Source organism: Rahnella sp. NRRL B-41462 (assembly GCF_003263525.1).
Taxonomy (GTDB): domain Bacteria; phylum Pseudomonadota; class Gammaproteobacteria; order Enterobacterales; family Enterobacteriaceae; genus Rahnella; species Rahnella aceris.
On the sequence record NZ_JYDF01000054.1, the window covers coordinates 1 to 57,671 of the forward strand.

49 protein-coding genes and 1 pseudogene (1 of these 50 running past the window's edge) are annotated in these 57,671 nt (G+C 52.6%); 24 read left to right on the plus strand and 26 right to left on the minus strand.

Features of this window, described 5'->3' with window-relative positions; all coding sequences use genetic code 11:
• Window positions 1-31 precede the first annotated feature (31 nt).
• Window positions 32-970 (minus strand): sugar kinase, encoded by a 939-nt coding sequence (locus tag UC14_RS14150; protein WP_013573462.1) that lies wholly within the window; start codon window positions 968-970, stop codon window positions 32-34.
• A 193-nt stretch (window positions 971-1,163) separates the two neighbouring features.
• Window positions 1,164-1,367 (minus strand): 2-hydroxymuconate tautomerase family protein, encoded by a 204-nt coding sequence (locus tag UC14_RS14155; protein WP_013573463.1) that lies wholly within the window; start codon window positions 1,365-1,367, stop codon window positions 1,164-1,166.
• Between the two features lie 323 nt (window positions 1,368-1,690).
• Here UC14_RS14155 and pdeH point away from each other — a divergent pair, with 323 nt between their 5' ends.
• Entirely contained in the window at window positions 1,691-2,467 is a 777-nt protein-coding gene (gene pdeH / locus UC14_RS14160; RefSeq protein WP_013573464.1) for a cyclic-guanylate-specific phosphodiesterase, read from the plus strand.
• Window positions 2,468-2,677: 210 nt separating this feature from the next.
• Complete coding sequence (locus UC14_RS14165; RefSeq protein WP_112197931.1) at window positions 2,678-4,732, plus strand: AsmA family protein; 2,055 nt, start codon at window positions 2,678-2,680, stop codon at window positions 4,730-4,732.
• 49 nt (window positions 4,733-4,781) lie between these two features.
• Here the strand turns inward: UC14_RS14165 and UC14_RS14170 are convergent, their stop codons facing one another.
• The 4 genes from UC14_RS14170 to UC14_RS14185 form a co-directional block, all read right to left on the minus strand.
• Window positions 4,782-5,552 (minus strand): CDP-diacylglycerol diphosphatase, encoded by a 771-nt coding sequence (locus tag UC14_RS14170; protein ID WP_112197932.1) that lies wholly within the window; start codon window positions 5,550-5,552, stop codon window positions 4,782-4,784.
• Between the two features lie 59 nt (window positions 5,553-5,611).
• Complete coding sequence (locus UC14_RS14175; protein WP_013573467.1) at window positions 5,612-6,934, minus strand: MFS transporter; 1,323 nt, start codon at window positions 6,932-6,934, stop codon at window positions 5,612-5,614.
• 287 nt (window positions 6,935-7,221) lie between these two features.
• The gene (gene yhjD / locus UC14_RS14180) at window positions 7,222-8,346 is read right to left on the minus strand and encodes an inner membrane protein YhjD (protein ID WP_112197933.1); all 1,125 of its coding nucleotides are present in this window, start codon (window positions 8,344-8,346) and stop codon (window positions 7,222-7,224) included.
• An 84-nt stretch (window positions 8,347-8,430) separates the two neighbouring features.
• On the minus strand, window positions 8,431-9,330 hold the full coding sequence (locus UC14_RS14185; protein WP_198670075.1) for a LysR family transcriptional regulator: 900 nt from the start codon (window positions 9,328-9,330) through the stop codon (window positions 8,431-8,433).
• A gap of 126 nt (window positions 9,331-9,456) precedes the next feature.
• Between UC14_RS14185 and UC14_RS14190 the strand changes: the two genes are divergently transcribed.
• On the plus strand, window positions 9,457-10,215 hold the full coding sequence (locus UC14_RS14190; protein ID WP_112197935.1) for an SDR family NAD(P)-dependent oxidoreductase: 759 nt from the start codon (window positions 9,457-9,459) through the stop codon (window positions 10,213-10,215).
• Between the two features lie 3 nt (window positions 10,216-10,218).
• On the opposite strand, the gene UC14_RS14195 is transcribed toward UC14_RS14190, so the two are convergent.
• Window positions 10,219-10,965 (minus strand): flagellar brake protein, encoded by a 747-nt coding sequence (locus tag UC14_RS14195; protein ID WP_013573471.1) that lies wholly within the window; start codon window positions 10,963-10,965, stop codon window positions 10,219-10,221.
• A 329-nt stretch (window positions 10,966-11,294) separates the two neighbouring features.
• Between UC14_RS14195 and UC14_RS14200 the strand changes: the two genes are divergently transcribed.
• From UC14_RS14200 to mqo, 6 genes are all read left to right on the plus strand, one after another.
• Window positions 11,295-11,873, plus strand: a complete 579-nt coding sequence (locus tag UC14_RS14200; protein ID WP_037033793.1) for a cytochrome b — start codon at window positions 11,295-11,297, stop codon at window positions 11,871-11,873.
• 31 nt (window positions 11,874-11,904) lie between these two features.
• Window positions 11,905-12,447 (plus strand): tetratricopeptide repeat protein, encoded by a 543-nt coding sequence (locus UC14_RS14205; protein ID WP_112197936.1) that lies wholly within the window; start codon window positions 11,905-11,907, stop codon window positions 12,445-12,447.
• Window positions 12,448-12,527: 80 nt separating this feature from the next.
• Complete coding sequence (locus UC14_RS14210; protein WP_232829691.1) at window positions 12,528-12,983, plus strand: sigma-70 family RNA polymerase sigma factor; 456 nt, start codon at window positions 12,528-12,530, stop codon at window positions 12,981-12,983.
• A complete protein-coding gene (locus UC14_RS14215; protein ID WP_112197938.1) occupies window positions 12,980-13,756 on the plus strand; it encodes an anti-sigma factor in 777 nt (258 codons plus the stop codon). The genes UC14_RS14210 and UC14_RS14215 overlap by 4 nt, the downstream gene beginning before the upstream one ends.
• A 306-nt stretch (window positions 13,757-14,062) precedes the next feature.
• The gene (locus UC14_RS14220) at window positions 14,063-15,712 is read left to right on the plus strand and encodes a malate:quinone oxidoreductase (protein ID WP_013573476.1); all 1,650 of its coding nucleotides are present in this window, start codon (window positions 14,063-14,065) and stop codon (window positions 15,710-15,712) included.
• Window positions 15,713-16,088: 376 nt separating this feature from the next.
• Window positions 16,089-17,741 (plus strand): malate dehydrogenase (quinone), encoded by a 1,653-nt coding sequence (gene mqo / locus UC14_RS14230; protein ID WP_112197940.1) that lies wholly within the window; start codon window positions 16,089-16,091, stop codon window positions 17,739-17,741.
• 92 nt (window positions 17,742-17,833) lie between these two features.
• Here the strand turns inward: mqo and UC14_RS14235 are convergent, their stop codons facing one another.
• From UC14_RS14235 to ebgR, 4 genes are all read right to left on the minus strand, one after another.
• Window positions 17,834-19,333: an amino acid permease gene (locus UC14_RS14235; protein ID WP_112197941.1), complete on the minus strand. Its 1,500-nt coding sequence runs from the start codon at window positions 19,331-19,333 to the stop codon at window positions 17,834-17,836.
• 51 nt (window positions 19,334-19,384) lie between these two features.
• A complete protein-coding gene (locus UC14_RS14240; protein WP_112197942.1) occupies window positions 19,385-19,837 on the minus strand; it encodes a beta-galactosidase subunit beta in 453 nt (150 codons plus the stop codon).
• Window positions 19,837-22,893, minus strand: a complete 3,057-nt coding sequence (gene ebgA / locus UC14_RS14245; RefSeq protein WP_112197943.1) for a beta-galactosidase subunit alpha — start codon at window positions 22,891-22,893, stop codon at window positions 19,837-19,839. Before ebgA ends, UC14_RS14240 begins: the two co-directional genes overlap by 1 nt.
• 134 nt (window positions 22,894-23,027) lie before the next feature.
• Window positions 23,028-24,008: a transcriptional regulator EbgR gene (gene ebgR / locus UC14_RS14250; RefSeq protein ID WP_037033902.1), complete on the minus strand. Its 981-nt coding sequence runs from the start codon at window positions 24,006-24,008 to the stop codon at window positions 23,028-23,030.
• 210 nt (window positions 24,009-24,218) lie between these two features.
• Between ebgR and ygjJ the strand changes: the two genes are divergently transcribed.
• Both ygjJ and ygjK read left to right on the plus strand, forming a co-directional pair.
• Window positions 24,219-25,301, plus strand: a complete 1,083-nt coding sequence (gene ygjJ / locus UC14_RS14255) for a protein YgjJ (protein ID WP_013573486.1) — start codon at window positions 24,219-24,221, stop codon at window positions 25,299-25,301.
• Window positions 25,301-27,682, plus strand: a complete 2,382-nt coding sequence (ygjK, locus tag UC14_RS14260; RefSeq protein WP_112197944.1) for an alpha-glucosidase — start codon at window positions 25,301-25,303, stop codon at window positions 27,680-27,682. The genes ygjJ and ygjK overlap by 1 nt, the downstream gene beginning before the upstream one ends.
• Window positions 27,683-28,214: 532 nt before the next feature.
• On the opposite strand, the gene cytX is transcribed toward ygjK, so the two are convergent.
• Window positions 28,215-29,468 (minus strand): putative hydroxymethylpyrimidine transporter CytX, encoded by a 1,254-nt coding sequence (gene cytX, locus UC14_RS14265; RefSeq protein ID WP_112197945.1) that lies wholly within the window; start codon window positions 29,466-29,468, stop codon window positions 28,215-28,217.
• A 156-nt stretch (window positions 29,469-29,624) separates the two neighbouring features.
• Complete coding sequence (locus UC14_RS14270; RefSeq protein WP_112197946.1) at window positions 29,625-30,281, minus strand: Qnr family pentapeptide repeat protein; 657 nt, start codon at window positions 30,279-30,281, stop codon at window positions 29,625-29,627.
• Between the two features lie 197 nt (window positions 30,282-30,478).
• Between UC14_RS14270 and UC14_RS14275 the strand changes: the two genes are divergently transcribed.
• The 4 genes from UC14_RS14275 to UC14_RS14290 all read left to right on the plus strand — a co-directional run bounded on the left by UC14_RS14275 (window position 30,479) and on the right by UC14_RS14290 (window position 35,690).
• A complete protein-coding gene (locus UC14_RS14275) occupies window positions 30,479-31,408 on the plus strand; it encodes a hypothetical protein (RefSeq protein ID WP_112197947.1) in 930 nt (309 codons plus the stop codon).
• 159 nt (window positions 31,409-31,567) lie between these two features.
• Window positions 31,568-33,727 carry a peptidyl-dipeptidase Dcp gene (gene dcp / locus UC14_RS14280; RefSeq protein WP_112197948.1) on the plus strand — a complete coding sequence of 720 codons (2,160 nt, stop codon included), beginning with the start codon at window positions 31,568-31,570 and terminating at the stop codon, window positions 33,725-33,727.
• A 137-nt stretch (window positions 33,728-33,864) separates the two neighbouring features.
• The gene (locus UC14_RS14285) at window positions 33,865-34,923 is read left to right on the plus strand and encodes a bifunctional transcriptional activator/DNA repair enzyme AdaA (RefSeq protein ID WP_112197949.1); all 1,059 of its coding nucleotides are present in this window, start codon (window positions 33,865-33,867) and stop codon (window positions 34,921-34,923) included.
• 14 nt (window positions 34,924-34,937) lie between these two features.
• Window positions 34,938-35,690 carry an isocitrate lyase/phosphoenolpyruvate mutase family protein gene (locus UC14_RS14290; protein WP_013573492.1) on the plus strand — a complete coding sequence of 251 codons (753 nt, stop codon included), beginning with the start codon at window positions 34,938-34,940 and terminating at the stop codon, window positions 35,688-35,690.
• On the opposite strand, the gene UC14_RS14295 is transcribed toward UC14_RS14290, so the two are convergent.
• Window positions 35,662-36,876, minus strand: a complete 1,215-nt coding sequence (locus UC14_RS14295; RefSeq protein ID WP_013573493.1) for an MFS transporter — start codon at window positions 36,874-36,876, stop codon at window positions 35,662-35,664. The two genes, UC14_RS14290 and UC14_RS14295, sit on opposite strands and share 29 nt — an antisense overlap.
• 132 nt (window positions 36,877-37,008) lie before the next feature.
• Window positions 37,009-37,710: a TetR/AcrR family transcriptional regulator gene (locus UC14_RS14300; RefSeq protein ID WP_112197950.1), complete on the minus strand. Its 702-nt coding sequence runs from the start codon at window positions 37,708-37,710 to the stop codon at window positions 37,009-37,011.
• 84 nt (window positions 37,711-37,794) lie between these two features.
• Between UC14_RS14300 and UC14_RS14305 the strand changes: the two genes are divergently transcribed.
• Together UC14_RS14305 and UC14_RS14310 are read left to right on the plus strand one after the other, a co-directional pair.
• Complete coding sequence (locus UC14_RS14305; RefSeq protein WP_013573497.1) at window positions 37,795-39,294, plus strand: MDR family MFS transporter; 1,500 nt, start codon at window positions 37,795-37,797, stop codon at window positions 39,292-39,294.
• A gap of 102 nt (window positions 39,295-39,396) precedes the next feature.
• Window positions 39,397-41,244: an ABC transporter ATP-binding protein gene (locus tag UC14_RS14310; RefSeq protein WP_013573498.1), complete on the plus strand. Its 1,848-nt coding sequence runs from the start codon at window positions 39,397-39,399 to the stop codon at window positions 41,242-41,244.
• 9 nt (window positions 41,245-41,253) lie between these two features.
• Here the strand turns inward: UC14_RS14310 and UC14_RS14315 are convergent, their stop codons facing one another.
• On the minus strand, window positions 41,254-42,381 hold the full coding sequence (locus UC14_RS14315) for a GNAT family N-acetyltransferase (protein ID WP_112197951.1): 1,128 nt from the start codon (window positions 42,379-42,381) through the stop codon (window positions 41,254-41,256).
• A gap of 163 nt (window positions 42,382-42,544) precedes the next feature.
• Window positions 42,545-43,180 carry a carbonic anhydrase gene (locus UC14_RS14320; RefSeq protein WP_112197952.1) on the minus strand — a complete coding sequence of 212 codons (636 nt, stop codon included), beginning with the start codon at window positions 43,178-43,180 and terminating at the stop codon, window positions 42,545-42,547.
• A gap of 220 nt (window positions 43,181-43,400) precedes the next feature.
• Here UC14_RS14320 and msrA point away from each other — a divergent pair, with 220 nt between their 5' ends.
• Window positions 43,401-43,943, plus strand: coding sequence for a peptide-methionine (S)-S-oxide reductase MsrA (msrA, locus tag UC14_RS14325; protein ID WP_013573501.1), 543 nt, complete (start codon window positions 43,401-43,403; stop codon window positions 43,941-43,943).
• 69 nt (window positions 43,944-44,012) lie between these two features.
• On the opposite strand, the gene UC14_RS14330 is transcribed toward msrA, so the two are convergent.
• The 7 genes from UC14_RS14330 to UC14_RS14360 form a co-directional block, all read right to left on the minus strand.
• The gene (locus tag UC14_RS14330; protein WP_013573502.1) at window positions 44,013-44,195 is read right to left on the minus strand and encodes a 4-oxalocrotonate tautomerase; all 183 of its coding nucleotides are present in this window, start codon (window positions 44,193-44,195) and stop codon (window positions 44,013-44,015) included.
• A 119-nt stretch (window positions 44,196-44,314) separates the two neighbouring features.
• Window positions 44,315-44,620, minus strand: coding sequence for a hypothetical protein (locus tag UC14_RS14335; RefSeq protein ID WP_013573503.1), 306 nt, complete (start codon window positions 44,618-44,620; stop codon window positions 44,315-44,317).
• A gap of 20 nt (window positions 44,621-44,640) precedes the next feature.
• Entirely contained in the window at window positions 44,641-45,906 is a 1,266-nt protein-coding gene (locus UC14_RS14340; RefSeq protein ID WP_013573504.1) for a PTS sugar transporter subunit IIC, read from the minus strand.
• Window positions 45,907-45,978: 72 nt separating this feature from the next.
• Window positions 45,979-46,281 (minus strand): PTS sugar transporter subunit IIB, encoded by a 303-nt coding sequence (locus UC14_RS14345; RefSeq protein ID WP_013573505.1) that lies wholly within the window; start codon window positions 46,279-46,281, stop codon window positions 45,979-45,981.
• A gap of 64 nt (window positions 46,282-46,345) precedes the next feature.
• Window positions 46,346-46,780, minus strand: a complete 435-nt coding sequence (locus UC14_RS14350) for a PTS sugar transporter subunit IIA (protein WP_112197953.1) — start codon at window positions 46,778-46,780, stop codon at window positions 46,346-46,348.
• Window positions 46,781-46,986: 206 nt separating this feature from the next.
• Window positions 46,987-47,583 carry an AAA family ATPase gene (locus UC14_RS14355; RefSeq protein WP_112197954.1) on the minus strand — a complete coding sequence of 199 codons (597 nt, stop codon included), beginning with the start codon at window positions 47,581-47,583 and terminating at the stop codon, window positions 46,987-46,989.
• Window positions 47,576-48,511 (minus strand): tagatose-bisphosphate aldolase, encoded by a 936-nt coding sequence (locus UC14_RS14360; protein WP_013573508.1) that lies wholly within the window; start codon window positions 48,509-48,511, stop codon window positions 47,576-47,578. Before UC14_RS14360 ends, UC14_RS14355 begins: the two co-directional genes overlap by 8 nt.
• 233 nt (window positions 48,512-48,744) lie before the next feature.
• On the opposite strand from UC14_RS14360, the gene UC14_RS14365 reads away from it, so the two are divergent.
• From UC14_RS14365 to UC14_RS14375, 3 genes are all read left to right on the plus strand, one after another.
• On the plus strand, window positions 48,745-49,677 hold the full coding sequence (locus UC14_RS14365) for a sugar-binding transcriptional regulator (protein ID WP_013573509.1): 933 nt from the start codon (window positions 48,745-48,747) through the stop codon (window positions 49,675-49,677).
• Window positions 49,678-50,231: 554 nt separating this feature from the next.
• A complete protein-coding gene (locus UC14_RS14370; RefSeq protein WP_037033751.1) occupies window positions 50,232-50,600 on the plus strand; it encodes a hypothetical protein in 369 nt (122 codons plus the stop codon).
• Entirely contained in the window at window positions 50,597-53,512 is a 2,916-nt protein-coding gene (locus UC14_RS14375) for an FKBP-type peptidyl-prolyl cis-trans isomerase N-terminal domain-containing protein (RefSeq protein WP_112197955.1), read from the plus strand. Before UC14_RS14370 ends, UC14_RS14375 begins: the two co-directional genes overlap by 4 nt.
• A 67-nt stretch (window positions 53,513-53,579) precedes the next feature.
• Here UC14_RS14375 and UC14_RS14380 read toward each other — a convergent pair whose 3' ends face one another.
• Entirely contained in the window at window positions 53,580-54,401 is an 822-nt protein-coding gene (locus UC14_RS14380) for an alpha/beta fold hydrolase (RefSeq protein ID WP_112151954.1), read from the minus strand.
• A gap of 327 nt (window positions 54,402-54,728) precedes the next feature.
• Here UC14_RS14380 and UC14_RS14385 point away from each other — a divergent pair, with 327 nt between their 5' ends.
• From UC14_RS14385 to UC14_RS14395, 3 genes are all read left to right on the plus strand, one after another.
• Window positions 54,729-55,370 carry a hydrolase gene (locus UC14_RS14385; RefSeq protein WP_013573513.1) on the plus strand — a complete coding sequence of 214 codons (642 nt, stop codon included), beginning with the start codon at window positions 54,729-54,731 and terminating at the stop codon, window positions 55,368-55,370.
• 62 nt (window positions 55,371-55,432) lie between these two features.
• Window positions 55,433-55,852 carry a DoxX family protein gene (locus UC14_RS14390; RefSeq protein ID WP_112197956.1) on the plus strand — a complete coding sequence of 140 codons (420 nt, stop codon included), beginning with the start codon at window positions 55,433-55,435 and terminating at the stop codon, window positions 55,850-55,852.
• Entirely contained in the window at window positions 55,849-57,435 is a 1,587-nt protein-coding gene (locus UC14_RS14395; RefSeq protein ID WP_112197957.1) for an MFS transporter, read from the plus strand. Before UC14_RS14390 ends, UC14_RS14395 begins: the two co-directional genes overlap by 4 nt.
• Before the next feature lie 37 nt (window positions 57,436-57,472).
• Here UC14_RS14395 and UC14_RS14400 read toward each other — a convergent pair.
• Window positions 57,473-57,671, minus strand: a pseudogene (locus UC14_RS14400) (LysR family transcriptional regulator) (it continues 711 nt past the right edge of the window).

Here is a 57,671-nt window from a genome sequence, read left to right on the forward strand (position 1 = left end):
TCGCAGGGGGAGGAGTAAAGAAAAACTCCCCTTATGCCCGCCCCGGCATAAACTCCATCGGAATGATTGCCCCGCGATGCTGGATAACCGTACTCGCTGTTTCATGTCCACGCACTGCGGCTTCCACCGCGCTGCCACCGGTGAGCCTCACCGCCAGATAACCGGCGCTGAAGGAATCTCCTGCTGCCGTCGTATCAATGACTTTCTCTTTCGGCAATTTCACCGCAGGGACATCATGCAACTCGCCTTCAGCGCTGGAGACGATGCAACTGTCGGCTCCGCGTTTGACGACCACTTCGCTGACGCCCAGCGCATGGGTGCGCGCAATCACGTCGTCGTACGGCTTCTGGCCCCACAACATATCTTCGTCATCGAGGGTCAGGAAGGCGATGTCGGTGCAGGAAAGCATGGCGTTATATGCGGCCTGCGTCTGTTCTTTGCTGGCCCACAGACGCGGACGGTAATTGTTATCGAAAATCACTTTGCCACCGCGTGAACGGCAGGCTTTCAGCAAGGTCATCAGACGGTCACGGCTTGCGTCGCTGAGGATCGCCAGACTGATACCGCTCAGATACAGATAATCAAATTCTGCCAGTTTCCGGCAAATCTCTTCGGATTGCGGACTGTCGAGCCAGTAGCGCGCGGCAGCATCATTGCGCCAGTAATAGAAGGTGCGCTCGCCGGTGCTGTCCGTTTCAATCACATACAAACCGGGTAACTTGTTTTCAAGGCGCTGGGTCAGATCCGTGTGAACCCCTTCCTGCTGCCAGGCCTGCAACATTTCATTGCTGAAACTGTCATTGCCGAGCGCGGTGACGTAATGCACGTTCAGCGCATCAGGGGAAACCTGGCGGGAGATATAAACAGACGTGTTCAGCGTGTCGCCACCAAAACCGCGGTGGAGCGCATCGCCTTTCTGAGATAATTCGATCATGCATTCGCCGATAACGGCAATGTTTTTGCTGGTCATGGTACCTAGCCTATGTCTGAAGCATTAAAACGAAAGGAAAGAAAAGACCGTCATTATTGCGCTCTAGTCTCTTCATAAGAATGCGGTCAGTCAAATAAATTAAAACAAGGTTTTATTTTTGTAGGCGGCAGGCAAAAAAACGAAGAAAAAACGAGGGGAAAAGTGGAAGCGTCAGCACTTCCACCTGAGGCAGTTACTTATTTTCCTGACGCAGTTCGGTCACCGGACGTCCACCCACTCCCCAGTTATCGGTGTCGACCTCGTCAATGACGACCACGGTCGTCGCCGGATTTTTGCCCAGCGTGTCCACCAGTAATTGTGTCACCCCGGCGATCAGCGCTTTCTTCTGTTCAGCTGTCGCGCCTTCGCGGGTGATTTTGATATTAACGTAAGGCATTTTTTTCTCCGGCTTGTGAATGAGGCGTCAATAAAATATTCAGTGCTTCCACTGTAGAGCCTGTGTAAAAGAACTTCCAGCCCGGCTTTTTGGCTGATTTAGGCGCACAGATTGTAAGGTTATATCGAGTGATTAAAGTTTCCCCGCGCAGCGCCGATAGATAACTCTACTAAAGAAAGCCAGGAAACCGGGCTACTTTGCCTCCATGAAACACAGTGTTCTGCGAACACACGCTGTTGACATGAATCACATTGTAGTCACGCGACACATGTTGCCGCATGTCCCCCTGATTATCTGATTCTTATTCATGACGGCAGAAAAATATGATAACTAAGATGATGTTAGGGCTGATTACGCCTTCTTTTACCGCCATAGAGCGCGTAAAAGCACAGTCTTACTGGCGTCAGTGTCAGAGAGTGTACCGTTTTCAGCCTATTTATCGCACCACAGGAAAGCTGTTGGGAATTGAATTGCTGACAGGGATTTTTCACCCTGCGAGCCCGCACAAATTCATTTCGCCGGAAGAATATTTTGTCGCGATCGCTGTGGGCAAACGTTTGCAAATCGTGCAGGAGCAGCTCGACCTGTTGCAGCGCTGGCAGCATCTGTTCATTGAAAACGAATTACTGGCGTCGATTAACGTAGATGGTCAGGTACTGGAAATGCTGCAATCTGATTCGGCGCTGCGCGCGCAAATCAGCGCGATGCCGTATGTCCGTTTTGAACTGGTTGAAAGCGCCGAAAATGCGCTGAGTATCCCGCTGTCGCAAATCGAGCAATCTGACCGGTTGTGGCTCGATGACTTTGGTCAGGGTATCGCTAACTTCTCTTCCTTCACCACCTGGCATTACGAATACATCAAAATCGCCCGCGATCTGTTTATTTTGCTTGGCCAGAGTGAAGAGGGGTCGCGGCTGTTTTACACGCTGGTGACGCTGATGAATCGCTATAGCAAAGGCGTGATTATTGAAGGCGTTGAAACGGCCTCTGAATGGGCGATGGTCTGCAATTCTGATGCGCTGGCGGCACAAGGCTATTATCTGGCGCGCCCCACCATTTTCGACAATCTGGATAATCTGCCCATACATTTCAAAGGATAATGGATCACGCCTGACCTGCTGAGGCAAACTCTCAAAGTTGCTGGTGACTCGTTGTGTGTGATGCATTTTCATTTCACTGATTTAAAAAGCATTACCTTCCGACTTCCTGCCTGATATGCCCCCTTCATGAATGCCCCTTTCTGCAAGCTGTTGAGAATTCTACTATGGTTAAAACTTAGGATTGGTTAACTGTCTGAAAGGAACAGATTTATGACGCGCACAGGTAAAGTGATTTCCTGGGTTGTGGGTGTGATTATCATTGCGTTGATTGCTGTCGTGATTTTCATTGCGACATTCGACTGGAACCGCCTCAAACCGACCATCAATCAAAAAGTCAGCACCGAACTGAACCGCGCATTCGCGATCCGCGGTGATTTAGGCGTGGACTGGTCGCGTCAGAAAGACGAAGCGGGGTGGCGCGCGTGGGCGCCGTGGCCGCACATTCATGCTGAAGATATCGTGCTCGGTAACCCTTCCGATGTGCAAACCGGCGAAAAAGACGCGCAGATGGTGAAACTCGCCCGCGTTGACGCCAGCATTGCGCCACTCGCCTTACTGCATAAAGAAGTGCTGATCCCGCGCATCTGGCTGAAACAGCCTGATGCTTCATTGCTGCGTCTGGATAATGGCAAAAATAACTGGACGTTCAATCTCGCCAACAGCGATACGCAGGATCCGGCGCAGCCGCCGTCTGCCTGGTCATTCACGCTCAATGATATCGTGTTTGATCGCGGGCAAATTGACTATAAAGACGCGAAACTGAAAGCTGATTTCCGCGCCGTGATTGATCCGCTGGGCAAACCGCTGCCGTTCACGGAAGTGGTCGGTGATAAGAAAGATGCACCGAAAACCAAAACCCCGCCTTATGTGTTTGGCTGGAAAGTTGACGGCAAATACAACGGTGAATCGCTTTCCGGCAGCGGCAAAATCGGTGGCATGCTGGCGCTGAAAGACCCGGATGTGCTGTTCCCGTTACAGGCAGATGTCCGTTCCGGGAATACGCGGGTGGCCGTCGCGGGGACATTGCAGGATCCGATGAATCTCGGGGGGCTGGATTTACGTCTGAAATTCTCCGGCCAGACGCTGTCTGACTTGTATGGCCTGACCGGCGTGCTGCTGCCGCAAACGCCACCGTATTCCACCGACGGGCATTTATCGGCGACGTTGCATGATAAAGACGGCGCAATTTACCGTTATCAGAACTTTAACGGTGAAATCGGCGACAGCGATATTCACGGCTCACTGACTTATCAGGCCGTTAAACCGCGACCTAAACTGACCGGTGAGGTAGTTTCAAAACAGCTGCGCTTTGCTGATCTGGCTCCGCTGATTGGTGCCGATTCTAACCAGGACAAAGCCAAACGTGGTGAAACTACCCGGCAGCCTGCCGACAAAGTATTGCCGGTGGAGAAATTCGATACCAAAAGCTGGCGGGTAATGGACGCTGATGTGAAATTCAGCGCCAAACGTATCGAGCATGGTAAATCCCTGCCGCTGAGCGATTTGAGTACTCACCTGAAACTGACCGACGGCGAGATCCTGCTCGACCCGCTGCGTTTCGGTCTGGCTGGCGGTAATCTGAATTCCACCATCCGCCTCGAAGGTGACAAATCGCCGATGCAGGCGCGCGCCGATATCCATGCCCGCAAACTGAAGCTCAAGCAATTGCTGCCAAACGTACAGTCAATGGAGCGCAGTCTGGGCGACCTGAACGGTGACGCCACGCTGACCGGCACCGGGAATTCGGTCGCAGCGCTGCTCGGTACCAGCAACGGTGATATGAAAATCCTTATTAACGATGGCGTGATCAGCCGTGGCCTGATGGAACTGGCGGGGCTGAATGTCGGTAATTACGTGGTGAGTAAACTGTTCGGCGATGATGAAGTGGCGATCAACTGCGCGGCCGCCAACGTCAATGTGAAGAACGGACTGGTCACGCCACGGCTGTTTGTGTTCGATACTGAGAATGCGGTGATTAACATTACCGGCAACACCAATATGGCAACCGAACGGTTGGATCTGTCGATCAACCCTGAAAGCAAGGGCGTGCGTATCCTGACCTTACGTTCACCGCTGTATGTTCGTGGCACCTATAAAAATCCGGATGCCGGCGTGAAACCAGGGCCGCTGATTGCCCGCGGTGCCGCAGCCGTCGCGCTTGGCGCTGTCGTTGCCCCGGCTGCCGCGCTGCTGGCGTTGATCTCTCCAAGTGATAATGAAGAAAACCAGTGCGGCCCGATCTTGCAGCAGATGAAACAGAAGTAATCCTATTGGATTAACGCCTCCCCTGCGAAGGGGAGGCCGGAAGGGGGCTTTAAGGCTGAGGCACCGGATCCAGTACCGCACATTTGTGGTCCTGGATTTCTTCGGTGGAGGCGCTATTGAGTTTGAGTAGGTCACGCTCGCTGGCGAGCAGCAGGAAATTGCCGCCCGGCAGGCTGACCATCGCCATGCCGAAATGTCCCATCTTTTTATCGGCTTCAGGCACACCTTCGGCCAGAAGCCGGAAAGCGCCTTTCTCATTCAGCTCAGCCTGCGTCACTTTACGCGCCAGATAGGTGTGTCCGAGCAGCTTATCCGGCAGTTCCTGCCAGTTATATCCCATCTGCCCGCCATCTTTGCTCAGCGTGGTTTTTACCTGTGGCAAAAGACAGGAGATGTGGATGTGCAGCTGATTCTGCGACCGTCCGTATTGCGAGTTAATCGCCAGCGAGACATTGCTGTCATCAATCGGTTTACCGTATTTATCCGCCATAAAATGCCGCGCATTCCATGCCTGGCTGAAAAAGTTTGGCGTTGACGGTTCCAGCAACGCAGGGCTTTCCATACCGGTGATCCGCGCGGTCGGCATCAGCAAATATTGCAGCGGGCCGTTCAGATCTTTCAGCACCACAAAACCCTGTTGTTCATCGACCTGCGCGCAGGGCTCAGGTTTGCCCGTGCTTTGCTGATTCGGCACGCATTTTTTGCTGATGATGTTCCACAGAGCGTTGGGATTGGAGGTGTGTGGCCAGAAATACCAAAAGGCCGCAGTAATAAGGATAAGCAGGATCAGAACAGGCAGGATAAATCGACGCAAGCGCATAAGAGACCTTCGCAGAAGGCACCGTGCCGGGCGCAAACCGGGCACGGTATCCGGGTCAGTTACAATGACTGATGGGCGGTTTCTTTGGACAGCAGCAGCGCGATCAGCGTCAGCGTTGCCATTGAAGCCAGATAAACGCCCACATAGAACAACCCGTAATGGGTTGCCAGCCAGGTGGCGATGTACGGCGCGACAGATGCGCCCAGTATCGAAGACACATTATAGGAGAAGGACGCGCCGGTATAGCGAACTTCTGTCGGGAACAGCTCCGGCAGCAGCGCACCCATCGGACCGAAAGTCAGCCCCATCACCATGAAACCACACAGCAGGAATACCATCACCAGCGCCTGTGAACCGGCACCCAGAATGGTCGGGAAACACAGGGCGAAGACGATCATCAGCAGCGTAATACAAATCATGGTTTTGCGACGGCCAAACTTATCCGCCAGCTGACCGGCAACCGGCACCATCACGCCGAAACCGACCACGCCGATCATCAGCATCAGCAGGAATTCATTGCGCGGAATGCCCAGCCCGACCGGCTTTGCGGCAGTGCCGTAACCCAGTGAATACACGGTCATGATGTAGAACAGCGTGTAAGTCGCAACCATGATAAAGGTGCCGAGAATCGTCGCCTTTTTATATTTAGTGAACAGCGTGCCGATTGGCACTTTCACCTGTTTACCGGCTTTGGCAATTTTGGCAAATACCGGTGTTTCGTGCAGGGAAACGCGCACATACAGACCGACGATCACCAGTACCGCAGAAAGCAGGAACGGCACACGCCAGCCCCAGGAAATAAACTGTTCGTCGGTCAGCAGCCACGACAGCAGCAGGAACATGCCGTTCGCGAAGAAGAAGCCAATCGGTGCGCCAAGCTGCGGGAAAGAACCGTACAGGGCGCGTTTCTTCGCCGGTGCGTTCTCGGTGGCGAGCAGCGCCGCGCCGCCCCATTCACCGCCAAGGCCCAGACCCTGACCAAAGCGTGCCAGCGCCAGCAGCATCGGTGCGAAAACGCCAATGGTTGCGTAGGTCGGCAGCAGGCCGATCACCACGGTAGACACGCCCATCGTCAGCAAAGAGGCCACCAGCGTGACTTTACGTCCGACGCGGTCGCCGAAGTGGCCGAACAGCGCGGAGCCGATCGGCCTGGCGACAAAGGCGATGGCAAAGGTCGCGAGAGACTGTAGCGTGGCCGCCGTCGGGTCACCCTGCGGGAAGAAAATGTGCGGGAAAACAATCACCGCAGCAGTGGCATAGATATAAAAGTCGAAGAATTCAATGGCCGTACCGATAAGCGATGCCACGATGACTTTGCTGCGGGAGTTCTGACTCACCAATTGCGCGTCAGCTTCTAATTCTGGAGTGATAGTGGCTTGCATAAGTGTTTCTTATTTGTAATGAGTGGGAGGGATCTAATGTAAATAAATGTATATCGAAAAGGCATCTTATGCAGAGCGCGGCGGTATTTCAACGCAGCGGAAGCCGCGAAAAAAGGCGTTTAAAGCCGGATCGGGGGATTATTTTATCAGGGCAGGATTTCGCCAGTCATAAGTTTGGCGAATGGGTAAAAGGCAGAGCAACTGACTGCAAAACCGCAAAATAAAAGTACGGCTCTCAGTCAGTTATTCTGGTTTTCACGGCGGTGCCATGCCTGACTTAGCATTATTCACTGCTTTTTAACTTCATCTTCAGCATTAACTGTGGATATATGCATTTCGTCTGGCACGATGAGGTTGTCCGGCGTGTATTCACTGTCGTTTTCCGTGGCATTTTTCGCGTGTTTGGCGGCTTTTTGCTTCGGATCCGGCATCGGCGGGTCATCTTTGTATTTCGCCGTCGCTATCCACGCGGCGACAAACAACGTCAGGCGGGCGAAGAAATAGAAGAAAGCCATCAGGCCGATCACTGAACCAAACGCTGCGCCGGAAGGTGAGGTCGCCAGCTTCGGCAGTGTCATGGTCATCACGAATTTAATCACCTCAAAACCCATCGCCGCCAGTAACGTCCCGCGCAGCAGCGCTTTTTTGCGTGGTTTGTGGCGCGGCAACATCCAGAAAATCCACAGGAACAGCAAATAGTTAGCGGCAATGGAAATCACCAGCGTGATACTGGTCATCACCGGGCGGAGCCAGTCAATGCCACCCAGACCCAGCGCATCGACAATGGTTTTTTGCGCGGCACCGGCAATCGACGTCAGCGACAGCGTGATAATCAGCGCCAGCACCAGCCCGGTCAGGGAAATAAAATCGCGAATATAGCGGCGGTAAATTTTCTCCTGATCCTGCGGATTACGCTCCCAGACATCGCGCGACTGGGCACGGATCGCCTCGCGCAAATTCCCCATCCAGCTCACGCCGGAGTAAAGCGCAATCAGCAAACCGGATAACCCCACGGCAGTACGCTGCTGGATGGCAGTATTTACCGTGCTTTTCAGCGTATTCGCCAGATTCGGGTCACTGATGCTGTTGACGATTCGGTTGATCAGTTCTGCCAGCAAATCAGGATTTGAGGCCAGCACAAAACCGACCGCAGCGAAGGACACCATCAGAATCGGGATCAGCGACAGAAAGGAGAAATAGGTGATGGCCGCGCCAAACTGGCTGCCAAGGCGATCGTTAAAGCGTTCCGTGGCACGCAGCAAATGTGCCACCCAGCCCCAGGACTGCACGTATTCCACGAGTCGTGAAAATCTGCTGATGTTTTTATCCACCGTCTGATTGCCGGTTTTGATGTTGATCAGCGGGGTCGGTTTTTCCTGTGTGGCCGGTTCTTGTTTTGAAATGATGGGCATTGATCCATGTTGTCCTTAAAAATTCATCCGGCCTTAAGTATAGACGCCTGAGCGGTGAGGGCTAAGCCAGAGGCGTCTGAAAGCTCAGGCAATGAACGTTTGGGTGATATCGGTCAGCCAGTCCATAAACACTTTAACGCGGCGTGACAGATTCAGACGATGCGGATAAACCAGCGTCACCGGCATTGGTGGTGCACGGAACTGCGGCAAAATACTGACCAGCTGACCACCCGCCAGCGCGTTGCGTACACCAATCAGCGGAACCTGAATGATGCCGAGGCCGTTGATACAGGCGCTGACGTAGGTTTCGGTGCTGTTAACCGTCACCGCGCCGCCGCTTTTGACCGTTTTCACCTGTTTGCCGTCGAGATATTCAAAGGCCGACGTATGGCTGCCGAGGATTTGTTCATAATGCACCATGGCGTGTTGTGCCAGCTGGTCAGGGTGATCCGGCGTGCCGTAGCGGCGCAGATAACCGGGGCTGGCGCAGTTAATCATGCTGAGATGCCCCAGCGGACGCGCAATCAGCCCGGAATCTTTAAGGGTGCCGGAGCGGATCACACAGTCAAACCCTTCCCGCACCACATCCACGCGGTGATCGGTGCAGCTCAGTTCAATTTCCAGCGCCGGATAACGGTTAAGAAACTCCGCCAGACGCGGTAACACCAGATGCGTCGCCATACCGGTGGTCATATCAACCCGCAAACGTCCGCTGACACTGGCCGGATTCGACTGAAACATCGATTCCAGTTCATCCATGCTGGCCAGCAACTCTTTGCAGCGCTGATAAAACACCTGTCCGTCCTGTGTCAGTTGTACGCGGCGCGTTGAGCGGTGCAGCAAACGTGCCGACATCCGCGTTTCCAGTTGCTGCACCAGCCGCGACACACTGCCTTTGGGCAATCCCAGGCTTTCAGCCGCGCGGGTAAAATTACTCAGTTCAGCGACGCGCACAAACACCTGCATTGATTGAATTTTATCCACAATTTGCCTGATTGTTGTTGAGAATGAGACAGTGAAAATCATTATGGCTCATTTATCACTCTGCGGTAATCCAATAGGCTGTGTTTCATCCGATGCAGAAGGTGCAAAAAGCCAATGAGGTCAGATATGAACCGTAAAATCGCAATAGTGACCGGCGGAAGCCGTGGTTTAGGTAAGAATGCCATTGAAAAGCTGGCAAAAAAGGGCGTTGACGTGATTCTGACTTACCACAATCAGGCCGCTGCGGCACAGGAAGTGGTGATTTCTGTCGAAGCACAGGGTGGAAAGGCCGTTGCGTTGCAGCTCAATACCGGTGAGTCCGGCAGTTTTGATGGCTTTGTTGTGCAGGTAAAAGCGCAACTGCAACAGGTCTGGCAGCGCGATACTTTTGATTTTCTGATCAACAATGCCGGGGTAGGTTTACATCAGTCTTTTGCCGATACTACCGAAGAACAGTTTGAGCTGATGATGAATGTCCATCTGAAAGGGCCGTTCTTCCTGACGCAAAAACTGTTGCCGCTGATGGCCGACGGTGGCCGCATCCTGAATATCTCCAGCGGGCTGGCGCGTTTTGCTCTGCCGGGCTCATCGGCTTACGCCATGATGAAAGGGGGCATCGAAGTGCTGACCCGCTATCAGGCGAAAGAACTCGGCGCACGCGGGATTACCGCCAATGTGCTGGCTCCTGGCGCAATTGAAACGGATTTCAGTGGGGGTATGGTGCGCGATAATCCGGATGTGAACAGACTGGTTGCCAGCAATACTGCGCTGGGCCGCGCCGGTTTGCCGGATGATATCGGTGATATGGTGGCGCTGATGCTCAGTGATGAAGCGGGCTGGATGACCGCCCAGCGCGTTGAGGCCTCAGGCGGTATGTTTATCTAAACGTTAATCGTGCTGGAAACGCTTCGCTTTCATATGCTGCTGTTTTTCCAGCTCAAAAATCGCCCGTTGCAGGTCGCGTTCCTGCGCGGGTGATAAATTCGGAAACTTAAAACTCAGCCGCTGCGACGTCACGGTTTCGCCTTTATTGCTCACCGATTTACGCACCATCGCGCCGAGATACTGCAGATCTAATGTAAAGGTTCCCAGCTCCGCTAGCTGAATCAGCGAATCTTTCAGCATTGACCCGCTGGTGATTTCCGGCGGTGTAGCCCCTTCAATCTCCAGCCCCAGCCCGCCAAGTGAGATATCACGCACGCGATAAGCAAACTCAGAGGAATCAGGCAATATTCCGCTGCAACGGAAATCCGACATCCGCGGTACACTCACGCGGAAATACTCACGGCGCTGAATGAAATACAACACGGGCGGAAGATCGCAGGTAAATGTCGGCAAACCTTCATAGCTGACCTGGCGGACTCTGCTGCAGGAAAACTCAACCTTGGCACCGGCCGGTTCCGCAACAAACGTCAGTGTGCCGGCTTCAGCGGCCAGAGTGTTCTCGTAATCTGAACTGCCCAGATCGAACAGGAACTGATGGTTGTCAGCATCAACGTCCAGAATTTTACTGATAAATTGTCCGCGGGAATGGCTGACCATGACCAGGGTCTGGTTCTTCTTTAAGTCTCGCAGAACGGACAAAATTGCCAGCGTGTTCCGCTTCGCAAACGACTCTTTCGATACTTCGCTCACCTGCCACACCTCATAAGAAATAAATGCAAAATTATGGCGCAGCCGTTGACGTATAAGGCGCCCAATACGGATTATCGGCCACTCAGAGCAAAACTTTATCGCGCAATAACGTCTATTTTGACCCGCAAAAAGGGACAATCCGGGCGCGCAGGGCGCTGTTTGCGCGTCTCTGATTTATATATAGGCTATCTTTTCGCGTTCTGATGCCTATTTTCTCCTCAATTTTTTCATTTAAAACCTCACCGGAGAAAATTATTTCCCTTCACGGCGAATAAAAATCGCTGCTCAGGTGTTTACCTTTATATCGAACACTGACGGGCACGGTTTTTATGCAAACTTCATCTTCTGTTCTTCGCAGCCGTTACGACGGCCTGACTATTTTGCTGCACTGGCTGACGGCGCTGGCCGTCATCTTCCTGTTTGCCAGCGCGCATATCTGGGAAGTGCTGGAGCGCGGCACGCCGCTGCGCAAAGGGCTGCAATCGGTGCATATCTCGGTGGGGATCCTGCTGGCGGCGATTATTATCGGGCGTCTTTTATGGCGTTTGTTTACCGTCAGCACCGGTCGCAGTAAACAGCAACCGGTCGCCATGCCGACGCTGATGAAAGCCGCCGCGCACCTGACCCATCTGGCGCTCTATTTATTGCTGGTCGCGCAAATCATTCTGGGCTTTTTATTCCGCTGGTCGCAGGCCGAACCATTCTACTTCTTCGGTTTATTCCCAATTCCTGACGTGTTCAATTTCGACAGTGTGATGACCAGAACTTTCGGTTCGTTGCACAACAACGTTGCCTGGGCGCTGATCATTATTGCGGGCGTGCACGCGCTGGCGGCACTTTTTCACCATTACGTTCTCCGCGACGGCATTTTGCGCCGCATGTTACCGGGCAGCACAAGCCGCCCGTAAGTCATCAGTTAATTCCCTACAGGACATCATTATGAAGACAAAAACGGTAATACAGGCGCTGTCGGTTGTGTGTCTGGCGGGCAATCTGCTGTTTTTCAGCGCCGCCGCTAACGCGATGGGTGATGATTCCGACGCTAAAAAAACGCCGGACTGCCCGAAGGGGCAAATCTACGACAGCAAAACTAAGAGCTGCATGGTGGATAAAGGCAGCATGATTTCCGATCAGGATAAAACGCAGTACGCTTATCATCTGGCGAAAACCGGCCGTTATCAGGAAGCGCTGACGGTGCTGGATACGCTGAAAGATCAGAACACCAAAGAAGCCTGGAACTATCGCGGCTATGCCACCCGTAAACTCGGGCGCACCGACGAAGGTATCAGCTATTATCAGAAGTCGATTGCGATTGACGCGAAGTATGCCAAAGTCCGGGAATATCTCGGCGAGGCTTATATGATTAAAGGGCGTCCTGATCTCGCCAAAACCCAGTTAGCGACCATCAAAGGCTTGTGCGGCACCGGCTGCGAAGAATACCGCGACCTGAGCGCCGCCATCGACGGTCATCCGGAATCCTGATCACGGAGAATCGATAAATCTCACCGGCAGACTTACGTTCTGAACTGAGCCAGTGCCTGTCACGTCTGTGGCGCTACGCGATGGTGCTGTCGCGCAAGCATGATGTGGCGGACGATCTGGTGCAATCCACCTGCGTGCGGGCGCTGGAACGCTGCGCGCAGATTAAGGACAGCACCGGTGTGGATCGCTGGCTCTTTTCTATCCTGCACTCCATATGGGTTAACGAACTCAGGGCGCAGTACGTCCGTCAGGGGCAGGGTTTTGCTGATGTTGATGAAACGCAGGCGCCCGCCGATACGCTGTCTTTCGAGGAACGTCACTGGCATACGCAGGTTATGCAGCGGGTGAACCGGCTGCCGGAAGCCCAGCGCAACGCAGTGTTTCTGGTGTATGTCGAAGGTTTCACCTATCAGGAGGCGGCAATGACGCTTTCCGTCCCCATCGGTACCATCATGAGCCGTCTGGCGACCGCCCGGCTGACGCTGGCAAAAGACACCGGTACCGCCACCCAACCGCAGCAGGGAGAGAAAAAATGACCCGTGAAATCCCGGCTGCGCCTTACGCCGATGAAGTTCTGGTGGCATACCTCGATAACCAGCTAAGCGAATCTCAGCGTGCAAAATTTGATGCACAACTGGCGCAGGACGACGTGCTGGCGCAGCGGCTGGCGCAGATGTCACGCAGCAATTTACCGTTCCACGACGCCTTTGGCGCGATGTTGCAGGAAGCGCCGGTCGGGAAATTACAGGCTGCGCTCGATGCTGTCCCTGACGCACGGATTGCCGGTTCGTCCGGATTCAGCCGTCGCGCACTGCTCGCCGCGTCGTTAAGCTTTCTGGCCGTCGGGCTGCTGGGTGGACGTTATTCCACGCTTTTTGCTTCTGACGATAACTGGCGTGCGCGCGTGGCGGATTACATGTCGCTGTATACCGCGCAGACGCTGGCGGATGTGGATGATTCTGCCGGACAACAAAAAATCCAGCTCGCGCGGGTGCAAAACACCTTAGGCATTGCACTGAGCCCGGCGGCGCTGGCGGTGCAGGGCGCGGATCTGAAAGATGCCCGTATGTTGCATTATGACGAATATGACATCGCGCAAATTACCTATCTTGACGCGCGGTACGGCCCGATGGCGCTGTGTATTACGCGCAGCGAGCACCGCGACAATACGGCATTGCAGCGAGAAATCCGCCGGGGAATGAACGTGGTTTACTGGCGCAATGCCGGTTACAACTTCATGCTGATCGGCCACAGTCCGGCACCGGCTCTGGCCGCGCATGCCGCGGCTTTACAGGCGAATCTGGCCTGAATGATTTCGTCACGTCACTAACTTATGTAATTATTTAAAGTATTAAACTATTTTTAATGCACGTAACGATAATGTTAAATTGTTTACGAAATCTCGATAATATGAGTATTCGGTAACATTTGTGTGGTTGATTTGTCGTTCTTCGCCGCGGTTTTCGTTGCTCCCCATTATTGTCCTTTCATACTCTGTGGAAATAATCGCTTATTTCCCACCGCACCGCCGGGTTGTTGATTTCGTTTATCCAGAGGAAATCTGGATAGCTTTCACCTGCAAAACTAAAACTAAACATTCAGAGAAACAGACGTCATGAGAAAGATACTCGCCATGATCCTCTGCCTTAACGTGGTTGCTTTCAGCCAGTCAGCGTTGGCAGAAGATGAAAAGCCCGTTGATGTGTTACTGATCGGCGGCGGCATTATGAGCGCGACGCTGGGGACATACCTTCAGGAATTAGAGCCAGACTGGTCCATCGATATGGTTGAGCGTCTGGACGGCGTAGCGCTGGAAAGCTCCAACGGCTGGAACAACGCCGGTACCGGCCACTCTGCGCTGGCAGAAATGAACTACACACCGGAAAAAGCCGACGGCAGTATCGATATCTCCAAAGCGGTCGAAATCAACGAATCCTTCCAGATTTCCCGTCAGTTCTGGACCTATCAGGTTGAGAACGGCGTGCTGCACAACCCGCGTTCCTTCATCAACAGCACGCCGCACATGAGTTTTGTGTGGGGTGATGACAACATCAATTTCCTGCGTAAACGTTTTGCGGCATTGCAGCAAAGCACGCTGTTCCGTGGCATGGAATATTCAGAAGACCCGGCGCAAATCAAACAGTGGATCCCGCTGGTGATGGAAGGGCGTGATCCGGCGCAGAAAATCGCTGCGACCCGCATTCCGATTGGTACCGACGTAAACTTCGGCGAAATCACCCGTCAGCTGGTGGCCTCGTTGCAGAAGAAGCCTAACTTCTCCCTGAGCCTCGGTCATGAAGTGCGCGACATTAAACGTAACCCGGATAACACCTGGGACGTGACCGTTGCCGACCTGAAAAACGACGGCAAAGAAAGCGTTATCAAAGCGAAATTCGTGTTTATCGGTGCAGGCGGCGCGTCCCTGACGCTGCTGCAAAAATCCGGTATTCCTGAAGCGGATAACTACGGTGGCTTCCCGGTGGGTGGCGAGTTCCTGGTGACTGAGAACCCGGACGTGGTGAAACGTCATCTGGCGAAAGTGTACGGGAAAGCGTCTGTCGGCTCACCGCCGATGTCCGTTCCGCACCTCGATACCCGTATTCTGGATGGCAAACAGGTTCTGCTGTTCGGGCCGTTCGCCACCTTCTCCAGCAAGTTCCTGAAAAACGGTTCCCTGTGGGATCTGTTCGGCAGCGTGAATTTCTCCAACATCATGCCGATGACCCACGTGGGCATCGACAACTTTGATCTGGTGAAATATCTGGTCAGCCAGGTGATGCTCTCCGATGACGACCGTTTCGATGCATTACGTGAATACTTCCCGGATGCGAAGAAAGAAGACTGGCGTCTGTGGGAAGCCGGTCAGCGTGTGCAGATCATCAAAAAAGATGAGAAAGAAGGCGGCGTTCTGCGTCTCGGCACCGAAGTGGTCAGCTCGAAAGACGGCAGCATTACCGCGCTGCTGGGCGCTTCTCCGGGCGCATCCACTGCGGCTCCGATCATGCTGCACCTGATGGAAAAAGTGTTTAAAGACAAAGTCGCCACACCGGAGTGGCAGGCCAAACTGAAGGAAATCATCCCTTCATACGGCACTGAACTGAACGGCAACGTGGCGGCAACCGAGAAAGAACTGGGCGACACCAGCCGCGTTCTGATGCTCGACAACCCGCAACCGAAAGCGGCGGAACCGGCTCCGGCGGCGGACAATTCTTCAGCCCCTAAAAAGGGTGAAGAACAGAAGCAAGTGGCAGACGTCGCGTTGTAATCTGATTCCGTAAAAAGTGATCGTAAAGGCGTGGGCAACTGCGCCTTTTTAACATCTCGCTTTCACCACAAAACCCGATTTAGCACGAATAGCTCGTTCTTTGACCGACCCAAAGCCCTCCGGAATTCCTTTGCAAAACCCTTCAAATCCAGCGGTGACGCGGCCTGAAGCGCTGTCCGGTATCCCGTTTGCCTGTTTTTTTGAAACGTTAAATCCTTTTTTAATTTTTGTAGTGATAATGTTATATTCGTAGCCATCATTTGAAAAAATGAAGTTTCAGTAACGATCCCGCGTGTTTTTTTGCTAATTTCTTGTTCGATAGTCACAACAACGATTCATAACAGAACAGAACTGAACATTTAGAGAAACAGACGTCATGAGAAAGATACTTGGTATGCTTCTCAACCGTGACTCACTGGGTGCCAGCGAGCCTGCGGCCGCAGAAGACGAAAAATCCGTTGATGTATTGCTGGTCGGCGGCGGAATTATGAGTGCTACCCTGGGGACCTATCTCCAGGAACTCGAGCCGGACTGGTCAGTCCATATGATTGAACGCATGGACGGCGTGGCGCAGGAAAGTTCCAACGGCTGGAATAACGCCGGTACCGGCCATTCCGCGCTGGCAGAAATGAACTATACCCCGCTGATGCCCGACGGTTCTGTCGATATCACCAAGGCCGTGGCGATCAACGAAGCCTTCCAGGTTTCCCGTCAGTTTATGGCGTATCAGGTGCAGAAAGGCGTGCTGAATAACCCGCGCTCGTTCATCAACAGCGTGCCGCACATGAGCTTTGTCTGGGGCGATGAGAATATCGATTTCCTGCGCAAACGTTTTGCTGCGTTGCAGGAAAGCACGCTGTTCCGCGGGATGGAATATTCGGAAGACCCGGAACAAATCAGACAATGGATCCCGGCAGTCATGGAAGGCCGTGATCCGAAGCAAAAAGTTGCCGCGACCCGCACCACCGCAGGTACGGACGTGAACTTCGGCGAAGTGACCCGCCAGCTTGTCGAGGCGTTGCAGAAGAAATCCAATTTCACGCTGGCAAACGGTCAGGAAGTGCGCGATATCCAGCGCAATCCGGATAAAAGCTGGCGCGTGACGATTACCGATCTGAAACACAGCCACAAACATCGCGTGGTGAATGCGAAATTCGTGTTCATCGGCGCGGGCGGTGCGTCCCTGACGCTGCTGCAAAAATCCGGCATTCCGGAAGCGCGTGAATACGGCGGTTTCCCGGTCGGCGGTGAATTCCTGGTGACCGAAAATCAGGATGTGGTGAAACGCCATCTGGCGAAGGTTTACGGCAAAGCGGCCGTGGGCGCGCCACCGATGTCCGTTCCGCATCTCGACACCCGCATTATTGATGGCAAACAGGTTCTGCTGTTCGGGCCGTTCGCCACTTTCTCCAGTAAGTTCCTGAAAAACGGTTCCCTTTGGGATTTGTTTGGCAGTGTGAACAGTTCCAACCTGTTGCCGATGACACATGTCGGCATGGGTAACTTCGATCTGGTGAAATATCTGGTCGGGCAGGTGATGCTCAGCGATGAAGACCGTCATGCCGCACTGAAGGAATTTTTCCCCGAAGCCGAGCAGAAAGACTGGAAACGCTGGGTGGCCGGACAACGTGTGCAGGTCATCAAAAAAGATGGCAAACACGGCGGCGTATTGCGTCTGGGCACTGAAGTGGTGAGCGCAAAAGATGGCAGTATTGCGGCGTTGCTGGGTGCATCACCGGGTGCGTCAACCGCAGCGCCGATCATGATGAAACTGCTGGAAACGGTCTTTAAAGAAAAAGCCGCGAGCCCGGAATGGCAGGCCAAATTCCGGGAAATCATCCCGTCTTACGGCACTAAACTGAATGGCAATATCGAAGCGACCGAGAAAGAGCTGCTGGAAACCAGCCGTATTCTGCAACTGGAAACGCCGTCGATGATCACCACGCCAGTGGCTGAGGTGGTTCAGCTGCGCCCGCTGGATGTTCAGGCAAAACAAGAGCCGAAACAACCTGCGGATATCGCTTTGTAAGTTCTGCGCTGTAAGTTCTGGTGCAGAAAAATAAAAACCGCCTCTTCAGGCGGTTTTTTTATGTCCTTATTTTCGCTTTGCAGGGCGCAGTCTTACGCCCCGGAAAGTGACTTTGCCATATTCTCTTTCTTCACCCGCGCTGTTTCATTCTGCGATTCCAGCACAATTCTCGCCAGCGGCGTGTCTTCGTGATAACGGGTTTTATCGTCCAGTTCTTTGGAATATTTATTGTATTTCCACCAGGCATAGCCGAGGAACAACACCAGTCCGCCGACGTTATAGAACACAATGGTGATAATACTGGCACCGGTCGGGAAGGTTGAGGCGATGAACCCGACGGTGAAAATCACAATCAGTGTACCGACGATAGTGATCCCCTGCATTCTGGAACCCATCTTAAAATCGCGCTCGACGCTGTCGTATTTCAGACGCAGATTCAGGTACGCCAGCATAATAAACAGCGGCGGCAGCATCGACGCGGCAGCGGTCATGTTAATCAGCGTATTCATTAAATCTTGCACGCTGTCTGAGCCTAATGTCGGAATTAACATCAGCGGGATAACGATAAGGAACTGGATCCACGCCGCGCGGGTCGGAACACCGTGTTTATTCAGACGAATAGTTTTCTCGCCAAAAATCCCCTTAGGAATCTCAGTAAAGAAGATTTTTACCGGCGCTGCCGTCCACATCAGTAATGAGCCAAACATGGCGGTGAAGGAAACCACGCCGACAAAGCGGTTCATCAGCACCGCCGGTAATCCAAAGTGTGCGGATAACCCTTCAAATACCTGCACCGTGCCGCCGGTAAAATGCAGCGCGGATTTGGCCACAAACACGTTAATCAGCAGCGAGGCGATGGAATACAGCACGCCGATCACCAGCCCGGAAATAATGATGACTTTCACGAAAGCACGGCTGCCGCCTTTGACGTCATTCACGTATACCGCGACCGATTCTGCGCCGCCTGCTGCCTGGAATATCCACGCAATAATGCCTAAGAATGCCCAGTTAAAATGCGGCGTCATCGCCTGAACATTAATCGGATCCGCCGGTTCTGCGCCGCCCATCAGCGCAGCACCCGCCAGCACGATATAAGAGAACGTCAGCAGCAGCATTAATGTCGAGGTGACGGAGGTCATCGGCCCGAGTAGTTTCGCACCGCTGTTGGAAATCATCGTGGAAAAGGCAAACAGACAGATGCTGATAATCGCGGTCGTGAAGGGCGTGAAAATATAATCGTGCCCTAAAAAGGCGTAAGACGCATAAGCGATAACGCGGGGAAGCAGCGCCGTGAAGAAAAACAAATTCACGAACCAGTAAGTATAGGCGGTCATAAACGCCCAGCGGCCGCCGAGGGCACTTTTCACCCAGGCATACACACCGGCTTCCGAACTCTTATTCAATGAGACAAATTCGGCGATGATCAGACAAAACGGAATAAAGTAGATGATGGTCGCCACCAGAAATACCGGTGCCGAGGCGATGCCTAACTGGATGTTATTGTTGATGACGTTATTGAAGCTAAAAACGGCGGCAAATGTCATGGATAACAATCCAAATTTGCCTATGGTATTTCGACTGGACCCGGCCATAAATACTCTCCAACTGCGATGTTTATAGGGTAAGTGGTTCTTGTTTTTTTATTATTTATTAACGAAATAACTCTCTTCGACGGTCACTTTTAAAATGACTTTTCTGACGTCTTTTTCCGGTCTGAACCGGTACGCTTCGTGGTTTTCAAAAATGATCACGCGGCCTTTAGGTACCTTTATCGTTTCACCCTGACCGGTAAAAAATTCGCGATCCGTTTCATCGTCATAAGGCGACACGCGGTGCAGGGCAGATTTCGCAGAAAACTCGATTTCCTCCGTGCCTTCAAGGTAGTAATGCACATCGAAATAACGGCGGTGACCCTCGAATTCCGCCCGCTGTTTTTCGCTGCCGCTGGCGAGCCGGTAAACCAGCGAATCGCCGACGGAATGGAAAACACCGGGACGAATATTGTCCAGGTTATTAATGGCTTCCATGCAGCGCTGCCATTTTTTTCCGCTACGGTAGAGCCGCTGAAATTCGGTTAAACAGTCGAGAATAATCATCAGTTTTCCTCCCGGGGATGAAAGGTGAATTCCGCGAGCTGCTGGCTGTTGGTGCCATGCTGGCTGAACGGCACCATCGTGAAGCCGTAGCGGAATGCCGAGAAATAGACGCGATAAGAATCGAGCACTTCGGAACCCCAGGAATTGGAGCCCAGACCGGAAATTTTGTGATCGAGATTGAGGGTCAGGCAGCCGTCCGGCGTCAGTTCATCAATATGCTGCGCCTGTTGCAGCATCTGCGCACTGTATGGCCACAGGCTGAAATTGAGCGGCTGGCGTGGCTGAATGAAAATCCCTTTTCCAGCGTCATCGCACAGACTCAGCCAGCGCATATCCTGCCGGTTACCGTTGTCCTGCGGCATCGGGTAATTTTCAAATAAACGGCTCACCGGCTGCTGATAATGGCCGATGAGATTGGCCTGACAGCTGTCCTGATAGTTTTCATCCGGCCCGCGCCCGTAATATTCCACCTGCGTGAAACGACGGCTGACGCCAAAATCGAGGCCGATCTTCGGGATAATTGAATCGAAATTACCGTAAGGCGTGCCGGATAAATCGAGGGTGACGACGCCCTGAGGCGATATCTGCCAGCGATAAGTGCAGCGCATACCGAAATCGAAAACAGGCGGCGCAATGATGCTTTGCACTTCAATGACGACGTCGTCCTCCTGGCGCGCCCAGTGCATCTGCCGGAAATGCTGTTGCATGATATGCAGATGATGGGGCTGCCAGAGGCCTTCGAACTCCTGTTTATGGTTGTCGATGACCGGCTTAAAGAAATTGAGTTTCGGCGCACGGCCTGTGATCTCTTCGTCATCCACTTGCCAGCTTTGCAGTTCGCCGTCCAGACGGGAAAATGCCAGCCGGAAGCCCTCGCCGCTGACGATAAGCTGATGTTTTTGCTCATCACATAACAGCGTTGCGGACTTTTTCGGCGCAGGTTTCATGGCTGACGGGCGGGCTGCCTGCAACAGCATCTGATACTGTCCGAGCGGATGTTGCGCCTCGCTGTACACCGTCGGGCTGTTTTTTCGGATGCCAACATTCAGGAAAACTTCCTGACCGCTGGCGGGAAATTCTGGCAGCGCCAGCGTTTCGCCTTCGCCGGGTTGCAGGTGTGGCAGGGAAATTTCTCGGGTTTCGAGGCCGCGTCCGGCGACCTGAACGGTCAGCGACAGCGTGATGTCTTCCAGTGAGCTGAACCAGTAACGATTTTTGATGTGCAGCGCGCCGCCGCGGAGACTGACGCCGACCGGGCACAGCACCTGTTTATATTCGCGCAGGCCGGGGCCGGGCGTCTGGTCGGGGTAAATCAGCCCGTCCATGCAGAAGTTGTAGTTGTTTGGATAATCGCCGTAATCGCCGCCGTAGGTATAACGCATCTGGCCGTTTTCACCGGTTTCCAGCAATCCGTGATCGCACCATTCCCAGATGTAATGCCCCTGAAGGCTGTCATGGCGATTCAGAACGGCCTGATATTCGGCTAATCCGCCGGGACCGTTGCCCATTGCATGCGCGTATTCGCAGATGATGCGCGGTTTGGCGTGCGGGTATTCGCCGAACGCATTCATCATCTGTACGCGGGAATACATGGTGCTGATGACGTCGGTCACTTCGGCGTCGCGATCTTCTTCGTAGTGAACAAGACGCGTCGGATCGAGGGCTTTACAGTGTTTCGCCATGGCGCGGATATTGCAGCCATAACCGGATTCGTTGCCAAGCGACCACATAATGATCGACGGGTGGTTTTTTTGCGCCATGACGTGACGCCCGATACGCTCCACATAGGCGTGTTCCCAGTGCGGATCGTCGGAGATGCGGCTCAGATCGCCGACGTTCGCGAAACCGTGACTTTCCAGATCCGTTTCGGCCATCACGAATAATCCGTAGATATCGCACAACTCGTAAAAGCGAGGATCATTCGGGTAATGCGCGGTGCGCACCGCGTTAATATTGTGCTGTTTCATCAGGATGATATCGCGTTCCACCCGCGCCATATCAACCGCGCGCCCTTTGCGGTGATCGTGGTCGTGGCGGTTTACGCCGTGCAGCTTGAGATAACGTCCGTTGACGTAAAACAGCCCGTCGCGCACGCCGATGTCACGAAAGCCAACGCGCTGAGGTACCACCGAAATCATCTGTCCCGTGTCGTCATACAGCGTCAGCAACAGCTGATATAACTCAGGATGTTCCGCGTTCCACTGGCGTGGATGAGTGACCGGAATGTCCAGGCGACAGCGCGTTTCATCGCCGATATTCAGGTTATCTGCTGATAACTGTGCCACGCAGACGCCATCGTCGAATAACTGCGCGTGCAGGCGATAACCGCTGACGGGTTGGTGTAAATTACGCAGCACGGCATCAATGTTGAGCACGGCGTCGCAGTAGTTTTCATCGAATGTGGTGACTACGGTGAAATCGTTAAGATGAACCGGATCCTGACCGATGAGATACACATCGCGGAAAATTCCCGCCATCCACCACATATCCTGATCTTCGATATATGTTGAATCCGCCCACTGTAAAACACGCACCGACAGCAGGTTTTCACCCGGTTTCACGCTGGCGCTGATATCGAACTCTGCGCACAGGCGGCTGCCTTTGCTGAATCCGACGTAGTGCCCGTTCACATACACCTCGAAATAGGTTTCCACGCCGTCAAATTTGATCAGCGTTTGTTTGCCTGTCCAGGCTGCATCGAGGGTAAAACGCTGCTGATACGCGCCGGTCGGATTATTAGTGGGAACGTAAGGAACGTCGATCGGGAAGGGGAAACCTTCATCGGTATATTGCAGCTGACCGTGGCCTTCCATCTGCCACATGCCGGGGACGGTGATGTGGCCCCATGCAGTCATCGGCTGATTGTAGAATTCATCCGGGACTAACGCCGGGTGCTCGAAAAAGCGGAACTGCCAGCGGCCGCTGAGCAACTGAAAGCAGTGACTGGCTGCGCGATCGAAACGCAGCGCCGCCTGTGGATTTTCATAGCTGAAAAAGGAGGCGCGTGGCGGTAAACGGTTCTCCGACTGCTTCTCGATATTTTCCCAATTATTCACGTGATCTCTCCTGAGACGTGTTTCTATGGGAGAGAAGATAGTAAATATTTAGTAAAAATAACTAAAAAGTTTTACTGGTTGTCAGGGCGATCACAAAAAATAAAAAATCGGTTTGAGGATCATGCAGTTAAATTTTACCGGCGGGTGGTGTCCCGGAGTTGCAGCGATCCTGGCACAAATACCGACAGCGGTACGGTGCGTTCATCGCGCAGACGTTCGGTCAGCAGGTTGACCGCCTGTGCGCCCATGGTTTCGGAATGGATGCGAACGGTCGATAAAGAAGGGAACACAAAGCGGGCTGTCGGAATGTCATTAACGCTGATCAGCGCGATTTGCTCGGGGATTTTAACGCCGTGTTCCAGTAGCGCACGGGTCACGCCCAGCGCAATGGTATCGGTGGCAATCAGCAACGCCGGGGGATAAGGCGCATTTTGCTGCAACATTTTCCTGGCGCACTGATAGCCGGACTGGCTGGTGAAATTGCCGTACCAGATATCGTCCGGCTGGACGACGTTTTTCAGACGGCCATATTCCACAAAGGCCTGCTCGCGCTGATCCGGGAATTCAGGGTGATCGCGGCCGCCGATAAAGCCGATGCGCGAATAACCCTGACCGATAAAGAAGTCGATGACCTTCTGGCTGATCTTAAATAAATCCACATTAACGCAGTCAGATTGCGGGTCTTCCATTACGCCATCAATGAAAACGACCGGCGTGGATTGTTGCGCGAGCTGCGTATGCAGTGCGGCCTGAGGTTGTCCGATAACCAGAAAACCGTCCGCCGGAGGCAGCGCTTTTTCGCCGGTAAAGTCATAGCCGGAAATCAGGGTGATACCCAGTTTTTCGCATTGTGTTTCAATGCCATAGCGCATGGAAAGATAATAAGGATCGTCTATTTCCAGCCCCTGCCGGTAAGTAAACAATGCGGCAAACGTCATGCGTTGCGTGGCATTGCGGCGGGAAGGCGAGACTTTGTATTCCAGGCGTTCCGCCGTTTCTAAAATCTTCTGGCGGGTCTGCGCTTTTACGCTCAGGCTCGGATCGTCATTGAGCACACGTGAAACCGTCGCAACGGATACGTTCGCGGCCTCAGCGATTTCCTTCAAAGTAGCCATCAGCGTCTCATCATCAGGTAAACCAAAGCCGTAGCTTAATGTGATCAGTGCCTTATGTACACCGCTCACCGGCCTTCCGGCCCGCAAAATCTCACTGTGACAGAGTTAACGCTTTACCTAATTTTAAGTATATTTTAGTAAAATATTTACTAGTATGCGTTTTACTTCTGCTTTCCTGTTCATAATAACCAAACAAAGAAGCGCATACCGATGAAGAACACATCATTAAATAAAATATTAGTACTTTTATTATTTTCCTTATCAATGAATTTGCGGGCGCAGGAACAGGTTGTCCCCGCCGAACATAATGAATCAGCACCACCGGAAATAACGCCGGTCAGCCGCGATGCCACTGCTTATCGCTTTTATGGCGAAATGGGCGGCGGCGGCAGCGTGTATTTAAATGGCAAAGATCAGCATAAATACAGCGACGGAACCTATATCGAAGGTGGTCTGGAAATAAAACACGGCAACTGGTTCGGGCTTATTTACGGCGAAGGCTGGACGGTACAGGCTGATCATCACGGAAACGCCTGGGTGCCTGATCACCGCTGGGGCGGATTCGAAGGCGGCTTAAACCGTTTTTACGGTGGTTATCGTACTGATCGGGGCACCGAATTTATCCTCAGTATGCGCAACGATTCCTCGCTGGATGACCTGCAATGGTGGGGCGATTTCACGCCGGAATACGGCTACGTGATCCCTAATACCCGCGATTTAACGCAGGCAGTGAAGGTGCAAAACCTGACCGGCAAGTTCCGTTACAGCCTGACCGCCGCACCGCAAAGCCGTGTTAATGAAAGCACGGCGTTACTGCATTTCGGAAAATACGACCGTTATTCAGATAAATACACCTATCAGGCGATGGTCAACGGCTACACGCAATATGATCTGATGGAAGGGCTGACGCTGCTCAACGGTCTGGAACTGACCGATGGCACCGGGCAGCTATTCCTCGCGGGTTTGCAGGGTAAAAATCTGGCAGGGCGCGTCTGGCATCACACCGGCAAAGGCGACAGCAGCCATTCCGGCCACGAATCAGGAATGATGGTCAGCGCCATGGTTGAAGCGGTCACCGGACTGTATTTATCCACCGCGTACAGTTATGCCGAACATTCGCGGGATACTACTTTCGATACCACCACGTCTTACGCACAGGCCGGTATCTGGTACGAATATTACGGCGGCCGGTTCGCGACCGCATTAGACAGCAAATTCTATATGAGCAATGACAATACCGGCGCCAGCAACTCGGTATTTCTTATGCAATATTTCTACTGGGGAAGATCATAATGAAAAAAATTAATCCGCACCGGCCGCTCAGTTTAATTATCTGCGCTGCTTTATTTATTTCTGCACACGCACAGGCAGAAAACGCCGAGACTTTGCGGGCTGATTCGTTTAAAAACGTTATTAACCGTACCGGCGCGCCGCAATATATGCTCGATTATGATTTCGACGAGCATCAGCGTTTTAATCCTTTATTTGATGAGGGTGCCTGGCACGGGCATTTACTGCCGTCTGGCCCGCAAGGTATGGGCGGATTCCCTGGACCGGCGCTGCTGACCGAAGAATATATCAACTTTATGGCCGATAACTTTGACCGGCTGACGGTGCATAAAGCCGGACAAAAAGTCGCGCTGAGCATGACCGCTTACAGCATTCCCGGAGCGCTTGTTCAGACGCTGACCGCGCCCGGCATCCGCATCGACATGACCCTGCGTTTCGTGACGTCCCGCACTTCTTTGCTGGAAACTAAAATCACCACGGATTCCCCGCTGGAACTGGTCTGGGACGGCGAACTGCTGGAAAAGCTCCGCGCTCAGGAAGGAAAACCGCCATCGGATAAAACCATCGGGCAGGAATATCCGGGGTATACGCGCCAGATCCTGCCGGTTGCTGACGGCCTGCGTGTGATTTTCGGCAAAGTGCGCGAGGCCTCAAGCCTGATGACCTCCGGCGAGTCCGAATATCAGATCCACAAATCCCTGCCGATGCAGATGACGGTTACAGGCCATCAGTTTACCGGCAAAGCCAAAATCGCCGGTTCCACCACGTTTTACACCACTTATTCGCATCTGCTGACGGCCGCTGAGGTTCAGAAAGAGCAGCCGAAAATCCAGGATATTCTGGCGCATCCCCAGCCTTATCTGGATGCCTCGCAAAAACGCTGGGAAGGCTACCTGAATGCCGGTCTGACAAACCCGAAAGCAACCAAAGATCAGGAACGTGTGGCGGTGAAAGCCATCGAAACATTAACCGCTAACTGGCGCGGGGCGGCAGGTGCGATGAAGTTTGATTCGGTGACGCCATCGGTGACTGGCCGCTGGTTCTCCGGCAATCAGACCTGGCCGTGGGACACCTGGAAACAGGCGTATGCGATGGCGCATTTCAATCCCGAGGTGGCGAAAAACAATATCCGCGCCGTGTTTGCCTTTCAGATCCCGCCCGGTGATCCGGTTCGTCCGTGGGATGCCGGTTTTGTACCTGATCTGATTGCCTATAACCCGGGTCCGGAACGTGGCGGCGATGGCACCAACTGGAATGAGCGCAACACGAAACCGAGTCTGGCGGCGTGGTCGGTGATGGAAATCTACAAAACGACCGGTGATAAACAATGGCTGGCGGAGATGTACCCTAAACTGGTCGCTTATCACGACTGGTGGCTGCGTAACCGTGACCACAACCATAACGGCGTGCCGGAATATGGCGCCACGCGCGATAAAGCGCATAACACCGCTGACGGCAAAATGTTGTTTACCGTCAGGGAAGGGCAGAAAGAACAGACCGAATCCGGGCTGAAAAACTACGACCGCGTGGTGAAATCCGGTCAGTACGACAGCATCGAAATCCCGGCGCAGGTGGCGGCTTCGTGGGAATCGGGGCGGGATGATGCGGCGGCCTTCGGTTTTATCGATGCCGATCAGCTGGCGAAATACATCAAAAATGGCGGTAAAAAACAGGACTGGCAGGTCAAATTCGCCGAAAACCGTTCGGATGACGGAACGTTGCTGGGGTATTCGCTGTTACAGGAATCCGTCGATGAAGCCAGCTATATGTACAGCGACAACAAATACATGGCCGAAATCGCCGACATTTTGGGCAAGAAAACAGCCGCCGCAGATTTTCGCGCGAAAGCCGTCAAACTGGCCGGATACATCAACACCTGCATGTTCGACAGCCGCAGCGGCTTCTTCTATGACATCCGCATTGAAGACAAACCGCTGGCCAACGGCTGCGCGGGCAAACCAATCGTCGAACGCGGCAAAGGCCCGGAAGGCTGGTCACCGTTGTTTAACGGCGCAGCGACGCAGGCGCATGCCGACGCCGTGGTGAAAGTGATGAAAGATGTGCGCGAATTTAACACCTATGTGCCGCTGGGCACCGCCGCACTGACCAATCCGGCGTTCGGTGCAGACATTTACTGGCGCGGCAGGGTCTGGGTCGATCAGTTATATTTCGGTCTGAAAGGCATGGAGCAATACGGTTACCGCGAAGATGCCGTCAAAATGGCGCAGGCCTTCTTTGATCACGCCGATGGTCTGGTTTCGGATGCGCCTATCCGGGAAAACTACAATCCGCTCAACGGCCAGCAGCAGGGCGCACCTAACTTCTCGTGGAGCGCAGCGCATCTTTACATGCTATACAACGACTTTTTCGGGCAGGGGAAATGAGGCGGTAAGGGCTGAATTTCAGGCACAAAAAAAACCGCTTCAGAGAGCGGTTTTTTTGTTGGGTGATTCAGTTAGCGCTAAATCAACCCAGTTTCACGCTTTAATAATAAGCGGGATCAGGCAACCCAAACGCCACTAACTTACACCAGGGGTGGGAAGGCAGCAAGTTTAAATTCTATACACATATCCTTATTGTTTTTATGGTCTTGGTGGTAGCATCTGCGCGGGGCTAGTTTGCCCGTTTAGCGACGGGTCACCGGGCTTGAAATTAGCACTTGAGTACCGCGCGGACAGGCAACCCAAACACTGCTTGTCCTTCTCCAGTCGGTCCCGGTGCTTATTGGTGAAACGCGGTTGTAAAAGGCCGCATCAATGAATAAGTGTATTTATGCACTGATCGTTGTACTGGGTTCTTTGATGACAACTGCTGGTGATGGATGGAACGTTAATGTTTCTCATATCAACATCAATGTCAGCACGGGCCCGGGTTTGTAGCAGTAGAGAAACCGCCCTTCGGGGCGGTTTTTTTATCTCAGGCTTTACGCCCTAATCCCCAGCACACCAGTCCCGCCACCAGCAGCGACGGAATTGTTGCACCGATATCCGGCAGCATATTTGCCATCAGATGATAAACCACAATGCCGGTAATCCAGGCTGCGAGGGAACGTATATTCAGGTCTTTTTGTGTCTGCCTGCGCAGAACAAAATGATGCGTCAGCACCACACCAAACAGCGGCGCAAACACGGAGCCAATCAGCAGCAGGAAGTTTTCGTATTGCGTCAGCGGAACGGCCCAGGCGATCAGCGTACACAGCAGGCCGATACCCAGCGTCAGTTTACCCACGCTGACCGGCAGGGAAGTCCCCGCCGACACCGCCGCTGAGTGAATATCCGCAAAGGCATTTTCATGCTCATCCACCAGAATCAACAGCAGCGGGATGCCCAGCGCAATGCCAGAAAGCGCCAGCAGCAGCGCATTGGCATCGGTCGAGGTGCTGACAAACGCCAGCGTATACGCCACGCCGAGCGCCATCATCCACACGCTGCCGAGGAAATATCCGCAGGCCGTTCCCCAGAAGTTTTGCCGCGCAGATTTGCCGAAACGGGTGTAATCCGACACCAGTGGCAGCCACGAAAATGCCATCGACACCACAATATCGCAGGCCAGTGCGAACGGCATCGAACCGTCCCCGGCTTTATGCCACAGTGTGGATAAATCGGCGTGCAGGAACAGATAACCGGTCAGCCACGCACAGCTCGCCAGCAACAGCCAGATCCCCCAGCGGCGCAGTACCAGGCGGATAAACGCCAGCGGCCCGCTGGCCGCCAGCAAGGTGGCAACGACGCCGAAAATAAACGTCCAGAGGGTCGGATTCGCCCAAAAACTGCCGTCGCCCCAGGCGCGTTTTGCCAGCAGACTGGCCGCATCGCGCATCACCACAATTTCGAACGCGCCCCAGCCGATCAACTGGATCAGATTGAACAGCACCGGCAGTGCCACGCCGCGTTTGCCGAGGCTCAGCCTCAGCGATGCCATCGACGACATGCCCGTCTGCCCGCCGGTCACCCCGACCAGCGCCAGCAGCGCAACGCCGACGGCAGACCCCAGCACAATGGCTGCCAGCGAGCCCGCCAGCCCGAGGCCCGGAGCCAGAATGGCACCGGCCTGCAATACCATCAGACCCATACCGAGCGAGAACCACAGCGAGAATAAATCAGACCAGCCCAGCACCCGTGATTTTTCCGGCACAGACGCCTGAGGCGAATAAATACTATTATCTTTCATGAGGTTAATTTCGTGGCTAAAGCGAAGGTCTGTTATAGCATATTGCGGTGAGATTCTGATGAAGGGCGGAGCGGAAGCGCACTTTCCGGCGGGCAGCCTGGGGATTTCAGGCACAAAAAAGCCGCTTCAGAGAGCGGTTTTTTATATCGTATCCTGTCATTTCGAGTGGATCACAATCATCCCCAATTTTTCCAGCAAATGACTCTGCTGCCAGTCGTCGATTTTCACGCCATCCAGATCGACTTTACGGATATTCAGCTCACCCAGATCGGAGTTCGTCAGGTCGCAATGGGTAATGTTGACGTTATTCCAGTCGAACTCGGTGAATTCGCCGCCGGAAAGGTCGGAGCCGCTGAAGTTTGCGCCCTGCACGTTCGCGCCGGTCCAGCGGTTTTCCCATAACTCGCATTTCTCCAGAATGACTTTGCTGAAGTTCGCGTAGCTGAAGTTATTTTTGGTCATGAAGGCGCTGCAAAACCAGGTGCGCGAGGTGATCATATTCATAAAACTCGCGCCGCTGAAATCTGCGCCAGTGGCTTTGCATTCACGGATTTCGCATCCCAGCGCCTGAATGTTTTTAAAATCAGCCATCGTCAGATCACAGCGTTTAAAGCTGGCATCCTGCAATTTTGCATGCTGGAAAGAGCAGCCTTTTTGTTCCCCATCATCGTAAAACAGACAATCGACGAACGCCGTTTCTGACAGATCGGTGCTGTCAAAACGGCAGCGGTAAAAGCGGCAGTTCTCCAGTGTCTCGCCGGTAAACTGCCTGATGCTAAAGCGTTGATCGGTAAATACTTGATTGGTGAACATCATCAATCCTTTTGATTTTTTATTTCAGTTATAAATAGGTTATCAGATGTTCCAGGTCACGTTAATGATTTTATATGATTAGCAGTTTTTTTATTTGTATAATATTTTCAATCTGATTAATTATTAAGTAAGTGGCTAAGGAGGTGCTTTTATTTTAATCTCTTCTTTATTTACTTTTGAGCAGGGAGCATTAATATATGCTTGCACCGGATAAAAAAGTTTTCACCAAAAAGACAGCAGGCGAAAAGATCTTACGCAATACCCGCAACAGATGGTCTTCACAAACCAGTGAGAGCATGATGCGTAATGGTATTCTGTGGCAGCCCGGCAAGAAAACGATAGATGATTATTCTGTGCATAACTATCACGCATTACGAATAGCACTGGGTAAATTGACGATTCAGGAGCAGATTTTTTTCAATACCCTGACTCAGGCACCTTTCTATGCTGTTCACTGTACAGATTCACTTGATGTGGTCAATAAAAACAGCGATCTGATTTTATATTCGAGGAAGAAATTAATCAGTAAGGGGATCCGGTTTAATGCAGATAATACTCAGCCTATAGATATTTCGATGTTGGGAAATGACGGTTATGTGTTTTTTTCTTTAGAAGTGGGTTCACCATTACTGAAATCCTCAAGTCGCTTTGGCAGTATATTTTATAAAATAACCTATTCTCATCCGGTTTTCCGAAACTCATCAATGGTATTAACCGATCAGGTTGCTCTGGTGATACCGCGATGCCATATTCCCGAGCTGAGCAGAGAGGCTGTCAGGATATTAGAAGTCCGGCAGCTTGATCGTCTCGCGATAATTTTTAATGGGAAAATGCTCTCCGTTTTAGGGTTGGCTTATTCTATTATCCTCACTAACAGAAGTTTACCGGTAGCAGATCAGAAAATAGTCCTTTCTGCCAGAACTCACACAGAACTGTCAAACGTGGTGAACAGTTTTTACCGACCGGAAATTCGCGTTCCGAAAATGGTGGGCATCAAATCTGATGAGTACTCAATAAATATGGATCATTACAAACCACGCGTTATGAGTTCAAGTGAAAGTGATGAAGATTTTGACGAAATAGAATACATTGGCTCGGGGTCAGATTATTCAGACGGTGAAGACTGATAGCCTGCTGTCTTTTGAGCCTCAGGTGGGGGACTCCGGGACAATCTCATTGGCGCATAATGAGGTTATCTGTAAATTTAATCGCCATAATTTTGCCCAATTCCCTGCCTGTTACTATGCTGAAAGACTTAAAGGAACTCAGGTAAAGGAAAATCCAAAATGCGTCTTTCCCCTCTTTTTCTGGCTATTACTTTGGCATGCAGCCAATATGCGGCCGCTGCGCAATTCACATCTGCACCGGCATCAACGCAGGAGCACGTCATGAATCACGCTATTAATGCCGATAACCCATTTCTGAAACCCAGCCCGCTGGAATACCAGGCGCCGCAATTTAATCTCTATAAAGACAGCGATTATGAACCGGCGATCCTCGAAGGCATCCGCCAGAAACTGGCTGAAGTCGATAAAATCGCCAGCGACAGCGCGCCGCCAACCTTTGAAAATACTTATGTGGCCCTGGAAAAATCCGGCGTCATGCTGCAACGCGTGCAAAACGTTTTTGGCGCGATGACCGGCGCGAATACCAACGATACGCTGCAAAAAATTGACGAAGATACCTCGCCAAAACTGGCGGCGATGGATGACAGCATTCATCTCAACAGCAAGCTGTTTGCGCGGCTGAAAGCGGTCTATGACCAGCGCAGCAGCCTGAAAATTTCCCCCGAATCACAGCGCCTGATTGAGGTGACTTTTAAGGATTTCGAGCTGTCAGGTGCCAATCTTTCGGATGCGGATAAAGACAAACTCAAAGCGCTGAATCAACAGGCGGCAACGCTCAGCACGCAGTTCACTAATAAATTGCTGGCCGCCACCAAAGCGGGCGGGCTGACGGTGAAAGATAAAGCGCAGCTTGCCGGGCTGAGTGACGCCGAATTATCGGCAGCCGCGCAGGCCGCCAAAGACCGCAAGCTGGATAATGCCTGGCTTCTGGTTTTGCAAAACACCACGCAGCAGCCGTTGTTACAGTCACTGGATGACCGCGACACGCGCCAGGCACTGTATGAGGCCTCAATCAATCGCGCTGAAAAAGGCGATGCCAACGACACCCGTGAGCTGATTGCGAAGCTGGCAAAGGTCCGCGCGCAGCAGGCTCAGGTGCTGGGTTTCCCGAGTTATGCCGCGTGGAAACTGGAAGATCAGATGGCGAAAACGCCGCAGGCTGCACTGGATTTCATGCACAAAATTGTGCCAGCCGCGACCGCCCGCGCGCAGCGTGAAGCGCAGGATATTCAGGCAGAAATCGATAAACAGAAGGGCGGCTTCAAAGTGACTGCCTGGGACTGGCAGCACTACGCCCAGCAGGTTCGCAAAGAGAAATATGATCTGGACGACGCGCAGATCAAACCCTATTTCGAGCTGAATAATGTGCTGGAAAACGGCGTGTTTTATGCCGCTAACTTGCTGTATGGCATCACCTTTAAAGAACGCAAAGACCTGCCGGTTTACAATCCTGATGTGCGGGTTTTTGAGGTGTTCGATAAAGACGGTAAATCGATGGCGCTGTTCTACGCCGATTATTATCAGCGCGATAATAAAGGCGGCGGCGCATGGATGAGCAACTACGTCGATCAGTCGAAATTGCTGGGTACGAAACCGGTGATTTACAACGTGGCGAATTTCCAGAAACCGGCGGCGGGGCAACCGGCGCTGCTGTCGTGGGACGACGTTATCACTATGTTCCACGAATTTGGTCACACGCTGCATGGCCTGTTTGCCGATCAGGAATATCCGGGTCTTTCCGGTACTGCGACGCCGCGTGATTTTGTCGAATTCCCGTCGCAGTTTAACGAGCACTGGGCGAGTGATCCGAAAGTGTTTACTCACTTCGCCAAACATTATCAGACCGGTGAAGTGATGCCGCAGGCCTTGCAGGACAAAATCGAGAAGGCCAGTAAGTTCAACAAAGGCTATGACATGACCGAACTGCTGGCGGCTGCGTTACTGGATATGCACTGGCACAGCCTGAGCGCGGACGCACCGCAGCAGGATGTTGATAAGTTTGAAGCGGAGTCGCTGGCGAAAGATAAAGTGAATCTGGCGTATGTGCCGCCGCGCTACCGTTCCAGCTATTTCCAGCACATCTGGGGTAACGGCTATGCCGCCGGGTATTACGCCTATCTGTGGACCGAAATGCTGGCCGATGATGCCTTTGCCGGTATCACTGAGCAGGGTGGGCTGACGCGGGAGAACGGTCAGAAATTCCGTGATCAGATCCTCTCACGCGGTAACAGCGAAGATCTGGAAAAACTCTACGAAACCTGGCGTGGCAAGGCTCCGTCAATTGAGCCGATGCTGAAAAACCGCGGACTGGAGGAGTAAAAATAGCCGTGCCCGGTATCACGCCGGGCACGGACACTCTTGCTGTGAATATTTAAAATCAACGCCCGAAAAACGTCGCTTCTCCCGCTGAAATTCCCCTATGCTTTTCCCCATGTTTCCGGTCTGCGAGTGAAATCATGCTGTTCGATTTACCTGACGATGATGTGCTTTATGCTGCGCTGATTGCCCGTGATCCGGCCTATGACGGCTTTGCTTTTGTCGGCGTCAAAAGCACCGGTATTTTTTGCCGCCTGACCTGCCCGGCACGAAAACCTAAGCGCGAGAACTCGGTATTTTATCCGTCGATGGTCAGCGCGATGGAAGCCGGATTCCGGCCCTGTAAACGCTGCCGGCCGCTGATGCAGGGCGGAGAAAAAGACCCGCTGGTGCTGAAATTGCTGGCTGCGCTGGAAAACGAGCCAGACAAAAAGTGGAGCGAGGGCGATGTGCAGGCGATGAACGTTGATCCTTCCACCGTCCGCCGCGCCTTTAAACGACAGTTTGGCATCACTTTTCTGGAAATGGCGCGCTTACGCAGAATCGGCAAGGGTGTCGATGCGCTGGCCGGGGGAGAGCCGGTAATTGATGCCCAACTGGATGCAAGTTTTGAATCCGGCAGCGGATTTCGAGCGGCGATCACCCGTCAAATCGGGCTGAACCCGAGCCAGGCCAGAAAGCATCAGTTTCTGAAGGCTGACTGGCTGGATACGCCGATCGGTTCCATGCTGGCGATCGCCAGCCACGACGCACTGTATCTGCTGGAGTTTATTGATCGTCCGGCATTACCTAATGAAATTGAGCGGCTGAAACAACTGACGTCCTCTGAAATTATTTTTGGACGAACGCCGCTGATTGATCAGCTCGAACTGGAACTGGCGGCGTATTTCGCGGGTGAAAAGCACACATTTATCACGCCACTGGCGGAATTCGGTTCATTGTTTACCCGTAAAGTCTGGGATGCGCTCAGGGCTATTCCGGCGGGTGAACTGCGCAGTTACTCCGCGCTGGCGGCGGATATCGGGCAGGCCACGGCTTCCCGCGCAGTCGCCCGTGCCAACGGGGCTAACCAGATTTCAATCCTGATCCCTTGTCATCGCGTCATTGGTGCTGATGGTTCGCTGACCGGTTACGGCGGCGGATTATGGCGCAAGCGGTGGCTGATTGAACACGAACGAAGAATGGCGTTGAGCCGCTAAACGAGGAGCAGGGTATGAATCAGCAAAGTCGGGCACTGGCATTTTCACAACTTCACCAGAAGCACAATCCGGTCATTTTATACAACATCTGGGATGCGGGCAGCGCGCTGGCGGTGGCGCAGTCGGGGGCAAAAGCCATCGCTACCGGAAGCTGGTCGTGTGCGGCGGCGCAGGGGTATCAGGATGGCGAAGCCATGCCTTTTTCCAGCCTGTTACGGACGGTGCAACGCATTGCCTCTGTGATCAGTCTGCCGCTCACGGTGGATTTCGAGACCGGTTATGGTGCGGATCGCCGCGACAACCTGAGCGCACTTTTGCAGGCGGGTGTCGTGGGTATTAATGTTGAGGATCAGCAAATGGGATTATCCGCGCTGAACGGCGTCCGTGAACAATGCGAGATTCTGAACTCGCTTCGTCAGGTGGCGGAAAATCAGGGAATGGCGTTATTTATCAATGCGCGCACCGATGTCTTTTTACAGGAACCCGACGCCACGCGGCATCCGGTGCTGATGGCGGAAGCTAAAAAGCGGCTGACTGCCTATAAGGATGCGGGAGCCAGCGGTTTTTTTGCCCCCGGTTTGAGTGACCTGACACTGATTGCCGAACTCTGTGAGGTATCAGCGCTGCCGGTGAATATTATGGCCAGCAATCTGACACCACCGCTGGCTGATCTCACTGCGGCGGGTGTCAGCCGGATAAGCTATGGCCCGCATCCTTATATCGGGCTGATGGAAACCCTTAAACAGCACGCGGCTGTGCTGTATTAGCCGCCAGACGGTGCCCCATCCAGAAGAACAGCAGACCGCCAACCGAGGCGGCAATCAGCGCGATAAACATCACCGGCGGGGCGGTGTAACTGAGCAGAAAACCACACATGACCGGGTTTATCGCGCCACCCAGATTGCTCAGGTTCTGCATGCCGTAATAGCTGCCCTTCATATTTTCCGGCGCGATAAAGTCGATAAACATATATTCCACCGGGATAACAATCAGTTCGCCAAAGCTGAAAATCGCCATCGCGATCACCCAAAGCAACACTGATTGTCCGGCGGTCATAAAGCCGATCAGGCCGATGATGAAGAAAATCGTGCCGAGAAGCAGCCATTTCAGCAGGCTGTTTTGTTTCATCCGGCTGCTTAATACGTACTGGAAGGTGATAACAATCACGGCGTTGGTGATCATCACCGCGCCGATGATTTTGTACGCAAAAGCGGCGTTTGAGACCAGAATCAGGTACTGGGAGAGATAACCGGCGAATTGCCCGAACACCACCGAACCCAGCGTGCTGCCCAGTGTGAAGTAAATCAGACGACGGTCATGGGCCAGAATGCTCAGTGTCTGACGAAGGTTCGGTTTTGGCAGGGGTTTCTGTTCCTGTTCTGTTTGCGGCGGTTTATGCGGGATATTGCGCAATCCCCAGGTCAGGGAAATCACGGTACCGAGCGCCAGTACGCCGGAAATCACGAACGGCAGCAGCGGGCTGAAACCCGCCAGCCACACGCCCAGCGACGAGCCCACCGCCCAGCCGACATTCACCAGCGTGTAATTCATCGAAAATGCCTTCACCCTTTTTTCTACCGGCAACCAGCTGGCGATACAGGCTTTGAGCGTGATGCTGAGCAGGGCGTAAGCGGCATTGAGCAGCGCCAGTACCAGCAGCACGCCGGTCACATTCGGCAGAAACGGCAACAGTAAAAAGCTCAGCCCGAACAGGCTGATGGAGACGGTAATCAGCGTCCGGTGATTGAATTTATCCACCAGATAGCCGCCGTACAGACTACTGAGAATCCCGATTGCCAGGCTGGCACCGAGAATGATCCCGACGCTTTTGGGCAGCAGATGATAGTGCTCAGTCAGATAAATAGTGATAAACGGCAGTGTGACGCCACGTCCGATAGTGAGTACTAACGAACTGGCTAACAGCGCAAGAATTAATGGCGGCATTCCCTTCATGTTGAATGGCATTCCCTGATTAACAGCAACATTTTCGTTACATCATAAAGGAGTCTGTACAGTATTTTTCATTACAAAAAAGAGGGATTTAAGAGAGTTGCACGGGATAACCCGCGCAGGTCGTGGCCCGGCTTATAACTTCTGCGGCGCAACGCCGTGGAACAGCAAAAGGGCGACGTGTTTACGCAACATATCGGGGGAAATGGGCGACGCGCCTTCCTGTCTCATTTTCATTGAGGCCATCGGGAACAGCGTCAGACCGAACAGGGAAATGAACAGCAATGCCGGATTGAGATCCGGATTCAGTTTTCCTTCGGCCTGCCAGCGGGTAATGCATTCCTGTACGATTTTGCGGTTTTTGTCGCCGTTACGTTCTTCCATGCGTTTTTTCAGCATACCGCTTTCGCTGATGACTTCCCGCACCCACAGCGGTGCCACCCACGGGTATTTTTCTGCCGCATCAATCATGCACTGCGCCATATTAGTGATCGCCAGAAGCGGATCGTCGGCATGTGTTTGGAAAATATCAGTAAATCCGGCACGGACTGGCTGAAAACGTTCGTCGATCATCACGTCCAGCAGTTGTTCGCGGGTCTTGAAATAGTAATGCAGCATGGCAGTAGTGACGCCTGCTTCTTTGGCGATCATGCTCAGCGGCGTTTCGGCAATGCCGTATTGGGCAAACAGTTTCAGGGCGGCGTCCAGCAGCAGTTCACGCTTATCCGCTCCGGATTTTGCACTGCGCGGACGACCCGGACGACGCACGGGCGTGTTGGCTTCGTTTTGATCCTTTTGTGCGGATCCTGGCGTTTCTGAGATTTTTCTGTCTGCCATAAGGAGGGCGATCCATTGACCAGATGAATTTGATGCTTCAATATTAATTATACAGTTAATTAATTACAAGTCAGGATGTCATTCATGACGACAATAAATTCGGCACAGAGCGAGGTGGCGGAACAGAAGCCTTCGATAAAGCTGCTGTTCTCCGCGCTGATGCTGGTGATGCTGCTGGCCGCCCTCGACCAGACGATTGTGTCCACCGCGCTGCCGACTATCGTCAGCGAGCTCGGCGGACTGGATCAGCTCTCGTGGGTGGTGACCTCTTATCTGCTGGCCTCCACCATTGTGGTGCCGCTGTACGGTAAGTTTGGTGATCTGCTCGGTCGCAAAATCGTGCTGCAAACGGCGATTATCGTGTTCCTGCTCGGTTCGGTATTGTGCGGACTGGCGCAGAACATGACGCAGCTGATTCTGATGCGCGCCCTGCAGGGGCTGGGCGGCGGCGGGCTGATGGTGGTCAGTATGGCGGCGGTCGGCGATGTCATTCCGCCGTCCGAGCGTGGGAAATATCAGGGGCTGTTCGGCGGGGTATTTGGTCTGGCGACGGTTATCGGGCCGCTGATCGGTGGTTTTCTGGTTGAGCATATTTCCTGGCGCTGGATTTTCTACATCAATCTGCCGCTGGGGATTTTCGCCCTGCTGGTGATTGGCGTGGCGCTGAAATCGCAGACTGCGCGCATCCGCCATGAAATCGATTTTCTCGGCGCGGGTTATCTCGCGGCGGCGCTGACCTGCATCATCTTGTTCACCAGCGAAGGTGGCACGGTGTATCAGTGGTCGGATCCGCAACTGTGGTGCATTCTGGCGTTCGGGCTGGTGACCCTTGGTGGCTTTATTTATGAAGAAACGCTGGCGGCCGAGCCGATCATTCCGCTGGGTCTGTTCCGCGACCGCACCTTCCTGCTCAGTTGCGCAATCAGCTTTATTATCGGCATGTCACTGATGGGGTCGATGACCTTCCTGCCGCTGTATTTGCAGGTGGTGAAAGGCTCGTCGCCGTCAGAAGCGGGGATGCAACTGCTGCCGCTGATGGGCGCATTGCTGTTCAGTTCGATCGTCAGCGGGCGTCTGATCAGCCGTATTGGCCGTTATCGTATTTTTCCGATTATCGGCACCTTACTGAGTTTCGCCGGTATGGTGCTGCTGGGTTTTCTGAAAGTCAGCACGCCGGTACATATGCTGTATCTCTACATCGGCGTGCTCGGTTTCGGCCTGGGGATGGTGATGCAGGTGCTGGTGCTGGCGGTACAAAACTCGGTATCGATGAAACAAATGGGCGTGGCGACCTCCGGTGTGACACTGTTCCGCTCGATTGGTGGTTCCATCGGCGTGGCAATGTTTGGGGCGATTTTCACCCACGTTCTGCGTGATCAACTGGTGGCGCTGATCCCCGAAGGCACGGTGCTTCCCCGCTCACTCAGCGCGCAGGCGGTGCAGGAATTACCGGCCGCCATCCGCGCTGATTATTTGCAGGCATTTGGCTCGGCGCTGCACTCGGTATATCTGATTGCCGCGTGCGTGATGGTGCTGGCGTTTGTCCTGTCGCTGCTGCAAAAAGATGCGGTGCTGAAGAAATAACCGGCCGCAATCCCGGCGATTTGCACTAAGCTTTCCCCTTTACGGCGTTGAAATGGCATGGAAACCAGCAACGCCGGCAGGGATATCATAAAGGGGATCGCTATGCTGTTTCGCCGTTTCGAGCGAATGATCGACATCTTCCGTGAGGCACCGGCTGCTGAACCGCCGGATCAGGTTCTGCCTTTCTATCTTTATTATCTGCGTCAGGTCTGGCCGAGTTTCGCCGTTTTACTGGTGGTGGGACTGATCGGTGCGCTGATTGAGGTTTCGCTGTTCAGCTATCTCAGCCAGATTATCGACCTGACCAAAGACACACCGCCGGGCAGTTTTTTCACCGACCATATGGGCGAGCTTTTATGGATGGCGGCGGTGGCGATGATCCTGCGGCCGGTGTTTATCGGGTTGCATGATTTGCTGGTTCACCAGGCTATCAGTCCCGGCATGACCAGCATGATCCGCTGGCAGAATCATAAGTATGTCCTCAAACAGAGCCTGAACTTTTTCCAGAGCGATTTCGCCGGACGCATTGCCCAGCGCATTATGCAGACTGGTAACTCGTTGCGCGATTCGGCGGTGCAGGCGGTGGACGCCATCTGGCATGTGGTGATTTACGCCGCCAGTGCGCTGTTCCTGTTTGCCGAGGCGGACTGGCGGCTGATGATCCCGCTGATTATCTGGATCTTCGGTTACGGCGTTTGCCTGCGTTATTTCGTGCCGCGTGTGAAACAACGCTCGGTGCAGTCATCGGAAGCGCGCTCAAAACTGATGGGCTGCATCGTCGACGGTTACACCAACATCACGACGCTGAAACTGTTTGCGCATACCGATCTCGAGCAAAAATACGCGCGCGAAGCGATTAGCGAACAGACCGAGAAAACCCAACTGGCAGGGCGTCTGGTCACCGGCATGGACGTGTCGGTCACCACGCTGAACGGGTTGCTGATTGTCAGCACCACCGGTCTGGCCTTGTGGCTGTGGACCCAGTCGCTGATAAGCGTCGGGGCTATCGCGCTGGCGACGGGTCTGGTTATTCGTATAGTGAATATGTCCGGCTGGATCATGTGGGTGGTGAACGGTATTTTCGAAAATATCGGCATGGTGCAGGACGGCCTGCACACCATTGCGCGGCCATTGACGGTAACGGATATCCCGCAGGCGAAAGCGCTGAAAGTCGATCAGGGGGCGATCCACTTTGATCACATTCAGTTTAATTACGGCAAAGAGAATTCCGGAGAAGGCGGCAGGGTGATCCCCAATCTGGATCTGGCAATCCGTCCCGGCGAGAAGATCGGCCTGATCGGGCCTTCCGGCGCGGGGAAATCCACGCTGGTGAATCTGCTGCTGCGTCTGTATGACATCGACAGCGGTCGCATTCTGATTGATCAGCAAAATATTGCCGACGTCACGCAGGAAAGCCTGCGCGCGCAAATCGGTATGATTACCCAGGACACCTCGCTGCTGCATCGTTCCATCCGCGACAACCTGCTGTACGGCAGGCCGGGCGCGACGGAAGAGGAGTTGCAACTGGCAATTCGTCAGGCGCGTGCCGATGAATTCATTCCGCAACTTTATGATTCGCTGGGCCGTACCGGGCTGGATGCGCATGTCGGTGAGCGCGGCGTCAAACTTTCCGGCGGCCAGCGTCAGCGTATTGCGATTGCCCGCGTATTACTGAAAAACGCACCGATCCTGATCATGGATGAAGCCACGTCGGCGCTGGATTCCGAAGTGGAAGCGGCGATTCAGGAAAGTCTGGAAACGCTGATGGGCGGTAAAACGGTGATTGCCATTGCGCACCGCTTATCGACGATTGCCAAAATGGACCGTCTGGTGGTGCTGGAAAAAGGGCAGATTGTTGAGACGGGCAATCACGCCGAGCTGCTGGCGCACGGCGGGCTTTATGCGCGCTTGTGGCAACACCAGACCGGCGGATTTGTCGGCATGGATTAGGGCCCGAGCTTAACAGACGTCGTGCCGGTAGGGCAGCACTTCGCGGGCTTCGTCCGCCCAGCGCTGCACGGCGGCACGCTCTTCCACTAAAAAATCTTCCACGGCGTCACGCAAACCCGGATGCCGTAAATAGTGCCATGAGTCGGTGATCACCGGCTCAAAGCCACGCAGCAGTTTGTGTTCGCCCTGTGCGCCCGCATCAAACCGTTTGAGGCCGCTGGCAATCGCGTATTCCATTCCCTGATAAAAACAGGTTTCAAAATGCAGCCGGTCGAATTCCGCCACGCATCCCCAGTAGCGGCCATAAAACGTATCACCGCTGATTAAACTGAACGCCATGGCGACATCACGGCCATTTTGCTGCGCGAATACCACGCGGATCGCCTCCGGCATTCTTTCCGCCAGCAGGCTGAAAAATGTGCGGGTCAGATACGGTGACTGGCCGCGTACCGCATAGGTATTGCTGTAGCAGGCATAAACGAAATCCCATTGTGCTTCAGTCACCTGCGCGCCTTTCAGCCAGACAAATTCAATGCCCTGCGCGGCCACCTGTTCGCGCTCTTTGCGAAACTGTTTGCGCTTGCGTGAGGTGAGTGCGTCGAGGTAATCCTGAAAATCGCGATAACCGCGGTTCTGCCAGTGATATTGCAGGCCCTGCCGGTGCTGCCAGACCGCTTCACCGCCGATCAGCCGGTTAGCGCGCTCATCGGTAAAATTGATGTGTGCGCCGGTCAGGCCATTTTCTTGCAGAAAATCCGGCAGTGCCTGCAACAGACTGATCGCAGCAGATTCATCGCCCAGCAGCCGTGCGCCGGTCACCGGGCTGAACGGCACCGCACCCAGCCATTTCGGGTAATAGGCAATACCTGAACGCTGGCAGGCATCCGCCCAGCCCTGATCAAACACGTATTCGCCGTAAGAATGGCGTTTGCGATAGCCGGGAATGGCGGCGCGGATTTCCCCGTTTTCCTGCCAGAGAAGATGCTGCGGATGCCAGCCGGAATGCGGCCCGAGGCTGCCGCTGTCTTCCAGCGCGGATAAAAATGCATAGCTGAGGAAAGGCTGCTGCGCAGGCACCAGCGCATCCCACTGTGCGGCTGGCAAATCAGCCAGACGGTTTAACGTGATAACAGGCATCAATTATTCTCGCTGTGGCGTAAAAGAGAAATCAGTTAACTGTCGTGCAGGCAGGGGGATATTACGGCAGAGGTTAGGATAACAATATAATAAGTCTTAAGTCGCTGATTTATCATCCGGAACATTATTTAAAAATGTTCCGGATGTTTTATTTAACGGGTAATTAACTGGCGCGTACTTCCGGGTTATCGGACAGCGAAATAAAGGCTCCGCTTTTCGCATCAAAGGCTTCGATGCAACCCGATTCAATATCATACACCCAGCCGTGCAAGGTAATTTCCCCTTTCGCCAGGGCGACCGCTACGCAAGGATGCGTGCGCAGGTTACTCAGCTGGGCCACGACGTTCTGGTGCACCATACCGTTGACGCGTGCCTCAGGGTTTGCGTGTTCGACGGATTCATTGATGGCTTTTGCGGCATCGGAATAACGCAGCCAGTGTGCGACCGCTGGCATGTGATCCAGACAGGTGCAGTTGGCAATCGCGCTCATTGCGCCGCAGTTGGAGTGCCCGCAGATGACGATATCTTTTACGCCCAGCGCCATGACGGCGTACTCCACCGTGGCGGAAACGCCGCCCGGTTCCGGCCCGAATGGCGGCACAATATTACCGGCATTACGGATAACAAACAGTTCGCCCGGTTCACGCTGCGTGACTAATTCCGGCACTAACCGGCTGTCAGAACAGGATATAAACAAGGTCTTAGGATTTTGGTTTAACGCGAGTTCTTTGAATAACTTAGAACGCTGTGGAAACGCCTCTTTCTGGAATCTGAGGAAACCTTCAATGACATCTTTCATAGGGGAATTCCATGTATTTCAATGCCAGTGAGTCTGCCACGAAAAAAAAGGCAGATCAATCAGACACAATATCAACACTATTTACAGGGAAATAAGCAGGCACAAAATAATATCATTTACCGGCGATAAGAATTTCACATTCTGTTTTTTTAATGCCATACCTTTATCTCAGCATTATTCGTCCCCATATTTCCTCTACCCCCTCAGTGAAGGAGTCTGTATGACAATCGAATACGCTATTTTCGGTGGTGGCTGTTTCTGGTGTACAGAAGCGGTGTTCAAAGACGTCATTGGCGTGGAGTCGGTGGAAAGTGTCTACACCGGCGGGCGTCGCCCGAACCCAAATTATGAGCAGGTCTGTACCGGCACGACCGGTCATGCGGAAGCCATCCGCGTGGGGTTTGACCCGGAAAAACTGACTTACGGTGATTTGCTGGATATTCACTTTGTGACGCACGATCCGACCCAGCTTAACCGCCAGGGAAATGACGTCGGCACGCAATACCGTTCGGCGATTTTCCCGGCCAATGAACAGCAAAAAGCAGAGGCGGAAGCGGCGATACTGCGCGCGCAGCACGATCACAGTGATCCGATTGTGACCAGCATCGAACCACTCGGCGAAGTGTATGTGGCCGAAGGCTATCACCAGAACTACTGGGATGGTGCGGGGCAGCAGAACCGTTATTGCATGGCGGTGATCCCACCGAAACTGCAAAAGTTGCGCAAGAGTTTTGCGCAGCGGACGAAATCGTTACAGCAGTAAAAACACCCTTATCCGTTGCTCAGCCAGCACATTAATGCGTGCTGGCTGACGACGATTCATCTCCGCCTGTTATTCTTCCGGCAACACTCCCCCTTTTGCCCAATGTGATTTCGGTATTTCAGTGATCACCACATCCACACTTTCAGGTTTACATTTCAGGGTTTCTGCTGCCAGGCGGGTCACTTCGCGGACAAAGTCACGTTTTTGTTCGGGGGTACGGCCAGGAAACATTTCCAGACGGATCATCGGCATAGTAAATCCTTAGTGATTAGGCCCTCACGGCGGGGGCAGCCTCTATTCTACGTAAGGATTGGGAAGAATAAAGACGTGCAAAACAAAAGCCAGAACCTCTGTTCTGGCTTTTAATTGCTTCAGAATCCGTAGCGGATTGCATCCTTACTTTGCTGCATCAGTGCATCGATTTTTTCGGAAAATCGCTCCAGCCCTTTGCCGTCACCGGCTTCAGAGCACTGCCGCCGTCGCGCATTGTAGGCTTTCATCAGCTGTGCCTGTGCAAACCCCGGCTTGCCGTAACAGGCCATGCTTTGCTCCCAGCAGGCAATGGCCGCGTCCAGATCCTGCTGTTCCTGATACTGTTTTCCCAGCTCATTCAGCGCTTTCGCCGACTCCTGCGGCGGCAATTGCTGCGCCAGAATTTGCTCAATGCGTGTGTCCATAACCATGACCTCCGGCTTGCTTAGTGGAAGAAGTTGAGAATATGGCCGAATACCAGCCCGACGCTGATCACGTCTGAGTCACTGAACGTCACGTTCGAGAAGCCGAACTTGCCCAGCAGCGGCAGCAACAGCGCAGGCAGCAGGGTGATAAACAGGCCGTGGAAGATACCGCCGATAATCGCGCCGCGTCGTCCGCCGACTGCATTGCCGAAGATTCCCGCCGTGCCGCCTGCGAAGAAGTTGGTCAGCATGCCCGGTAAAATCATCGCCAGCCCGAGACTCGGGAACAGGAACATACCGATGATGGAGCCAATGGTGGTAGAGATGAAACCGATAATGACGGCGTTCGGTGCGTACGGGAAAAGCACCGGACAATCGAGTGCCGGAATGGCATTCGGGACGATGCGCAGGGCGATGCCGCGAAATGCCGGTACGATTTCCGCCAGCAACAGGCGCACACCCGACAGCAGAACGTAAACACCGACCACAAACTGAATGGATTGCAGGAACGAATAGACCAGATAATTAACGCTGTTGGCGTAAGGCGCGACGACTTCCGGGCCCGCGGCAATCGCCGGGATCAGGTAAATCGGGATCATCACCACCATCATCGACAGGTAGGTGTCCTGCAGGAACGAGAAAGATTGCGGCAGTTCGAAATCTTCGGTGCTTTTACTGACATCGCCGGTGATTTTCGCCACGCCTGCCTGCACGATATAGCCGATGGTGCAAAAATGGCCGAGTGCAATATCATCGGACCCGGTGATTTTACGCACAATCGGCTGAGCCAGCACCGGCATCCCGACGGCCATGACGCCCGCAATAATGCCGCCAGTCAGGATCAGTTCCGTGCCGCGCAAGCCGCCCATATAACCGATAACGGAACACACTGTGGCCATCCACAGCGATGCTTGTCCGGTGAGAAAGATATATTTGAAACGGGTCAGGCGGGCAATCAGGATATTAACGATAAACGCCAGAACCATAATTAATGCGGTTTCACGGCCGAGAGTTTGTTGTGCGATACCGGCAATAGAACCGACGTCGGTAACAATCCCGCGCATGTGAAACCCTTTCTGGAATATTTCACCCAGAAAGGTCAGGGCATTAACAATAATGCTGGCCCCGGAAAGCAGAACCAGAAAACCCAGCAGCGTTTTTAATGTACCGGTAATGATCTGGCCGGTGCTTTTCTTTAATGCGATCAGACCAATCATGGCGATCAGTGAGATTAAAATTGATGCCTGGCCTAATACATCATTGACAATAAAGTGAAGGAAAGACATAAGCGTCCCCTGTAGAGTTCACGGTAATTGTTTTATCGATTTATAAGTATTGTGAATTGAGTGGGTCTGTTATTAAGTGGCCAGGTGACCCATCTCCTGAAGAATAGGCGTCAGCTTGCTCTTTATTTCATTTTTATCGACCAGTCTTTTCAGGTAAATAATATTGGCGTTGATGGTGTAATGCTGGAATTGCGATCTGAAATTTTCGCCGGTCATAATAATGTCGGCTCTTGAAGACGTGGCGCTTGAAATATCACAATGTGATAAATCGGCTTCCACACCCAGATCCTTCAGTGCCGCTTCGATACTCATTTCACAGGCAAAACTGCTGCCCAGACCCGCACCGCATACCGCCAGGATTGATAGCTTTTTCATCATTTTTCCTTACGTTCTTTGTAGGTGTTCATAAAGGGTTATGTTTATCTTTTTCACTTCACGTCTAAAACTGTCGGATAATCTCTAATGCTTCCTGCTTGTTTTTACTGCGTTTTAATCGTTCCGCTGCCTCGTCATCGCAGAACAGATGGGAAAGGCTGGCAATCATTTCGATGTGTGAATGGCTGTCCACCGCGGCCAGCGCGAAGATAACGTAAACCGGATCATTATCTTCACTGCCAAACTCAACGCCTTCTGAAACAATGACCAAAGACAGTGCCGTTCGGTTAACCCGCCGGGCGTGCGGCATCGCAATACCTTCGCCCAAAACATAATAAGGCCCGATTTCCCGGTGCATATCATATATAGCCTGAAGATAACGACTTTCCGCTGCGCCCGAATCAATTAATGGTTGCACGGCAAATGCCACGGCACTTTTCCAGTCATCTATTTTGCTAATGATTTGCGTGTTATTTTCATTAATCCAGTCGCTTAACATAATACCTCTTCATATGAATAGGGTCTTTTCTCAGTATGATATTTAATTAAAATAAAAACTGTGATCTATCCAATCCTATTAGCCATCAATGAAAGATAATAATTTCAAAAGACCTGAAAGAATGAATGATAGTAGAGGTTTAACAAGGTCCTGATATCAGAATTAACTTACTTTTTCAGTAAATGAATATTTCCTCCGGTCAGTATTTATTGAATTTGCGTATTGAATGAATTGATTATCCACGCATGAATATCAACAATATTTACAGGCTTATTTTGGCCGATAACATTCTGGTCAAAAGAATAAACTGGTCCCGGGGTTATTGGTCGTGCTTTTCCTGCGAGAATTTTTAATTCGGGAATATATTCTGCCCCGACATGTCCCGGTAAACGCTCGCCCAGCCGTGAAGAAAATCGTTCGGCCGCCAGTTCAGCATCAATCTGGCACCAGATTTCCACAACCTGCGATATGCCCGCCCGTTGCAGATAATCCTGCAACACCTCTTTGGGCTGAAAACCAAACCAGGCATCGACAATAAAGGTGCTGCCTTCGGGCGCGCCGCCGATGATGTCCCAGATAACCTGATAACTTGCCAGCCCGAGTACGCGGTTAAAAGGGCGGTCAACATTCTCTAATCGCTGAAGAAACGGATTTTTAATGCCATCAAGCGACAGTTGCAGCCAGCCGCTGTATGCAGAAAGCTCAACGGCGAGCCGGCTTTTACCTGACGCCGGGATCCCGTTCACCAGGATGACGCGTTTGCCGGTTGAGCCATTTCGTGAGGCATTTCTGTTTTCAGACATGTTCCACCTGTTGTGTCTGGTTGTGTGACGGTGCATGGAAATACTGTTCAATGACGGCCTGAAGTTCGTTCAGACGCGGTACCGCCAGCGATTCAAGACGGGATTTCGTCGCGTTGCGGTCCAGTGAGATGCAGTCTTTCCATAATGAACGGCCTGCGATAACGCCTGATGCGCCTTCGCTCATGGCATCTGCCACTTGTTTGAGGAAGGTGGAATGGTCAACCCCGGCAGAAAGCACGGCCCACGGCACGTCGCCAGCGAGTTTTGTGATGTCAGCACAGGCTTGTTTTGAGCCAGGATAAGGCAGTTTCAGCACCTTCGCGCCGCATTCCAGACAAATCTTGGTGCCGCCATAAATCAGAGACGGGACTTTTTCTTTATATTCTTCCTCGGTTTCGTTGTCGAGTTTATAGGTCAGAAACTCCACCACCAGCAGCAGGTCTTCGCGGGCGAAATCCTCAATGCTCTGGCGCAGAATATCAATGTTATGACGGTTTGCTGCTTCCTGGTCTGAACGCAGATACACCATGATTTTGCCGCCGGTTGCACCGAGTTCACGCACACGACGTGCATCGACATTCTCCACCAGCCGTGACAGGCGGTAGCCTTCCGGCGAACTGTCCCAGCCCGACGCATCCAGGCCAATCAGCAGCGCGGTGTCGCGGGCAATAATGCCGTTGTCCACCAGTTGCGGAACGGCACAGACCGGATCGACCAGTACGCAGGAGGCTTTGCTGGCAAGATATTGCGTGATGTCGGCTTTAATCAGCCCGAGTTCGTGTTCTGAAATGGCAGATTGCTGTTGCGGGTCGCTGGCGAGCAGGCTGCGCATGGCACCGCGCTGATCACAGGCGATCACCAGCATCGCGCCATTTTTACCGCAAATCTGCTGGTAGCTGCGTAATTCTGAGGTAGACATCTTTGACATGGAACTCTCCTTTGCGTGAAATTTATTACAGATTAAAAAATCTCGATTACACTGGACGTTCTGTCTTTCCCCCCTGAAAAAACGGGGCGGAAAATCGCGTAACATGCCGTATTACAAGGGTTGAAGCCCGATCCGGCACATTGCATTTTTACAGGTGTTGCGCAATAATCCCTCAATCGACGATTTGAGTGTAATTCATTACTGAAAGGAATTTCAAGCTGAAAGAGCCAATTTTGCAAGATATTGCAGCAACGCGTGCCATGATGCATCTGGTGGCGAAGCTGCATTACGAGTCTGATATGTCTCAGGTGGAGATTGCACGCAAGCTGGATGTGTCGACGGCAACCATTTCCCGGTTGTTGAATAAAGCCCGCGCGGCGGGGATTGTGCGCATCGAAGTGGTGGGATTATCGTCACCGGAAGACATGACGGCAGACCTGATAAAACGTCTCGGGCTGAAACATGCGTATGTTGTGGATGCACCGCCGGGTAATGTGCTCGGCGCGCTGGCGACGCCGCTGGCTTCTCTTTTACAGGAAGCCGGTTTAGGCGCGGGATCGGTGCTCGGCATCGGCTGGGGAAGAGCAGTGCGCGAAGTCACGCTGGCCGGTATGCCCCGTCTGCCGGGGATCATGACCGTGGCGCTCAACGGCGGGATGCAACAATCTGCGCCGCATTTTCAGATAACCGAGTTCGTGCGCCGTGCGGCGGAACAGATGGAAGGCACACCGTATTTTCTTCATGCCCCTTATCTTTCTTCGGCGGAACTGCGTGATGCGTTTCTCTCGGACCCGAGCGTGCAGGAAATCATTTCACTGTGGGACAAACTCGATGCGGCGATTGTCGGTGTGGGTCTGACGCATACCCCGAAACCGAGTGAATCCACTACCGCGACGCCCGGTGAGCAGGCATTGAGCGATGCCGCAGGCGATGTGCTGCGCCATTACTTCACGGGAACCGGAGAGTTATTGCACTGGGAAGGCGAGGAGCGAATGATTGCGGCCTCGGTTGAACAGCTACGCAATACGCCGCTGACTATCGGCGTGGCGGCAACGCCGGAAAAAGCGGCAGGGATTATCGGTGCCGTGCGTTCAGGCATGATTAATTCATTAGTGACAGACGTGAATACCGCACAGGCGATTCTGGATAAACTGCCGGTGGTCTGACGCCTGCTTGCTTAAAAAAGCAGTGCTTAAAAAATATGCTTAAAAGAAAAAGGCATTCCTTTGCGGGAATGCCTTTTCGTTTCTGCATCTATGCTATCACACCGCACCGTCGGAAATGCCGTGCCCTGATGAGCACTGCAGTTTCCCCGTAGTATGATTGATTTTCTTGTTGAACGTTTGGATGCAGGGAAGGTGGTTTGAAAATTAAAGCTACCAATAATCCTAATCGTGATTGAGGAGCATTCCGTTTTATCCAGAAATGTTAATTGATATTTGAGGATTTCGCGGGATTTCTGAAAAATAAATAATGATATATGTCAATTTTCACAAATTATTTATCCATTAAGACATCGTTACAACGACGAATTTTTTTCTTTTACGCATAAAAAAGAAAGGTTTTTTTCATTTTTATTAATTTAACTTATTGATTTTATTTTGTTTTTATTTGATGTGGTGTTTGCTAAATGATCATTTCAGTAAAAGTGGGTGTTCCACGGGGTATTTTGCTGGGAAAATAATGTGTTCTAGCAGTAAAACCCTACAGGATAATTCCCATGAATAAGCCTTGCTTAATGTCTTTGACTCTCATTGCGTTAATCGCATTGACTGCTTGTAGCACTAAAAATAATGTGGCTACGATAAAAGAGGTATCAGTAAATAAAAGCTCGAATAATACGTGCGTTAATGAATTCAAAGCATTACAACGTCTCTCTCCTCACGATTTTGATCTATATCAGAAGCAGTTTAATCAACTGACAAAATCTTATGATGTCTATAAAACCAATAAAGGTTTGATAAATAAAGATGCTCAGGAGATCCTGAACATAGAGCTGGATTCTAAATTAAAACTTATCTGCGCAAGAGTTAAAGGGGCGGCCTTTAAGAGCATGGACGAGCGCTCTCAGGAAGTGAATAAAATATGATGGCGCGAGTGAAGTCTTTCTTCTTAATTCTGCTCCTGATCAATATACAGGGAGCCCATGCTGAAGAACCGGTGGATGCTAACCTGGGTCTTTTGGATCAGTTGCAGAGTGAAAATTTAATTTCTGCTCCAGAACCGTCTGTTTTTGCGGAAAAAGATAAGACTTCCTCTCCGCTGATCCAGCCTCCAAAAAATATCGTCGTGCCGAAAGCCCTTGTTGAAAAACCGGTAGCGCAAAAACCGCGACCTAAACCGACGCCAGCGCCCGTCAGGAAAGCCCCTAAAGCGCTTCAGCCTGCGAGCACTCAGTCTGCACCTGCGGTGCCTGCTACTGCGAATGTCAGCGACACCCAGAAAAAGGCCAATGAGCAGCTCAAAAAATCCCTTGAGACAGCAAAATCCACGGCAGAAAAATCCCGTGATCAATACGCGGCTTTGCAAAAATCTTATGCGGATACACAAAAAGAAAATCAACAACTCCAAACGCAGATCGCGGCGTTAAAAGCCAAACCTGTGGTCATCCCGCCGTCGGCAGATCAAAAACTTGCGCAGAAAAAAACGCAGGATGAACTGAAAAAACTGCAAAATTCGCTGAAAAATACACAACAAGAAAACCAGCAGATTACCACTCAGTTGCAGAAGCTAAAGAGCAGCCAGAAACACGCTGAAAGTCTGACGGAAAAACTTTCCGTGGCGCAGACGGCGACAAAAAAATACCAGGACGAAGTGGCAGATATTCAGCAATCTTTGAAAAAGACTATGGGTGAAAATGCCCGGTTGAAAGCACAGTTAACCGCATTCAAAACCAGTCAGGACGGCTCAGTCAAAAAATCCTCCGAACAGGTAGCTGCCTCTCAATTGGCGACTAAAAAAGCCCAGAAAGAATTCGCTGCTCTGGAGGCGAGCTTTAAAAAATTAAGCAGTGAGAATACACAGCTCAAAACGCAACTCGATACCGTGAAAAAGCAATCCTCGGCACGCATCGAACAACTGGTCTCATCCGAACACGCTAACGGTAAATCTCTGGCAGAATTCGCAGTGCTGAATGCGACATTACAGCAGGCGACAGAAGAAAATCATAAGCTTAAAACGCAGTTTGAGACACTACAAAAGCAGTCGACTGCACAGGCCGATAAATTGCAGGCTTTACAAAGCACGGGCAATAAATCTCAGGCTAATGTGGTTGAGTTGCAGACGACGGCAAAACAAGCTGCTGCTGAAAATGTTCAACTGAAAACGCAGCTGGCCAGCCTGCAAAAGCAAGGCGCCAGCCAGAATGAAAAAATAGCGTTCGCTGTCGAGGCCAATAACAAATCCCTCAATGAAAATCAGCTACTGCAAAAGTCCCTTAAACAGGCCACTGATGAGAATGCGCAATTGAAATCGCAGCTTGCAGACTTGCAGAAACAGGATGCTGTACGTAATGACAAACTGTCAGTTTCAGATGCTGTGAATAAGAAATCTCAGGCTGACTACGTGGCTTTGCAGAAAACCCTCAAACAGGCGACCGATGAAAATGCCGGGTTGAAAAACCAACTGGCGGCATCGCAAAAAGAAACTGCTGCGCAGACCGGAAAATTGTCAGTGTCAGAGACGGCGGTTAAAAAATCTCAGGCCGACTATGTCGCTCTGCAGAAAATCCTGAAACAGGCCGCTGATGAGAATGTGCAAATGAAAACTCAATTGGCAGACTTGCAAAAACAGGGCACCGCACAGAATGGCAAACTGTCCGTGTATGAGGCGACCATCAAAAAGTCACAGGCTGACTATCTGGTCTTGCAGAAAAGCGTGAAACAAGCCGCTGATGAAAATGCGCAAATGAAAACCCAACTGGCAGAGTTGCAGAAACAAGGCGCGGCACAAAATGAAAAGTTGTCCGTTTCACAAGCCGCCAATAAGAAATCTCAGGCGGATTATCTGGCTTTGCAGAAAACCCTGAAACAAGCCACGGATGATAAAGCGCAACTGAGTATTCAACTGGCAGATTTGCAGAAACAGAGCGCAGCGCAGGCGGAAAAACTGGTGGCGTCTGAGGCCGCGAACAAAAAGTCGCAAAGTGATTATCAGGCGTCACAAACGGCATTATCAAAATCTTCTGAGGATGTGAAACGTCTGACAGCCCAGCTCAGCGAGAGTCAGCTGGCGGCGACCAAAGTCACTGAAGAAAAAAATAAGCTGACAGCCGAACTGGATAAAACGAAGAAAGACCTCGCCTCACACAGTATTGCTGCCGTGACGCAATCTGGCGGAGAGTTGATCAGTGATGCAGAACTTAAAACGTTGCAGGCGAAAGAAAGCAAGAAAACCGGGCGTTCTTATTCTGTCGGGTATTTGCTGGGGCAGGCCGCGAATTCAAAAATCGAGCAGGTGGTATCCGCCGGTGAGAAAATTGATCGCAATGTGATTGTTAAAGGCTTTGTTGACCGGATGAATGAGCTGTCCAGCATGTCGACTGAAGACATGCGGGAGTCGCTGAACAGTCTGGACAGTGATATCCGCTCTCGTCAGGAAAAGCAAAAAACGTCAAATGTAGAGAATAACCAGAAAATCCTCGATAAAGCGGGCAAGGCTAAAGGCGCGGTGAAAGCCAAATCTGGCTTTATTTACCAGATTACTAAGCCAGGTTCTGCACCTAAAGTGACGATGGATAAGGGCATTCGTTTGCAGATTATTGAGACGTTGGGCGACGGTAAAGTCATTGCCAGCGAAAAAGACAATAATGTGATCAGCGCGTCCGTAACGGAAATCCCTGCAGTGCTTCAGGAAGTCGTGCTGAAGCTGGGTTTGCAAGGCGAAGCGACACTGTATATTCCACCTGAACTGGCGTATGGCAAAGACGGCATTCCGGGTAAAATTCCGCCGAATTCACTTTCCATCATGAATATCAAAATATTAGGTATAAAAGACAAGTAAGAGTGGCCGCATAAAAAAAGGCAGGCGATCGTCAGATCACCTGCCTGTTTTATTTCTGCGGCCTGATTTATTTTCCGCTCAGGAATGCCAGCAAATCGTCGTTCAGTTGATCCTGATGCGTGACGGCAAAACCGTGCGGTGCGCCTTCATAGATTTTCAGTTCTGCATTTTTAATCATTTCTGCCGCCAGCTTGCCGGTGGCTTCGAACGGCACTATCTGATCCGCGCTGCCGTGAATAACCAGCGTCGGCACGGTAATTTTCGCCATATCCGGGCGAAAATCTGTTTCAGAGAAGGCCGTGACACAATCGACGGTGCCTTTCAGCGACGCCATCAGCGCGATGTTCAGCGTCTGGGTCATCACGCCGTCGGAAACGGTCATCCCCTGGTTAGTGCCGTAGAACGGCGTCGCAAAGTCGCTGATGAACTGTGCGCGGTCTTTCAGTAAACCGGCCCGGATGCCGTCAAATACTGATTTATCCACGCCCTGCGGATGATCATCCGTTTTAATAAACAGCGGGGTGACCGCGCCGAGCAATACCAGGCTGGTGACGCGTTCTGAACCGTAACGGCTGATGTAGCGGGTCACATCGCCGCCGCCCATCGAGAAGCCGACCAGCGTAACGTCGTGCAGGTCGAGATGTTCAATCAGATCGTTGATGTCAGAGGCGAAAGTGTCGTAGTTGTAACCTTCCCATGGCTGCTCTGAACGGCCAAAACCACGACGGTCAAAAGCGATAACGCGGTAGCCGCGATCGGCCAGGAAATTCATCTGGCTGTCCCACATATCGGCATCCAGCGGCCAGCCGTGGCTGAATAACACCGGCTTACCTTTGCCCCAGTCTTTAAAATAAATTTGAGTGCCGTCTTGGGTATTGAATGTGCTCATTTTTATATTTCCTCAGCGGTTATTTGCAGGTTTTAAACAGGTTGTGTGTTGTGTTGCAAACAACATTAGGCATGGCAGGGAAATATTGATAATGGGTTATTTTTGACAAGTCGTTAAAAGATTTTGTTGCTTCTATCAGTCTGAAAGTAATAGGGATTTACGACGGTATAGAGAGGGGGATGCCTGTCAAAAAAATCTGAACAAGTTGCCAAATTCTTTCCGCTATCCGCTTTTGATGTCCTGACCTATTGTTAATTCCAGCAGCACAACAACACAACGTGAAATACAAACACACAACCCAACAATGCACTCTGAGAGGAAATGAAAATGTCTAAATTCGATCTGCTGGACCCACAGAACTCCACCCTGATTTTCATCGACCATCAGCCACAAATGTCATTCGGCGTTGCGAATATCGATCGCCAGCAGCTTAAAAATAATACGGTCGCTCTCGCTAAAGCGGGCAAAGTTTTTAACGTGCCGGTGATTTACACCTCGGTTGAAACGGAAAGCTTCAGCGGCTATATCTGGCCGGAATTACTGGCGGTACATCCGGATGTGAAACCGATTGAGCGTACCTCAATGAACTCCTGGGAAGACGCGGCATTCGTGAAAGCTGTTGAAGCCACTGGCCGTAAGAAACTGATTATCTCTGCCCTGTGGACTGAAGTGTGTCTGACATTCCCGGCACTGATGGCGCTGAAAGAAGGGTATGAAGTGTATGTGGTGACCGATACTTCCGGCGGCACCAGCGTGGATGCACACGAACGTTCCATTGACCGTATGGTGCAGGCCGGTGCGGTGCCGGTGACCTGGCAGCAGGTTCTGCTCGAATACCAGCGCGACTGGTCACGCAAAGAGACTTACGACGATGTGATGAATCTGGTTCGCGAGCACAGCGGTGCGTACGGTATGGGCGTCGATTATGCCTACACCATGGTGCACAAAGCCCCTCAGCGCAAAGCGTAACCTTCTTCATTTATCCATTAAGCCGGAACCGTGCTCAGGCGGGTTCCGGCAGGAGAGACATCATGCGTCATGCCCCTGTTTCCCGCCTGTCGGCACCTGTTATCCCTTTCGCGGTTATCCGCTGGTTGGCCCTGCTGGCCTTGTGTGCCGCGTATCTGCAGGGCGGTATCGTCAAACTGTTCGATTTTCCCGGCGCGATTGCCGAGATGCAGCATTTCGGCTTATCGCCCGCCGCGCCCATGGCCGCAGCCGTGATTGTGCTGGAACTGGGCGCTTCAGCGCTGATTCTTTCCGGACGCTTTCGCTGGGCTGGCGCGCTGGCGCTGGCGCTGTTCACTTTCAGCGCCAACTTTATGGCGAATGCGTACTGGCAGGTTTCCAGCCATGAACGCGCCATGATGATGAACGGTTTCTTCGAGCACATCGGGCTGGTCGGCGCTTTTATCTATGTCGCCTGGAATGACCTTAAGGAGCGGGCATGAGCCAGAATAATGTTGCGGCCGGCGGCGCTTTTTCGCCGCTCAAACAGGGGCTGTTTGCCACGATTTGGGTGGCAACCATTCTCGGCAATACCGGCAGTTTTATGCGTGATGTGGCCAGCTCATGGTTAGTCACCGGGCTGTCATCAAACCCTGCGGCGGTGGCGCTGATGCAAACCGCAGCAACGTTGCCGATTTTTTTGCTGGCGATCCCCGCGGGTGTGCTGTCCGATATTCTTGACCGTCGCCGCCTGCTGATTTTTGTTCAGTTGTTACTGGCGGGCGTCAGCGGAACCTTGCTTCTGTTGTCGCACAATAATTTGCTGACCGTGGAATATCTGGTCGCGCTGACCTTTATCGGCGGTATCGGTGCGGCGCTGATGGGGCCAGCCTGGCAGGCGATTGTGCCGGAACTGGTGCCCCGTTCTGATTTGCGAAATGCCGTTGCCCTGAACTCGCTTGGGATTAATATTGCCCGCGCAGTAGGGCCTGCGGGCGGTGGCTTGCTGTTAGCCAGTCTCGGTGCCGGTGCGGCTTATGGCGCAGATGTCATGAGCTATGTTTTTGTGATTGGCGCATTACTGTGGTGGAAGCGTCCGGTCAAAGCGAAAAATGAGTTATCAGAACACTTTCTTGGCGCGTTCCGTGCCGGGCTGCGATATGTCAAAGCCAGCCGGGAACTTCATCGTGTGCTGCTGCGTGCCGCGATTTACTTCGCTTTCGCCAGTGCGATCTGGGCGATGTTGCCGCTGATTGCCCGCAATATGCTGCACGGTACCGCCGGATTTTACGGCATCCTGCTCGGCGCGGTGGGCGTCGGTGCGATTTGCGGTGCACTGTTGCTGCCCCGTTTACGTCAGAAACTGAGTGTTGACGGGCTGGTGTTGCTTTCCGCCTTACTGTCCGCCGCCGTGATGTTGCTGCTGGCGACGTCACCGGCAAAATGGCTGGCCGTGGTGCTGATGGTGGTATTAGGGATTGGCTGGATTATCGCGCTGACATCCATGAACGGCGTGGCGCAGGCGGTGCTGCCTGACTGGGTACGTGGCCGCGGGCTGGCGGTGTACCTGATGGTATTTAACGGCGCGATGGCGGCGGGCAGCCTGTTCTGGGGGTTAATCGCACAGGAAACCGGTCTGGTCGGGGCGTTATTACTCGCCGGTACCGGCCTGGTTATCGCCGCGCTGGTATGCTGGCGGCTGAAACTGCCCGCAGGCGAGGCGGATTTACAGCCTGCCGGTCACTGGGAAAATCCGGTGGTTGAAGGCGATGTGCAGGGCGACCGCGGTCCGGTGATGATCCAGATTGAATACATGATTGCACAAGAAGATCGCCCGGCGTTTCTGGCGGAAATTCGGAAACTTTCGCTGGCGCGCCGTCGTGACGGTGCTTATGCGTGGGGGATCACTGAACACAGCGATGACCCGTCGCGTCTGGTGGAATGGTTCCTGGTGGAGTCCTGGCATGAGCATTTGCGTCAGCATCAGCGTGTGTCACATGCCGATGCCGATTTACAAAGCGAAGTGACGCGTTATCACCGTGGCGAAAATAAACCTCAGGTGCATCATTATTTGTCGGTGCGTTAGTCGCCGTAAAAAGCCGCATTGTGCGGCTTTTTGTTTTTCAGGCCTGGCTGTACACCGCCGCAATGCCCTCGAAATCCTGTAAATTTTCGCGCCACCACATGGCAGCGTTGCCGGTCGCGTTTTCGTTCCAGGCCATAAAAGCCTGATCGCGGCGGGTTTCGGTATCCAGACGACGTTCAACCAGCGCACCGCTTTCGAGATGGGGGGGCGGCCAGATAACGCGGCAGATAGCCACA

Excerpts from the sequence above, each read along its gene's own strand:
- UC14_RS14220 (WP_013573476.1), top strand. The coding sequence starts at position 14,063 with ATGAGAAAGATACTCGCCATGATCCTCTGCCTTAACGTGGTTGCTTTC.
- UC14_RS14315 (WP_112197951.1), bottom strand. The coding sequence starts at position 42,381 with ATGCCTGTTATCACGTTAAACCGTCTGGCTGATTTGCCAGCCGCACAG.
- UC14_RS14320 (WP_112197952.1), bottom strand. The coding sequence starts at position 43,180 with ATGAAAGATGTCATTGAAGGTTTCCTCAGATTCCAGAAAGAGGCGTTT.
- cytX (WP_112197945.1), bottom strand. The coding sequence starts at position 29,468 with ATGAAAGATAATAGTATTTATTCGCCTCAGGCGTCTGTGCCGGAAAAA.
- UC14_RS14380 (WP_112151954.1), bottom strand. The coding sequence starts at position 54,401 with ATGAGCACATTCAATACCCAAGACGGCACTCAAATTTATTTTAAAGAC.
- UC14_RS14150 (WP_013573462.1), bottom strand. The coding sequence starts at position 970 with ATGACCAGCAAAAACATTGCCGTTATCGGCGAATGCATGATCGAATTA.
- mqo (WP_112197940.1), top strand. The coding sequence starts at position 16,089 with ATGAGAAAGATACTTGGTATGCTTCTCAACCGTGACTCACTGGGTGCC.
- UC14_RS14175 (WP_013573467.1), bottom strand. The coding sequence starts at position 6,934 with ATGCAAGCCACTATCACTCCAGAATTAGAAGCTGACGCGCAATTGGTG.
- UC14_RS14330 (WP_013573502.1), bottom strand. The coding sequence starts at position 44,195 with ATGCCGATGATCCGTCTGGAAATGTTTCCTGGCCGTACCCCCGAACAA.
- msrA (WP_013573501.1), top strand. The coding sequence starts at position 43,401 with ATGACAATCGAATACGCTATTTTCGGTGGTGGCTGTTTCTGGTGTACA.
- ygjJ (WP_013573486.1), top strand. The coding sequence starts at position 24,219 with ATGAAGAACACATCATTAAATAAAATATTAGTACTTTTATTATTTTCC.
- UC14_RS14285 (WP_112197949.1), top strand. The coding sequence starts at position 33,865 with ATGCTGTTCGATTTACCTGACGATGATGTGCTTTATGCTGCGCTGATT.
- UC14_RS14205 (WP_112197936.1), top strand. The coding sequence starts at position 11,905 with ATGAAGACAAAAACGGTAATACAGGCGCTGTCGGTTGTGTGTCTGGCG.
- ygjK (WP_112197944.1), top strand. The coding sequence starts at position 25,301 with ATGAAAAAAATTAATCCGCACCGGCCGCTCAGTTTAATTATCTGCGCT.
- UC14_RS14355 (WP_112197954.1), bottom strand. The coding sequence starts at position 47,583 with ATGTCTGAAAACAGAAATGCCTCACGAAATGGCTCAACCGGCAAACGC.
- UC14_RS14290 (WP_013573492.1), top strand. The coding sequence starts at position 34,938 with ATGAATCAGCAAAGTCGGGCACTGGCATTTTCACAACTTCACCAGAAG.
- UC14_RS14305 (WP_013573497.1), top strand. The coding sequence starts at position 37,795 with ATGACGACAATAAATTCGGCACAGAGCGAGGTGGCGGAACAGAAGCCT.
- UC14_RS14300 (WP_112197950.1), bottom strand. The coding sequence starts at position 37,710 with ATGGCAGACAGAAAAATCTCAGAAACGCCAGGATCCGCACAAAAGGAT.
- UC14_RS14350 (WP_112197953.1), bottom strand. The coding sequence starts at position 46,780 with ATGTTAAGCGACTGGATTAATGAAAATAACACGCAAATCATTAGCAAA.
- UC14_RS14190 (WP_112197935.1), top strand. The coding sequence starts at position 9,457 with ATGAACCGTAAAATCGCAATAGTGACCGGCGGAAGCCGTGGTTTAGGT.
- UC14_RS14360 (WP_013573508.1), bottom strand. The coding sequence starts at position 48,511 with ATGTCAAAGATGTCTACCTCAGAATTACGCAGCTACCAGCAGATTTGC.
- UC14_RS14310 (WP_013573498.1), top strand. The coding sequence starts at position 39,397 with ATGCTGTTTCGCCGTTTCGAGCGAATGATCGACATCTTCCGTGAGGCA.
- UC14_RS14385 (WP_013573513.1), top strand. The coding sequence starts at position 54,729 with ATGTCTAAATTCGATCTGCTGGACCCACAGAACTCCACCCTGATTTTC.
- UC14_RS14270 (WP_112197946.1), bottom strand. The coding sequence starts at position 30,281 with ATGTTCACCAATCAAGTATTTACCGATCAACGCTTTAGCATCAGGCAG.
- UC14_RS14395 (WP_112197957.1), top strand. The coding sequence starts at position 55,849 with ATGAGCCAGAATAATGTTGCGGCCGGCGGCGCTTTTTCGCCGCTCAAA.
- UC14_RS14375 (WP_112197955.1), top strand. The coding sequence starts at position 50,597 with ATGATGGCGCGAGTGAAGTCTTTCTTCTTAATTCTGCTCCTGATCAAT.
- dcp (WP_112197948.1), top strand. The coding sequence starts at position 31,568 with ATGCGTCTTTCCCCTCTTTTTCTGGCTATTACTTTGGCATGCAGCCAA.
- UC14_RS14390 (WP_112197956.1), top strand. The coding sequence starts at position 55,433 with ATGCGTCATGCCCCTGTTTCCCGCCTGTCGGCACCTGTTATCCCTTTC.
- UC14_RS14170 (WP_112197932.1), bottom strand. The coding sequence starts at position 5,552 with ATGCGCTTGCGTCGATTTATCCTGCCTGTTCTGATCCTGCTTATCCTT.
- UC14_RS14210 (WP_232829691.1), top strand. The coding sequence starts at position 12,528 with ATGGTGCTGTCGCGCAAGCATGATGTGGCGGACGATCTGGTGCAATCC.
- UC14_RS14275 (WP_112197947.1), top strand. The coding sequence starts at position 30,479 with ATGCTTGCACCGGATAAAAAAGTTTTCACCAAAAAGACAGCAGGCGAA.
- ebgR (WP_037033902.1), bottom strand. The coding sequence starts at position 24,008 with ATGGCTACTTTGAAGGAAATCGCTGAGGCCGCGAACGTATCCGTTGCG.
- UC14_RS14335 (WP_013573503.1), bottom strand. The coding sequence starts at position 44,620 with ATGGACACACGCATTGAGCAAATTCTGGCGCAGCAATTGCCGCCGCAG.
- UC14_RS14370 (WP_037033751.1), top strand. The coding sequence starts at position 50,232 with ATGAATAAGCCTTGCTTAATGTCTTTGACTCTCATTGCGTTAATCGCA.
- UC14_RS14240 (WP_112197942.1), bottom strand. The coding sequence starts at position 19,837 with ATGATTATTCTCGACTGTTTAACCGAATTTCAGCGGCTCTACCGTAGC.
- UC14_RS14165 (WP_112197931.1), top strand. The coding sequence starts at position 2,678 with ATGACGCGCACAGGTAAAGTGATTTCCTGGGTTGTGGGTGTGATTATC.
- UC14_RS14295 (WP_013573493.1), bottom strand. The coding sequence starts at position 36,876 with ATGAAGGGAATGCCGCCATTAATTCTTGCGCTGTTAGCCAGTTCGTTA.
- UC14_RS14340 (WP_013573504.1), bottom strand. The coding sequence starts at position 45,906 with ATGTCTTTCCTTCACTTTATTGTCAATGATGTATTAGGCCAGGCATCA.
- UC14_RS14215 (WP_112197938.1), top strand. The coding sequence starts at position 12,980 with ATGACCCGTGAAATCCCGGCTGCGCCTTACGCCGATGAAGTTCTGGTG.
- UC14_RS14155 (WP_013573463.1), bottom strand. The coding sequence starts at position 1,367 with ATGCCTTACGTTAATATCAAAATCACCCGCGAAGGCGCGACAGCTGAA.
- UC14_RS14200 (WP_037033793.1), top strand. The coding sequence starts at position 11,295 with ATGCAAACTTCATCTTCTGTTCTTCGCAGCCGTTACGACGGCCTGACT.
- UC14_RS14345 (WP_013573505.1), bottom strand. The coding sequence starts at position 46,281 with ATGAAAAAGCTATCAATCCTGGCGGTATGCGGTGCGGGTCTGGGCAGC.
- yhjD (WP_112197933.1), bottom strand. The coding sequence starts at position 8,346 with ATGCCCATCATTTCAAAACAAGAACCGGCCACACAGGAAAAACCGACC.
- pdeH (WP_013573464.1), top strand. The coding sequence starts at position 1,691 with ATGATAACTAAGATGATGTTAGGGCTGATTACGCCTTCTTTTACCGCC.
- UC14_RS14235 (WP_112197941.1), bottom strand. The coding sequence starts at position 19,333 with ATGGCCGGGTCCAGTCGAAATACCATAGGCAAATTTGGATTGTTATCC.